Below are 57,671 nucleotides of genomic sequence, written 5' to 3'. Positions count from 1 at the left end.
GCTGTCTTCTGAGGTTGTTGTTTTAACTTGTGAGGATATGCAACGGCAATGGAAATAATCGTTTTAGCAGAAGCTAAACTTAAGCGTGGCTGGATTCGTTCTTCGATATTTTTGTGCTCAAACCCTGAATTTCGGCCTTCCTCTACAGCTAGGCGGAGGGATTTTTCTAAATAGGAAAAATCATCTGCAGTGGTAAAACCGATTTTTGAAATACCGATGGAGTGAGCCAACTCGATAATGGATTCTTTGAGATTCATATTCCTATTATAGCGAAAAGCCGGTAAAAATGCGAAAAACGTGCAAAAAATTAAAAAGGGAATGAAGGGCTTGGTAGAGCTTTCAAAAACGAATGAAATTTTGTATAATAAGGTATTGAATACAAGGATATATGGAGGCAGGTATGTCACAACCGTTATTTTTACAATCCGTCATGCAGGAAAAAATTTGGGGTGGAACTAGATTACGAGATGAGTTTGGCTATGAAATCCCGAGCGATCATGTTGGTGAATACTGGGCTATTTCTGCCCATCCCCATGGTGTTTCAGTTGTTAAAAATGGGCCTTATGCTGGAATGGGGTTAGACCAACTTTATGCAGAGCATCGTGAATTATTTGGAGATCGAACAGAACCGGTCTTTCCTTTATTGACAAAGATTCTGGATGCCAATGACTGGCTCAGTGTTCAGGTTCATCCAGATGATGCCTATGGAATGGAGCATGAAGGAGAACTTGGGAAAACCGAATGCTGGTATATTATTGCTGCGGATGAAGGGGCGGAGATTATCTATGGTCACCACGCCCAGTCCAAGGAAGAATTACGTCGAATGATCGAAGCCAAAGAATGGGATGATCTTTTAGCACGGGTTCCTGTGAAAGCGGGAGATTTCTTCTATGTTCCAAGTGGAACCATGCATGCCATTGGTTCGGGTATCTTGATTTTGGAAACCCAGCAATCAAGCGACACGACGTATCGAGTTTACGACTTTGATCGCAAAGATGATCAAGGGAATTTACGTGAATTGCACATTGAACAGTCTATTGATGTCCTGAACTTAGGTGCTCCGGCAAATAGCCGACCAGTTGAGGAAAAAGTTGACCACTTGTCATCGACTTTGTTAGTGGCCAATGACTTCTTTGGTGTTCACAAATGGGTCATCAATGGGGAAGTTCGATTTGAAAAGACCCATGATTATAGTTTGGTGAGCGTTCTCTCAGGGCAAGGAAGTCTTCAGGTAGATGGGGTAGATTATCCGATTGGAAAAGGAGAACATTTTATCTTAACGAGTGATATCCAGAATTGGACCTTATCAGGAGAAGAGATGGAATTAATTGTCAGTCATCCATAAACGTAGATAGAAGGTTGAGTCGTCAAGTACTTAACCTTTTGTTGTTTTAAGGATTTTTCTAATAGATGAGCAAAAGGTGAAATGGATAAGGGAAAAAAGAGGGGGAAACCATCTTCTAATCAATGGAATTTCTTGATGGATAAGCTACAGTGTGCTATAATAAAAAGAACGTTTAAAATTTAAGAAATTTGAAAAGTAAGGATACTAATGGCTAATTTATTAAAAACAATTATCGAAAATGATAAAGGTGAATTAAGACGATTGGAAAAGATGGCAGACAAGGTCTTCTCCTATGAAGATCAAATGGCTGCCTTGTCAGATGATGAACTGAAGGCGAAAACAGAAGAATTCAAACAACGCTACCAAGATGGTGAATCATTGGATGATCTCCTCTATGAAGCTTTCGCAGTAGTTCGTGAAGGTGCTAAGCGTGTCTTGGGCTTGTTCCCTTATAAAGTACAGGTCATGGGGGGGATTGTTCTTCACCATGGTGACGTTCCAGAAATGCGTACAGGGGAAGGGAAAACCTTGACTGCGACCATGCCGGTGTATTTGAATGCCCTATCTGGTAAAGGGGTTCACGTTGTTACGGTCAATGAATACCTGACAGAACGTGATGCGACTGAGATGGGAGAATTGTACTCATGGCTAGGTCTTTCAGTTGGGATCAACCTGGCTGCAAAATCACCTTCTGAAAAACAAGAAGCTTATGCTTGTGATATCACCTATTCAACCAATGCGGAAATCGGTTTCGACTACCTGCGTGATAACATGGTTGTTCGTGCCGAAAACATGGTACAACGTCCTTTGAACTATGCCTTGGTCGATGAGGTAGACTCGATCTTGATTGATGAAGCCCGTACTCCATTGATTGTTTCAGGTCAGACTTCTACAGAAACTAGCCAACTCTATCACATGGCGGATGCCTTTGTGAAATCTTTGGAAGAAGAAGACTATATCATTGATGTTCCTTCAAAAACGATTGGTTTGTCAGATTCTGGGATTGATAAGGCTGAAAGCTACTTTAAGCTTGAAAACTTGTATGACATTGAAAATGTTGCTTTAACACACTACATTGACAATGCCCTCCGTGCCAACTATATCATGATTTTGGACATCGACTATGTGGTCAGTGAGGATCAAGAAATCTTGATCGTCGACCAATTTACAGGTCGGACCATGGAAGGACGTCGCTATTCTGATGGTCTCCACCAAGCGATTGAGGCTAAAGAAGGTGTACCAGTCCAAGAAGAAACCAAAACATCAGCTTCTATTACTTACCAAAACCTCTTCCGGATGTACAAAAAACTTTCAGGGATGACAGGTACTGGTAAGACAGAAGAAGAAGAATTCCGTGAAATTTACAACATTCGCGTCATTCCAATTCCAACAAACCGTCCGATTGCTCGTATTGACCATCCAGATCTTCTTTACCCAAGCTTGAAATCGAAGTTTAAGGCTGTAGTAGAAGATGTAAAAGCACGTTACGAAAAAGGGCAACCAGTCTTGGTGGGTACCGTTGCCGTTGAAACCAGTGACTATTTATCTCGTCTCTTGGTCGAAGCAGGAGTTCCCCACGAAGTTTTGAATGCGAAAAACCACTACAAAGAAGCTCAAATCATCATGAATGCGGGTCAACGTGGTGCCGTTACCATCGCGACCAACATGGCCGGACGTGGTACCGATATCAAGCTCGGTGAAGGGGTTCGTGAATTGGGCGGACTATGTGTCATTGGTACAGAGCGTCATGAAAGCCGTCGTATTGATAACCAGTTGCGTGGACGTTCCGGACGTCAAGGGGACCCGGGTGAATCTCAATTCTACCTTTCTCTTGAAGATGAGTTGATGCGTCGTTTCGGTTCAGAGCGCATCAAAGCCTTGCTAGACCGCTTCAAACTAAGCGAAGAAGAATCTGTCATCCGATCCAACATGTTTACACGTCAAGTTGAAGCAGCCCAAAAACGAGTGGAAGGGAACAACTATGACACTCGTAAGCAAGTCCTTCAGTATGATGACGTCATGCGGGAGCAACGCGAGATTATCTACTCTCAACGCTATGATGTGATTACAGCGGATCGTGATTTGGCTCCAGAAATCAAGGCCATGATCAAACGAACCATTAAACGGATCGTTGAAGGGGCAAGCCACTCAAGCAAGGAAGAACGTACGGAAGCTATCTTGAACTTTGCCAAATACAATTTGGTCCCTGAAGATACCATTTCAGAGAGCGATATTGAAGGCAAATCGGATAAAGATGTGATTGATTACTTGTTCCAACGAGCTGAAGAGGTTTATGAAAACCAAGTAGCGAAATTACGCGATGAAGAAGCAGTTAGAGAATTCCAAAAAGTCTTGATCCTTCGTGTTGTGGATAGTAAATGGACAGATCACATCGATGCCTTAGACCAATTGCGTAATGCTGTCGGTCTCCGTGGCTATGCGCAAAATAATCCAGTGGTTGAATACCAATCTGAAGGATTCCGTATGTTCAACGATATGATTGGTTCTATTGAGTTTGATGTGACTCGTCTCATGATGAAAGCTCAAATTCACGAACAAGAGCGCCCACGTACAGAACATAGTATTTCAACGACAGCGACTCGTAATATTGCTGCTCAAAAAACTGATTTACCAGAAGATCTTGATTTGAGCCAAATCAAACGTAACGACATTTGTCCATGTGGATCTGGTAAGAAATTTAAAAACTGCCACGGTAAAAAACTCTAATCGTATGAAAGGATCTGCCTATGTCTTTTACAGCTACTAGCCCAATCATTGATGAAACAGCGGTGACTTCTCTTTATCGCTTAGAGGGTGAACAATTGGCTCGCAAAGAAGCGCGTGACCGTGAACTAGCCTCTATTTTAAAGGGAGAAGACAAGCGTATCTTGCTTGTGATGGGACCATGTTCATCAGATAATGAGGAAGCAGTGATGGAGTATGCTTGCCGCCTTGCAGCCCTTCAAGAAGAAGTCAAAGATCGGGTCTTCATTGTGATGCGGGTCTATACTGCCAAGCCTCGGACCAATGGAGATGGCTATAAAGGTTTGATGCATCAGCCGGATACTGCTTCAGAACCAAGTTTTGTAGCTGGTTTAAAGGCAGTTCGTCGCCTGCATCATCGAGTGATTACCGAAACCGGATTGACTACAGCAGACGAACTTTTGTATCCTGAGACCTACCCATTTGTTGAAGATTTACTTTCCTATGTTGCTATTGGGGCACGTTCTGTAGAAGATCAAGGCCACCGCTTTGTGGCAAGTGGGATCTCAGTCCCAACGGGATTGAAAAATCCGACATCTGGAAATCTGTCTGTCATGTTTAATGCGATTTATGCTGCACAGCATGGGCATCATTTCTTCTATAATGGTCGTTCTGTGGAGACAAATGGAAATCCATTCGGACACGCTATTCTGCGTGGAGCTTTAGACGCGAATGGGAAAAACATTCCAAACTACCACTATGAAGATTTGCTAGAAGCTGCTCATCGTTACCAAGCCTTGGGATTGCAACATCCATTTATCTTGGTTGATACCAATCATGATAATTCTGGGAAAAAATTTGCTGAACAGATTCGCATTGTCAGAGAGACCCTTAGTAATCGAAGCTGGAATCCAATTATCCATGATGTGGTTCGTGGATTTATGATTGAATCTTATCTGGAGGACGGTCGTCAAGATCAACCAGAAGTATTTGGTCAATCAATCACAGACCCATGCTTGGGTTGGGAAAAGACAGAAAGCTTAGTACGAGAAATATATCAGTATGTAGCTGAATAAGAGGAGAGGGCTAGAGAAAACATTCTCAGCCCTTTCCTTCTTAAATGGAGTTGCGGATAGAGAATTATCAAAGAGGAATAGATATGATTGTTGGACATGGGATAGATATCGAATCGATCCAATCCATTGAAGAGGCCTACCAGAGACATCCCAGATTTGCTTCCAAGGTATTGACAGAGACAGAACGAGAACGGTTCGATCAATTATCCGGGAAACGGAAAATGGAATACCTGGCCGGACGATGGTCTGCAAAAGAAGCCTTTTCCAAGGCTTGGGGAACAGGAATTGGTCCAGTAGGATTTCAGGATCTGGAAATTCTAACCAATCAAAAAGGAGCTCCCTATTTTTCTAAAGCCCCTTTTAGTGGAAAGATATGGGTTTCGATTAGTCACTCAGGCGATTTAGTTTCGACCAGTGTCATTTTGGAGGAAAGAAATGAAAGCTAGTATACATAGACCAACGCGAGCATATGTGGATGTAGAGGCTATTGCCTATAATGTTCAACAAATACAGGCCCATATTCCGAAAGAGACCTTGACCTTTGCGGTTGTCAAGGCCAATGCATACGGTCATGGGGTTCAGCCAGTGGTAGAACGCTTATTGCCAATGGTAGATGTTTTTTGTGTATCCAACCTAGACGAAGCCATAGAAGTTCGCCAAGTAGCTGGCGAAAAGCCGATTTTAATTTTGGGAGTTGCTCCAATAGATTTCATAGAGATTGCCATCAAAGAAGGAATTCGTTATACAGTGGCTAGTCTCGAGTGGTTGAAATCTTTATTAGCTAAAAAGTCTGATTTGACTGGTTTGAAGCTTCATATTAAAGTGGATTCAGGAATGGGACGAATTGGTTTCCGTTCAGCAGAAGACTTGCAAGAGGCTATGATCTTATTAAGAAACCATGGGGCAGAAGTGGAAGGGATCTTTACCCATTTTGCAACAGCTGACGAGAAAGATGACCGTCATTTCCAAGGACAATTGCAACGATTTAAGACCCTGTTGGAGCTTTTGCCCTATACTCCAGAAATCGTTCACGCCAGCAATTCAGCAACGACTTTATGGCATGCTGATACCATTTTTAATGCTGTCCGACTGGGCGATGTCATGTATGGCCTCAATCCAAGTGGAAGAGAGTTAGAACTACCTTACAATATCCGTCCTGCTTTAAGTTTGGAAACAGAATTGGTGCATGTCAAGCCACTAGAGGTGGGGCAGACAGTTGGCTATGGAGCGACCTATCAGACTACTGAGGAAGAGTGGATTGGGACGATTCCGATTGGCTATGCAGATGGCTGGACTAGAGATATGCAAGGTTTTCATGTCCTTATTGATGGTCAATTCTGTCCAATTGTCGGTCGCGTATCCATGGACCAAATCACCATTCGCCTACCCAAGGGCTATCCGATTGGGACCAAGGTGGTATTGATTGGAACAGATGGTGATCTAGATATCACGGCAACGGATGTAGCAGTCTATAGAGGCACGATCAACTATGAGGTGGTTTGTGTCTTGAGCGATCGCGTACCAAGAGTTTATCGTCCAACAAAGGAAGTCAGTGGGAAGTAAGCTGTTTAAGTTTTCCTAGCTTCCTTTCATGAAAAGTACGAGATGAAAGAGGTTGATGACGGAGGTCCCAGCCTCCTTTCTTATCTAGGAGGAATGAATGAACTTACACCAACCACTCTCTGTCTTACCAGGAATTGGACCAAAATCAGCAGAGAAATACAAAAAATTGGGTATCGAAACGGTTGAAGATCTCTTGCTCTACTTTCCATTTCGATATGAAGATTTTAAATCAAAAAATGTTTTAGACTTGGAAGATGGAGAAAAAGCGGTCGTTTCTGGACTTGTCGCAACTCCAGCCAATGTTCAATATTATGGCTACAAACGCAACCGTCTTCGCTTCACCATTAAACAAGGGGAGCTGGTGTTAGCAGTTAGTTTCTTTAACCAGCCCTATCTAGCGGACAAGATTGAACTGGGGCAAACGGTGGCTGTCTTTGGTAAATGGGACAAGGCCAAGGGAGCCTTGACAGGGATGAAGCTACTCGCGCAAGTCGAAGATGACCTTCAACCGGTCTACCGCTTGGCTCAAGGGGTGAGTCAGTCTGCTCTAGTGAAGGTTATCAAAACAGCTTTTGAAGCAGGCTTGGACCAACTATTAGAAGAAAATTTACCCCAAGTCCTAATGGACAAGTACCAGTTGCTTTCTCGCAGACAAGCGGTCAGGGCTATGCATTTTCCCAAGGATCTTAATGAATACAAGCAGGCCCTGAGACGAGTGAAATTTGAAGAACTGCTCTTTTTCCAATTGCAACTGCAGGTCTTGAAGGAAGAAAATCGTTCCGTCGGACAGGGAATCGTGCTAGACTGGGATGAGACGAAGCTAAGAGCTCTTCAAGCCAGTCTTCCCTTTGCTTTGACAGAGGCCCAGGAGAGAAGTCTGAAGGAAATTCTTACAGATATGCGTTCTCCTTACCATATGAATCGTCTCTTGCAAGGGGATGTTGGAAGTGGAAAAACCGTCGTAGCTGGACTAGCCATGTATGCTGCTGTGACGGCTGGCAAGCAAGCGGCCTTGATGGTACCGACAGAAATTTTGGCCGAGCAACATTTACAAAGTTTGACTTCTCTTTTTCCTAATCTTAGAATCCTTCTTTTGACAGGAAGTTTAAAAGCTGCGGAGAGACGAGAGCGATTGGCTTCGATTGAAGCAGGGGAAGTGGACCTTATTGTGGGGACCCATGCCTTGATTCAGGAGGGAGTCCATTTCCATGATTTAGGCTTGGTCATTATTGATGAGCAGCACCGCTTTGGTGTGGCCCAAAGACGGATCCTGCGTGAAAAGGGCCAAAATCCTGATGTCTTGATGATGACAGCGACCCCAATCCCTCGGACGCTAGCGATCACTGCTTTTGGAGATATGGATGTTTCGATTATCGACCAAATGCCAGCTGGTCGAAAAGAAATCATCACCCGATGGGTCAAGCACCAACAGTTAAACTTGGTTTTGGATTGGTTGGTTAAAGAAATTCAAAAAGGTTCCCAAGCCTATGTTATTTCTCCCTTGATTGAAGAATCTGAAGCCCTGGACCTCAAAAATGCTATTGCCTTAGAGGAAGAATTGATTGCCTACTTCGGAGATCGTGCCCGTATTGCCCTCCTCCATGGCAAGATGAAGGGGGAAGAAAAAGAGGCCATTATGCAGGCCTTTAAGCAGGGAGAAATAGACTTGCTAGTTTCTACAACCGTTATCGAAGTCGGCGTCAATGTTCCCAATGCCACCGTCATGATCATCATGGATGCAGACCGCTTTGGCTTGAGCCAATTGCACCAGCTGAGAGGTCGGGTAGGACGTGGTGATAAGCAGTCTTACGCAGTCTTAGTTGCCAATCCCAAAACAGAATCAGGCAAGCGTCGGATGAAAATCATGACTGAAACAACCAATGGGTTTGTCTTGGCAGAAGAAGATCTCAAGCTACGGGGCTCTGGGGAAATCTTTGGAACGCGTCAATCAGGCATACCAGAATTTCAAGTGGCCAACCTCATTGAAGATTATCCGATCTTAGAGGAAGCGCGAAAGGTAGCTGTTCAGGTGGTGACAACTCCTAATTGGCGGGAACACCCAGGCTGGCACTGTCTGTCTCTACATTTGGAACAGAAAGAACACCTGGATTAAGAAGTGATAAAAGAGAGTGGGACAGAAATCGGTCATCCGTTAGAATTCGATTTCGTCGTCCCGCCTCCGCACAGTTGAGTAGGGCTATAAAAGCTGATGAAATCAACGTAGTAGAGGCCACTCAACCACTGCGTCTTGCTCGACAATCCAAAGACAATTGAGAGGCTAGGACTTTTGTCCCAGCCTCTTTATCTTATTTTAAGTTTGTGGGCCTATAATCCTAAAAAACAGAAAAGAGGTCCTAGCTATGCGAACCATGTTAAAATTCATTTTGTCCGTCATTATCTCAGTTCATCAAAGCTATTTTTAAATTCAAAGGCGGATGGATTAACCATCACGCCTTCTATCCTTATTTTACCCTTCCATATAGTCTCTTAATTCTTCATCTTTTAAGCCAGCATTGATGGCAATCAAGAGTTTTAACCGAGCTTTAGCGGCATTGAGCTCTTTCACAAAGAAGATACCGTGATCGTGAAGTTGAACTCCGCCCCCGTCGTAAGCATAGACGGGTTCTGCAATCCCGTTAAAACAACGGGAAACCAAGGCAATGGGAAGACCGGCTTCCTGAAATTCAAATAGTTTCTCAGCTACTTCCTTAGGAAGATTTCCTGCTCCAAAGGCTTCAATAATCAAACCATCCATTTGATGGACATCTAGTAGATCAAGGAGTTCTGTTTTCATGCCAGCATAGGCGGAAATAATGGGGACGACTCCCTTGATTTCTTGCAAATCAAAACGCACACGGGGTTCAGCTGTTTTGAAGAAAAGAACTTCTTTTTTCATAACCAATCCTAGAGGACCATGTGTTGGGGTCTGGAAGGTGCTGACATTGGTTGTATGTGTTTTGGTCACGTACTTGGCTGCATGGACTTCATCATTCATCACGACCAAGACACCCTTGTCTTGTGATTTGGAATCTGCCGCAACTCGGATGGCCGTCAGATAGTTATAGACACCGTCACTTCCTAATTCGTTGGAGCTTCTCATGGCTCCTGTCAGGACTACAGAAATAGTTGGCAAGTCCATGGTATCTAAGAAGTAGGCTGTTTCTTCGAGAGTATCGGTACCATGGGTGATGACAATACCATCATACTGGTAAGCCTCTTTCTGAATCTTATGATAGAGTTGCAACATGTGCTGAGGAGTTACATGAGGGCTTGGTAAATTTAAAAAATCTTCTGAAGTGAGCTCAATCCCAGCTAGTGACAAATCAATATGGTTCATGGGGTTGGCTGAATTGGTCACGACAGCTCCTGTGGCGTCAGCCTGCATGGAGATGGTCCCTCCTGTATGAAGGGCCAAAATTTTCTTAATCATGTGTGTCTCCTTGAAATGTGTGTTATAATTTATTGTATCATAAAACGGAAAGAAAGCAGTTATCATGGAAATAAAAGCGGTCTTTTTTGACATTGACGGAACCTTGGTCAATGATAGTCGAATGGTTTTAAAGTCAACTGAAAAAGCCATTCGCGCCTTAAAGGAACAAGGGATTTTTGTTGGTTTGGCGACAGGGCGAGGACCGTTCTTTGTCCGTCCTTTTATCGAGCGTTATGACTTTGATTTCGCAGTCACCTATAATGGTCAGTATATTTTTACCAAGGACAAGATTTTATCTGCCTCTCCGATTGATAAGAAGAATCTTCGTCTCTTAATTGAATATGCAAAGAAACATCGCATCGAAATTGCTTTAGGGACAGAAGATGGAGTCGAAGGCTCTCGCATTATGAGTTTTGGGATGAGTCCGATTTCTCAATGGTCTGCACGTTTTGTACCGAAAGGTTTTTCGAAGGCAGTTAGTCAGGGCTTCAATAAGGTAGTCAGCAAGGCTGTTCCTCAGGATCAAAAGCAACTGCTACAAATTGCTCAAGGACCGGTTTATCAGGTTCTCTTATTAGCTAGTCCCAAGGACACCCAAAAAGTTGAGCAAGCTTTTCCTGAATTAAAATTCACTCGTTCTAGTCCCTTTGCGGCAGATGTGATCAACCCTGATAACTCAAAAATGGAGGGGATTCGGATTGTAGGAGAAGCATTTGGCTTCTCGATGGACCAAGTTATGGCCTTTGGAGATTCTGATAATGACATAGAGATGCTTTCGGGTGTCGGTCTGTCAATTGCGATGGGGAATGGGACCAGCAAGGTCAAAGAAGTGGCTCAGCACACAACGACTAGTAATACCAAGGACGGAATTCAAAAAGCGCTGGAACATTTTGGAATTATTACGGATCAGACTCTTTTTGTCAGTCGCGACGACCACTTTAATAAGGTCAAAGCCTTCCATCAACTCATGGATGGTCAAACTCAGGAAGAACCAAAGGCCTGGGACAATCAAGAGGCTCTTTACCGAACCATGTTTAAGCAGGAAGAATTGGTTGAATTTATTCGGGCAGCTAGTAAGGATGAAGCAATCTTCGATCGTTCAATTGAAAAATTGCATCAAGCTCTAGATGAGGCAGCGAATAAGGTTCGCAGCAAGCATCCCGCCGAGATCTCCATGGTAGGGCAGGTCGATGCCTTGATTGATACGCTGTATCTGACTTATGGTAGTTTCGTTCTAATGGGGGTCGATCCTGAAGAGGTCTTTGAGATTGTTCACCGCGCCAATATGGGGAAAATTTTCCCAGATGGTCAGGCTCACTTTGATGAAGTCACGCATAAAATTTTAAAACCAGACGACTGGGAAGAAAAGTATGCACCTGAACCAGCTATTCAAAAAGAGCTGGAACGGCAAATCAAAGCTTATCAAAAACATTGCTCTGAAAAAACAGTAGAATCTGAAGAAAATAAAAGAGAGTGGGACAGAAATCGGTAATTCGTTAGAATTCGATTTCGTCGTCCCACCTCCGCACAGTTGAGTAGGGCTGTAAAAGCTGATGAAATCAGCGTAGTAGAGCCCACTCAACCACTGCGTCTTGCTCGACAATCCAAAGACAATTGAGAGGCTAGGACTTTTGTCCCAGCCTCTTTGTTTTTTATAAAGTTTATAAGGTCTTTTCGGTCTCACGCACCACTAACAAATCAACTTTGGCATGGCGGAGGATGTATTCAGAAGAAGAGCCGACTAGTAAACGTTCAAAAGCATTTAGACCAGTCGCCCCAACCATGATGAGATCAACTTCCTCTGCTTCAGGGATATCAGTCGCTAAGAGGACTTTTGGATTTCCCATTTCGACCACTGAAGCAATATTTTGGACACCGGCTTCTTTTGCACGCTTGATATAACCTTCTAATAGTTCATTAGCCTCTGTTTGGAATCCTTCATACACTTCGGCATCAAAACTAGAGACACTTTGTAAGGCACGTGTATCAACGACATGAGCAAGGGTAAGTTTTGAACCGTTTCGCAAGGCTACATTCACACCTTTCTCAAAAGCGAGTTCAGCTTCGCGAGATCCATCAACTGCAACCATAATGTTTTCGTATTTTTGAGACATGTTCCGTCCTCCTTTAGTGCTTGAAAACGTGAAAATGAAATGGATGAGCCCATTTATGTTACCTATAATTATATTTTAAACTTTTTAGCATAGAAAGTAAAGGTCAAATAAGCTATCTATAGGATTTCATCGAGAATGAAAGAGGTTGCTCAGTTGTACTCAAGATTAACTAGTGGTATAATGGAAGCAGTTTGATAAAGTGAGGAAAAAATCATGAAAGAATACAATAAGTCCGTCAAGCTAGAGCACGTTGCTTACGATATTCGTGGTCCAGTATTAGAAGAAGCGATGCGCATGCGGGCAAACGGGGAGAAAATCCTTCGCTTAAATACAGGAAATCCGGCTGAATTTGGTTTCACGGCTCCCGATGAAGTCATTCATGATTTGATTATGAATGCTCGGGATAGTGAAGGGTATTCAGATTCAAAAGGAATTTTTTCTGCCCGTAAGGCAATTATGCAGTATAGCCAATTGAAAAAGATTCCGAATGTTGAGATTGATGACATTTATATTGGAAATGGTGTCAGTGAGCTAATCGTGATGTCTATGCAAGGCTTGTTGGATAATGGCGATGAAGTACTTGTACCGATGCCAGACTATCCTCTATGGACAGCAGCGGTCAGCCTAGCAGGTGGTAATGCAGTGCACTATGTCTGTGATGAAGAGGCTGAGTGGTATCCTGATATTGAAGATATCAAGTCAAAAATCACTTCAAACACCAAGGCTATCGTCGTGATCAATCCCAATAACCCGACCGGGGCTCTCTATCCAGATGAGGTGTTGTTGGAAATCGTCGAGATTGCGCGCCAACATGGCTTGATTATCTTTGCGGATGAAATCTATGATCGCTTGGTCATGGATGGTGCTAAACATACAGCCATTGCCAGCCTGGCTCCAGATTTGTTCTGTGTCAGCATGAACGGTTTGTCCAAATCACACCGCATCGCGGGCTTCCGTGTGGGCTGGATGGTTTTGTCTGGACCCAAACACCATGTGAAAGGCTATATCGAAGGTTTGAACATGCTCTCTAATATGCGCCTGTGTTCAAACGTCTTGGCTCAACAAGTGGTTCAGACTTCTTTGGGAGGCTACCAGTCAGTGGACGAACTCTTGCTTCCAGGTGGTCGAATCTACGAACAACGGAACTTTATCTATAAGGCCATCAATGATATTCCAGGACTCTCAGCTGTCAAACCAAAAGCCGGTCTCTATATCTTCCCTAAGATTGATCGAGAAATGTACCGAGTAGATGATGATGAGCAATTTGTCTTGGAATTCTTGAAACAAGAAAAGGTTCTTTTGGTTCACGGACGTGGATTCAACTGGAAAGAGCCAGATCATTTCCGGATCGTTTACCTTCCTCGAGTAGAAGAATTGGCTCAAATTCAAGAGAAGATGACCCGTTTCTTAAAACAATACAAACGATAAGCAGATAGAGAGAGTGGGACAGAAATCGTTAATTCGTTAGAATTCGATTTCTTCGTCCCACCTCCGCACAGTTGAGTAGGGCTGTAAAAGCTGATGAAATCAGTGTAATAGAGCCCACTCAACTACTGCGTCTTGCTCGACAATCCAAAGACAATTGAGAGGCTGGGATTTTTGTCCCAGCCTCTTTTTTGACTGAGTGAAGCGAATATTTTGTTACATAAGGATAATTATTCTGAATTGAATAGAATTGTAGAAAAAATAAATAATTTTCAGATAATTTGATTGAAATTCCCTCGCTTATATGATATACTTTAGCTGACTATATGCGAGGTTTATTATGGCTAAATTATTAGAAAAAACGAGAAAAATTACATCTATCTTGAAGCGTTCTGAAGAACAGTTGCAAGACGAAATGCCTTACAATGCAATTGCCCGTCAACTGGCTGATATCATTCATTGTAATGCTTGTATTATTAATAGCAAGGGGACTCTCCTTGGTTATTTCATGCGTTACAAGACTAATAATGACCGGGTTGAGGCTTTTTTTGACAATAAAAAATTACCAGAAGATTACGCTAAAGCAGCTAGTTTAGTCTATGATACAGAGGCAAATTTAGATGTGGACCACGATTTAAGTATCTTTCCAGTAGAGACCAAGTCTGAATTTCCTGATGGCTTGACGACCATTGCTCCTATTCATGTATCTGGGATTCGCTTGGGATCTTTGATTATCTGGCGCAATGATAAAGAGTTTGATGACGATGATTTGATCTTGGTTGAGATTGCTAGTACAGTAGTTGGGATTCAAATGTTGAACTTCCAACGAGAGGAAGACGAGAAAAATATTCGTCGCCGTACTGCAGTCAATATGGCTGTGAACACCTTGTCCTATTCAGAATTGCGGGCAGTTTCTGCTATCCTTGGTGAATTGAAAGGAAATGAAGGCCAGTTGACGGCTTCTGTCATTGCGGATCGGATTGGTATTACGCGCTCTGTGATTGTCAATGCACTGCGGAAGCTGGAGTCAGCAGGAATTATTGAAAGTCGTTCGCTTGGGATGAAGGGGACCTACCTTAAAGTGTTGATCCCAGATATTTTTGAAGAAATTAAGAAAAGAGACTACTAATGAACAAAGCGTTAATTTCGATTGACTACACCTTTGATTTTGTAGCGGATGAAGGTAAGCTAACAGCAGGAGCTTCTGCACAGGCCATTTCTGATAGCATTGCCCAGGTGACTCAATTGGCCTTTGACCAAGGTGCCTATATCTTTTTTGCTATTGATGCTCATGAAGGGAATGATCCCTTTCATCCAGAAAGCAAGCTTTTCCCACCCCATAATATCATTGGGACCAGTGGGCGGGACTTGTACGGCCCCTTAGCTGATTTTTATCAGCAACATCAAGCTGATCCACGCGTCTTTTGGATGGACAAGCGTCATTATTCTGCTTTTTCAGGAACTGACTTGGATATCCGTCTTCGAGAACGTGGCGTGGATACTGTTGTTTTGACGGGAGTCTTAACAGATATTTGTGTCCTCCATACAGCGGTTGATGCCTACAATCTTGGCTATCAGATTGAAGTGGTAGAACCGGCAGTAGCGTCGCTTACTCCTGAAAACCACCAGTTTGCTTTAAATCATTTCAAACATGTTTTGGGAGCAAAACTTGTGAATGAACAATTAGAAGAATGTTAAGAAGAGAGTTCGAGGAGAGAGGCCTAATGGCTACGCTTCCTTGGACTCTATTTTCTTGCCAAACTACCGCATAAATACTAAAAATATGGTAAAATAGAGGGTATTGAAAAATCATCATTTCACGAAAGGAAGCAAGATGAAAATTACGCAAGAAGAGGTAACCCACGTTGCCAATCTTTCAAAATTGAAATTCTCTCCAGAAGAGACAGCTGAGTTTGCGACAACCTTGTCTAAAATTGTCGACATGGTGGAATTATTGGAAGAGGTGGACACAACCGATGTGGCTCCAACAACGACCATGGCGGATCGCAAGACTGTATTGCGTCCGGATATTGCTGAAAAAGGGACGGACCGTGACCGCTTGTTTAAAAATGTACCTGAAAAAGATAACTACTACATCAAGGTACCAGCTATCCTAGAAGATGGAGGAGATGCCTAATGTCATTCAACCATAAAACCATTGAAGAGTTACACGCTCTCCTTGTTTCTAAGGAAATTTCAGCAACAGAATTGACTCAAGCGACTCTTGACGATATCAAGTCGCGTGAAGAAGCAGTCAATGCCTTTGTGACGGTAGCAGAAGAAGCTGCCCTTGCACAAGCCAAGGCCATTGACGAAAAAGGAATCGATGCAGACAACCTCCTGTCAGGGATTCCACTCGCTGTCAAAGATAACATCTCTACTGACGGCATCTTGACCACTGCGGCTTCAAAAATGCTCTACAACTACGAGCCGATCTTTGATGCGACAGCAGTTGCCAATGCCAAAGCTAAAGATATGATTGTCATCGGGAAGACCAACATGGATGAATTTGCCATGGGTGGATCTGGTGAGACTTCTTACTATGGACCAACCAAGAATGCTTGGGACCACAGCAAGGTTCCTGGGGGTTCATCCAGTGGTTCGGCAGCAGCTGTAGCTTCGGGTCAAGTCCGTTTGTCCCTTGGTTCGGATACAGGTGGTTCTATCCGCCAGCCAGCTGCTTTTAACGGGATTGTTGGACTCAAGCCTACTTATGGAACGGTTTCCCGTTTTGGTCTGATCGCTTTTGGTAGCTCATTGGATCAAATTGGTCCTTTTGCGCCAACAGTTAAGGAAAATGCCCTCTTGCTTAATGTCATTGCTAGCGAAGATGTTAAAGATTCAACTTCTGCACCAGTACGTGTAGCAGACTATACTTCTAAGATTGGTCAAGACATCAAAGGTATGAAGATTGCCCTTCCGAAAGAATATCTTGGGGAAGGAATTGACCCAGAAGTCAAAGAAACCATCCTTAATGCGGCTAAGCACTTTGAAAAATTGGGAGCAACAGTCGAAGAAGTCAGCTTGCCTCATTCTAAATACGGGGTTGCTGTCTACTACATCATTGCTTCTTCAGAAGCATCTTCAAACTTGCAACGTTTCGATGGCATTCGTTATGGTTTCCGTGCGGAAGATGCTAAGAACTTGGACGATATCTATGTCAACACTCGTAGCCAAGGTTTTGGTGATGAGGTCAAACGCCGGATCATGCTTGGGACCTTTAGTTTGTCATCAGGATACTACGATGCATACTACAAGAAGGCTGGTCAAGTCCGGACCCTTATTATCCAAGACTTTGAAAAAGTCTTTGCGGATTACGATTTGATTTTAGGTCCTACAGCACCAAGTGTAGCATTTGATTTGGATTCGCTCAGCCATGATCCAGTTGCAATGTACTTGGCGGATTTGTTGACCATTCCAGTTAACCTGGCAGGTCTACCAGGGATTTCGATTCCTGCAGGCTTTGCCCAAGGACTTCCAGTTGGTTTGCAGTTGATTGGTCCTAAGTATTCCGAAGAAACGATCTATCAAGCCGCAGCAGCATTTGAAGCAACGACGGATTACCACAAGCAACAACCCCTTATTTTCGGAGGTGACAATTAATGAACTTTGAAACAGTCATCGGACTTGAAGTCCACGTTGAATTGAATACAAATTCAAAAATTTTCTCACCAACCTCTGCTCACTTTGGGAACGAGCAAAATGCCAATACCAATGTGATCGACTGGTCTTTCCCAGGGGTACTTCCTGTCTTGAACAAGGGTGTTGTGGATGCTGGAATCAAGGCTGCCTTGGCGCTGAACATGGATATCCACCAGCACATGCACTTTGACCGTAAGAACTATTTCTATCCGGATAATCCAAAGGCCTACCAAATTTCGCAATTTGACGAGCCAATTGGTTACAACGGTTGGATTGAAGTGCAATTAGAAGACGGCTCAACCAAGAAAATCGGGATTGAACGGGCTCACTTGGAAGAAGATGCCGGTAAGAACACGCATGGAACAGACGGTTTCTCATATGTAGACCTTAACCGTCAAGGGGTGCCATTGATCGAAATCGTATCTGAAGCCGATATGCGTTCTCCAGAAGAAGCCTACGCTTATTTGACAGCCCTCAAAGAAGTTATCCAGTACACAGGTATTTCTGACGTCAAGATGGAAGAAGGATCCATGCGGGTCGATGCCAACATTTCTCTTCGCCCATACGGTCAAGAGGAATTTGGTACCAAGACGGAGTTGAAAAACTTGAACTCTTTCTCAAACGTCCGTAAGGGTCTTGAATATGAAGTGGAGCGTCAAGCGAAAATCTTGCGTTCAGGTGGGATCATTCGTCAAGAAACACGTCGTTACGATGAAGCCAACAAGAGCACCATCCTTATGCGGGTCAAAGAAGGGGCAGCGGATTATCGTTACTTCCCAGAACCAGACCTTCCCTTGTTTGAAATCTCAGACGAGTGGATCGAGGAAATGCGTGCGGAGTTGCCAGAATTTCCAAAAGACCGTCGGGCTCGCTATGTGGCAGAGCTTGGCTTGTCTGACTATGATGCCAACCAATTGACAGCGACTAAAGTGACCTCTGACTTCTTTGAAGCAGCGGTAGCCCTTGGTGGAGATGCTAAACAAGTGTCTAACTGGCTCCAAGGAGAAGTGGCGCAATTCTTGAACGCGGAAGGCAAAACGCTGGAAGAAATCCAATTGACACCAGAAAACTTGGTAGAAATGATTGCCATCATCGAAGATGGCACCATCTCCTCTAAGATTGCCAAGAAAGTCTTCGTTCACTTGGCGAAAAATGGTGGCGGTGCGCGTGAATACGTCGAAAAAGCTGGATTGGTACAGATTTCAGACCCTGAAGTCTTGATTCCAATCATCCACCAAGTCTTTGCAGATAATGAAGCAGCCGTAGCCGACTTTAAGTCAGGGAAACGGAATGCTGACAAGGCCTTTACAGGCTTCCTCATGAAAGCAACCAAAGGCCAAGCCAACCCACAAGTAGCTCTCAAGTTACTTGCCCAAGAGTTGGCAAAGTTGAAAGATAGTGAATAAAAGGAACAGGCACCTTTAGGTGTCTGTTTTTCTAGTACTTCATAAGTGGGGTGAAAATTATATCTATTTTCGAATGGAAAATAGTCAGTTAAGCTTTCAATCCTCCTTGACAAAGTTTGTGAAAAGGCTTACAATGAGTTTATCAAGTTTCCTGAAAGGGAATTACAATTCATAGAAAAATAGGAGAATCATATGGAAACAATGAAAGCTGCCCGCTGGCATGGCAAAAAGGACGTTCGTATCGAGGAAGTGGAAGTCCCAGAAGTACAACCTCATCAAGTAAAGGTTGCGGTCAAATTCACGGGAATCTGTGGAACAGACTTGCATGAATACTTGGATGGGCCAATCTTCATTCCAACAGAAGAGCATGTTTATTCTGGTCAAAAAGCACCCGTGACCCTCGGTCATGAGTTTGCTGGAGAAATTGTTGAGGTTGGAAGCAATGTGACTCGTGTCAAAGTCGGGGATCGTGTAACAATCGAACCAATTTTGGCAAAACACAACTTAATTGGTGATTATAACCTCGATCCAAACTTGAATTTTGTTGGCCTTGCTGCAGATGGAGGTTTTGCTAAATATTGTGTCCTAGATGGAGATTTGGTCCATGTGATTCCAGATAGCTTGAGCTATGAACAAGCTGCTCTTACAGAACCTGCTGCTGTTGCCGTTTATGCAGTTCGTCAGTCTGCTTTGAAAACTGGGGATACAGCTGTTATCTTTGGTTTGGGCCCAATCGGTCTTTTGATCGTGGAAGCTCTCCGTGCAGCTGGGGCATCGAAAATTTATGCAGTTGAATTGTCTCCTGAACGCCAAGCTAAGGCTGAAGAATTGGGTGCCATTGTGGTTCGCCCAGAAGAAGGTGAATCAATCGTTGAAGCCATTCATCGTTTGACGGATGGTGGAGCGGATGTTTCTTATGAAGTGACAGGGGTTCCTGTTGTTCTTGGACAAGCTTTGGCAGCTGTGCATAAGGCTGGTGAGTGTATGGTTGTTTCTATTTGGGAACGTGAAGCCAGCATCAATCCAAATGAATTCGCCATTCAAGAAAAGACCCTCAAAGGGATTATCGCTTATCGTCACATCTTCCCTAAAGTATTGGAATTGATGGAACAAGGCTACTTCTCTGCTGAAAAATTGGTGACCAAGAAAATTAAATTGGAAAATATCGTTGAAGAAGGATTTGTTGAATTAACACAAGATAAGGCCCAAATTAAGATTTTGGTTGAGCCATGATCTACCATACATTTATAATATAACCAGTCCATTTGGGCTGGTTTTTTTAATGAGGGAGAACAATAGAAAAAGGTAGTATAAATTACGAAAACGCTTGCATAAATAATTTTAACATGCTATACTGGTTGAACACTAATCATTTTAAGGAGACATTTATGAAACAGAAACCTTCTGTGAAAGGCGATAAACAAGTCGTCTATGCGATTCGTCGATTGAAAAATGGCGTTGCTTCAGTTGCGATTGCGACAAGTTTAGCCTTATTAACGGCCTTTGCTAGTCCGGTCAGTGCGGATGAAGCCATCAACACCCCTGCACAAGCCTCAGAAGTGGTGACAAGCCCTTCTAATGAAGAGGTGAGTTCTTCATCTGAGGTGAAACCAGCTACGAAGACTGAGACAAGCGAAACCCCAAAAGTGGCGGATGAAAGTGTCACAGCGCCTAAAAATGTAAGCGCAGTCACTGAAGAGGTGGTAGCTCCTAAGTCTGAGAAGGCAGAGGAACCGATTGCTGATCAGACTATCCGGATTCACGTGAAAAAGCTACCGGAAGAAAACAAGGAAACGCAAGGCCTTTGGACCTGGGATGATGTTGAAAAACCATCTGAAAACTGGCCGACAGGTGCCCAATCCTTTAAGGATGCAAAGACAGATGACTACGGCTATTATCTAGATGTCAAGCTTAAAAATGAGCAGGCTAAGAAGATTAGCTTCCTCATCAACAATGTTAAAGGGGACAATATCACAGGGGACAAGTCAATTGAATTGCTCTCCCCAAAAATGAATGAAGCTTGGTTGGACGACAAATTTAAAGTCTATTCTTATCAACCTCAAGCAGAGGGAACTGTCCGAGTAAATTACTACCGGACAGATGGCAACTATGACAAAAAATCTCTCTGGTATTGGGGAGATGTAAAGAATCCGAGCAGTGCCGCCTGGCCAGATGGGACAGATTTTACAGCGACAGGGAAATACGGTCGTTACATCGATATCCCCCTAAAGGAAGCTGCAAAAGAATTTGGTTTCTTATTATTGGACGAGAGCAAGTCTGGAGACGATGTGAAGATTCGACAAGAAGATTATAAATTTACTGATTTAAAGAACCATAGCCAGATATTCTTACGGGATGATGATCCGACCGTTTACACCAACCCATACTATGTCAACGATATCCGTATGACGGGGGCTCAACATGTCGGTAAAGAAAAAATTGAAGCCAGCTTCTCGACCTTGGCTGGAGCACAGAAAGAGGAGTTGCTCAAGCGGACCAAGATCACGGATGCTCAGGGCAATCCTGTCACCATCTCGGACCTGCTTTTAGATGAGAAAGGCAAGAAAGTAACCTATACGGGGGATTTCTCACAAGTTGATCAGTCCTATACCGTTCAATACGATAATGACCGCTTTACGACCAAAATGAACTGGCGCCTCAAGGATGAAGCCTATAGCTATGATGGGACTCTTGGAGCTCATCTTCATGAAGCTGGGAAAAAAGTGGATCTCACCCTCTGGTCACCAAGTGCGGACAAAGTATCTGTTGTCGTCTATGATAAGAAGGATTCTGAAAAACTAGTTGGCCGTGTGGCTCTGGAAAAAGGGGAGCGAGGCACTTGGAAGCAGACTCTTTCAGGTGATTCAGGACTGGGAATCCAAGATTATACCGGCTATTTCTACCAGTATGAAATTGAACGCCAAGGGAAAACCTTCACAGTCCTTGATCCTTATGCCAAATCGTTGGCAGCTTGGAACAGTGAATTGGCCAAGACAGATGATGTCCATAAGGTAGCAAAAGCAGCCTTTGTTGATCCAAGTAGATTAGGTCCGAGTGACTTAACCTATGCGTCCATTCCAAACTTTAAGAAACGGGAAGATGCTATCATCTATGAAGCCCATGTCCGAGATTTCACTTCTGATCCGGCTTTGGCATCAGAGCTTAAGAGTCAATTTGGGACCTTTGCCTCCTTTGTTGAAAAATTGGATTACCTCAAAGACCTTGGTGTAACGCACATTCAACTCTTACCAGTTCTATCTTATTACCACGTCAATGAATTAAAAAACAACGAGCGCTTGTTAGAGTATGCCTCAAGCAATAGCAACTACAACTGGGGATATGATCCACAGAACTACTTTGCCTTGACAGGTATGTACTCAACCGATCCAAGCAATCCTCAAAAACGAATTGAAGAATTCAAGAATTTGGTCAATGAAATTCATAAGCGAGGAATGGGAGTGGTCCTAGACGTTGTCTATAACCATACAGCGAATGTCGACATCTTTGAAGATATCGAGCCAAATTACTACCATTTCATGGATGCGGATGGGACGCCTCGGACGAGCTTTGGTGGTGGACGCTTGGGTACAACCCACTACATGTCCAAACGGGTCTTGGTCGATTCGATCAAGTATTTAGTGGATACTTACAAGGTAGACGGTTTCCGATTTGATATGATGGGGGACCATGATGCGGCCTCTATCGAAGAAGCCTACAAGGCAGCCCGGGCTCTAAACCCTAATCTGATCATGTTGGGAGAAGGCTGGGTGACCTATGCAGGTGATGAAAACAGTCCTGTACAACCAGCAGACCAATCCTGGATGAAGAAAACAGACACGGTTGCAGTATTCTCAGATGATGTTCGAAACAATCTAAAATCGGGCTATCCAAATGAGGGACAACCAGCCTTTATCACCAATGGAAAACGGAAGATTGCGACTATCTTTAAGAATCTCATCGCACAACCAACCAACTTTGAGGCAGATAGTCCAGGTGATGTTATCCAATACATTGCAGCCCATGATAATTTAACTCTCTTTGATATTATCGCTCAGTCTATCAAGAAGGATCCAAGCATTCCAGCAAATAATGCAGAGATTCATCGTCGCTTGCGTCTCGGAAATCTGCTCGTCTTGACAGCTCAAGGAACACCTTTCCTTCATTCTGGTCAAGAATATGGTCGGACTAAGCAGTTCAAGGATCCAGCTTACCGCACGCCAGTTTCTGATGACAAGGTTCCAAACAAATCTCATTTGTTGGTAGATGAAAATGGAAAACCATTTGACTACCCTTACTTTATCCATGATTCCTATGACTCAAGTGATGCCGTCAACCACTTTGATTGGGAAAAAGCAACCAATGAAGCCCTCTATCCAGAGAATACGCGCTCTCGCGCCTTCACCAAAGGATTGATTGCCCTTCGTAAGTCGACTGATGCCTTCCGCATGGATAACATGGATGAAGTGAAGAGTCGCGTCAAGCTCTTGACGATTCCAGGTGAGAATGGTGTGGAAGAAGAGGATCAGGTGATTGGCTACCAAATCACTGCAAGCAATGGAGAAGTATACTTGGTATTGGTCAATGCAGATACCAAGGCGCGTGATTTTTCTCTAGGAACTGATCTAGAACGCTTTAAAAATGCGGATGTTCTAGTGGATGGGGAACGTGCAGGTGTTATCAATTTGACGGATCCAAAGGGAATTTCTTGGACAGAAAGAGGCCTTCGACTAGATGCATTAACAGCAACTGTCTTACGCTTGTCTACTAAGGAAGAAGTTGAAAATCCTGTTCTCCCGGATCGTCTTCAATACCATACGCTGGTATCTCCATCTCCAGAGAAAGTCCTTCCTTCGCAAACTGCTCAACCGACGCCACAGCTTCTTGCTCAAAAGAAAGAAAATACAGAGGTTCAAGCTTTAGCTCCTCATCATGACTCCGTGTCAGTTGAAGATGGAGAAGAAGCAAGTCCAGCCCGCGCGCTTCCTGAAACAGGAGAAGCGAGCTCCAACCTCACCAGCTTGGCCGGGCTTCTACTTTTAGGTAGTCTCGGGTTAGGGATGGCTAAGAAAGGGAGAAAAGAAGACTAATCTCTTCTAGATGGGCCCTTAAAAATACTTTTTAAATCCTACAGTAAATCAGCCCATTTGGGCTGATTTTTGTGTTACAATTAGGATGTAAAAAAAATCTGTGGAGGCAGCATGTCTACAACTCTAAAAGGGACTCTGATTACTTTAATAGCGGGGATTGCTTGGGGACTATCCGGAGTCAGCGGGCAATATTTAATGGTTCACGGATTTTCGGCTATTGGCTTAACAAATCTTCGTTTACTTTTTTCTGGCATTGTCCTTATTATTCTTTCCTGCCTTGCAGATAAGGAGAAGTTTTTGGCCTTTGTCAAAGATAAATCTTCCTACCTTCCGCTCCTTAATTTTGCCTTTTTAGGATTGTTATTGACTCAGCTAACCTATTTAGAGGCGATTGCAGAATCCAATGCTGGGACAGCCACTGTGTTACAGTATCTCTGTCCAGTGGGTATTTTGGCTTATACTTGTGTCAAGGATAGAGTGGCCCCTACACTAGCAGAAGTGATTTCGATGCTTCTAGCGATTGGTGGCACATTCTTAATAGCAACACACGGTCAAGTCAACCATCTGGCCATTAATCCCAAAGGTTTGGCTTGGGGAGTGGTGTCAGCCTTTGCCTATGCCCTCTATATCATTTTACCTCTTAAATTGATTCAAAAATGGGGAAGTATGCTGGTAATTGGAGTTGGGATGGCCATTCCAGGAATCTTGATGCTCCCTTTTAGCGGTCTTCTTTCTTCTTCTGGAAACTACAGACTGGATACCTGGATGGCTCTTTTTGGTTTGGTGGTCATTGGGACGATTTTTGCCTATACAGCCTTTCTGAAAGGGACCTCTCTGGTAGGGGCTGTTAAAGGAAGCTTGCTGGCATCCTTTGAGCCGATTTCGGCGGTTTTCTTTGCCTTTGTCATTATGAAGGAACATTTCTTTATCATTGATTTTTTGGGGATGGGCATGATTCTGTTAGCAGTCCTCCTCATCACCCTAAAAGACTTCATTATTCAAAAGGAAAAAGGGATTCTATAAATAAAAAGTTAGTTCTATTTTGAACTAACTTTTTTTACATCATTTGCCAGAAATAGTCGATGATATAGGTGAGACCGTAGGTGTAGATGACCAAAGTAATCGGCTTGCACAAAATAATAATCGTCATGTAGCGTTTGAAGGTCATATTGGTCAAACCAGCTAACATGCAGAGGAAGTCTGCAGGGCTGATGGGCCAGATCATCATGAAGATAAAGAAGCGATCGAACCGTTTGCCTTCATTGAGCCAGTTAATATACTTGTCGTAAGTCTTCTGACTGACCATAGACTGGACAAACTTAGGCCCGTACATTCTTGCGAGCTGGAAGATAATGGCACAGCCAATGACAATTCCAATGTAGTTATAAACGGTCCCAACGATGTGGCCATAGATAAAGACACCAGCGACAGATGTTAGAGCGCCGGGGATAATAGGGACCACTGTTTGAAGGATCTGAAGAAGGATAAAGAGAGGAGGTCCAAAGATTCCTGCTTGGAGAATAAAGGCCGACAAGGTTTCCTTGGATTGGAGGATACCAGCAAAGTAGGCCCAGATACAGAAAGCAAGGGTTGCAAGGGCTCCAATGATGGAGGACCAATTGATGATTTTTTGGAGGAGAGGAGAAACCTCCCTCAATTTTTTTTCTTTTGCTATCATAACTCTTCCATGTATTTTTTCTTCTACTATATCATGTTTTTGAAAGTTTGTAACGATTTTGTCTATTTTAGATAACAAACCAAACTATGCTTTTTCCAATAGGGGCGATGAAGCAAGTGCAAAATACGTCCAATTATGCTACAATGAAGAGAATATAAAAAATGGAGAACAACGTGTCAATCGAAAATTACAAACCAGATTTTGCGGTGGAAGCAGCCTATGATCTCACCGTTGCAGACTTGAAAAAAGAGGGCATCAAGGCCGTTCTTGTGGATTTGGATAACACCTTGATTGCTTGGAATAATCCGGATGGAACTCCTGAAATGCGCCAGTGGTTGCATGACCTTCGTGATGGCGGGATTCGGGTCATCGTGGTGTCCAATAATAGTCCTAAACGGGTCAAACGTGCGGTTGAGAAATTTGATATTGACTATGAAGCTTGGTCACTCAAGCCCTTTACCTTTGGGATTGATCGGGCTCTCAAGCGTTTCCACTATGAGAAAAATGAAGTGGTCATGGTGGGGGATCAACTAATGACCGATATTCGGGCTGCTCATCGGGCGGGCATTCGTTCGATTTTGGTCAAGCCCTTGGTCAAGCATGATTCCATCAAGACCCAGATCAACCGAGCGCGTGAACGCCGTGTTATGAAGCAAATGGCCGAAAAATATGGTCCGATTGTATACAAAAAAGGAATTTAAGAATGGAAGAATTATTCTGTATTGGCTGTGGAGCGCCCATTCAGACAGAAAACAAAGAGGGACTAGGCTATACTCCCCAATCAGCTCTTGAAAAGGGATTGGAAACAGGCGAAGTTTATTGCCAACGCTGTTTCCGTCTCCGTCACTACAATGAAATTACAGATGTGCATCTGACAGATGATGATTTCCTAAAATTGCTTCACGAAGTAGGAGATAGTGACGCTCTTGTGGTCAATGTAGTGGATATTTTTGACTTTAATGGCTCCGTCATTCCTGGATTGCCTCGTTTTGTAGCAGGAAATGATGTTCTCTTGGTCGGAAATAAAAAGGATATCCTGCCCAAGTCTGTCAAGGACAACAAGGTGACGCATTGGTTGATGGAGCGAGCCCACGAAGAAGGGATGCGTCCTGTTGATGTGGTCCTCACCTCTGCCCAAAACAAGAGTGCCATTAAGGACTTGATGGAAAAGATTGAGCAGCACCGCAAAGGCCGTGATGTTTACGTGGTGGGTGTGACCAACGTAGGGAAATCGACCCTCATCAATGCGATTATCCAAGAAATCACTGGGGACAAGGATATCATCACGACCTCTCGCTTCCCAGGGACGACACTGGATAAGATTGAAATCCCACTGGACGATGGATCCTACATCTACGATACACCGGGGATTATCCATCGCCACCAGATGGCTCACTACTTGACCGCTAAAAACCTCAAGTATGTCAGTCCTAAAAAGGAAATCAAACCCAAGACCTACCAGCTCAATCCAGAGCAAACTCTCTTCTTGGGTGGCTTGGGACGCTTTGACTTTATCAAGGGAGAAAAGCAAGGTTTTACCGCCTTCTTTGACAATGAACTCAAGCTTCACCGAACCAAACTAGAAGGAGCGACGGCCTTTTACGACAAGCATGTCGGAGGCTTACTAACCCCTCCTAATAGCAAGGAAAAAGAAGACTTCCCACCATTGGTTTCTCATGAGTTTACCATCAAGGACAAGACGGATCTCGTTATCTCTGGACTTGGCTGGATCCGCGTCAATGGAGAAGCCAAAGTAGCGGTCTGGGCACCAGAAGGCGTCGCCGTCGTATCACGCAAAGCTATCATTTAAAAATATGAAAGGAAACCGTTTCTTTTTAGACAGGGGCGAGTGCAACGAGCCTAGAAAGGATACTTTTCACTGTGGTGAAAGCCTAAGTAGATGTTTTACTACTTAGGCGCGGAAAGTTTGAGACCTAGGCTCAAATTTAAGTCATGGAACTCCGTAAGGAGGTCGCTGACGACCGCCACCACAAGAGAAAAGTATCAAAAAAGAAACATTGTAAAAACATGACATTAACATCCAAACAACGGGCTTTCCTCAATAGCCAAGCCCACAGCCTCAAACCCATTATCCAAATCGGGAAAAATGGGCTCAATGACCAAATCAAAACCAGTGTTCGCCAAGCACTAGACGCTCGCGAACTGATCAAGGTGACCCTTCTTCAAAATACAGATGAGAACATTCATGAAGTAGCGGAAATCTTGGAAGAAGAAATCGGTGTGGATACGGTTCAAAAAATTGGACGCATCCTGATTTTGTATAAACAATCAAGCAAAAAAGAAAACCGGAAGATTTCAGTCAAAGTAAAAGAAATCTAAGACATCGAGGAGAGCAAACCTATGGCAATTGAACTATTGACTCCCTTTACCAAGGTAGAGTTAGAGCCAGAGATCAAAGACAAGAAACGCAAACAAGTTGGTATTTTGGGTGGGAATTTCAATCCGGTCCATAATGCCCATCTCGTGGTTGCAGACCAGGTCCGACAACAATTGGGCTTGGACCAGGTCCTTCTCATGCCAGAATATGAGCCTCCGCATGTGGATAAAAAAGAAACCATTGATGAGCGTCATCGCCTGAAAATGCTAGAACTAGCCATCGAAGGGATTGAAGGGCTAGAAATCGAGACGATTGAGCTAGAGCGTAAAGGGATCTCTTATACCTACGATACGATGAAGTTGCTCAATGAGCGAGACCCAGATACAGACTATTACTTTATCATTGGAGCTGATATGGTGGACTACCTGCCAAAATGGTATCGGATTGACGAGTTAGTGGAGATGGTCCAGTTTGTTGGTGTTCAACGTCCCCGTTACAAGGCGGGAACCTCTTACCCAGTGATTTGGGTCGATGTTCCCTTGATGGATATCTCTTCTAGCATGGTGCGAGATTTTATCGCTCAAGGTCGGACGCCCAACTTTATGTTGCCAAAACCAGTCTTGGACTACATCAAGAAAGAAGGATTGTATCAATGACCTATGAAAACTATCTCGGCTTTTCTCGTGAGGTCTTGCTCGAAAAAATGCGTCAAATCCTGCCAGAAAAGCGACTAACTCATTGTTTAGGAGTTGAGAAGGCTGCGCGTGACTTGGCCAAACGCTATGGGGCTGATGAAGAGCAGGCTGGCTTAGCCGGTTTATTACATGACTACGCCAAGAAATTATCAGATCAGGAATTTCTGGACTTGATCGATCGCTATGAGCTGGATCTAGCATTAAAAAACTGGGGTAACAATGTCTGGCATGGGATGGTCGGGATATACAAGATCCAAGAAGACCTCGGACTGACAGACCCAGCCATTCTTCGGAGTATTGAGATTCACACCGTGGGGAGTGGACAGATGTCAACCTTAGACAAGATTGTCTATGTGGCAGATTATATTGAACACAACCGGGCCTTTCCAGGGGTAGAGCAAGCACGTGACATCGCTCAAGTCTCCTTGGATCGTGCCGTGGCCTATGAGACAGCTCGCACAGTCGAACACCTGGCTCACCAAGGATTGCCCATTTATCCCCAAACCCTTGAAACCTACAACGCCTTTGTGAAATATTTGAAAGAGGACTAAATGAAAGAAAAAGGATTACTTGAACTTGTTGTTAAAGCTGCCGATGAAAAACGTGCAGAAGACATTGTGGCTTTGGATGTTCAAAGCTTGACCAGCGTGACAGATTATTTTGTCATCGCAAGCTCTATGAATAGCCGTCAGTTGGAAGCGATCGCAGAGAATATTCGTGAGAAAGTCGTTGAAGCTGGTGGCAATGCCAGCCACGTCGAAGGTGACTCAGCTGGAGGTTGGGTCCTTCTTGACTTAGGGGGTGTAGTAGTCCATGTCTTCTCAGAAGAAATGCGTACCCACTATAACTTAGAAAAGCTATGGCACGAAGCAAGTGCTGTCGATCTTTCAGCAGCCTTAGCATAAGTAGGTAAACTCAGTTGGTAGCAACTGGGTTTTGTTGGTTAAATTGAAATTCTATGGAAAGAAAGGATGGGGCCTCGTGTTTGGTTAGGTTGATAACGGAACACGAGCTAAAAGCTGTGAGAAAAAGACTCACTTTCCTTGTGTCTGATGATACGTCGGAAAGCTTTCTATTTTCTCTATGTCTTTAACGCTCTTTGTATCATGATTATGGCGACTTATGAAACCTTTGCGGCAGTCTATGATGCGGTCATGGATGACAGCCTGTATGATTTGTGGACGGATTTCTCTCTTCGTCATCTCCCAAAGACAAAAGATAAGAAAAAATTACTGGAATTGGCGTGTGGGACAGGGATTCAGTCTGTCCGCTTTTCCCAAGCTGGTTTTGATGTGACAGGGTTAGACCTGAGCGCTGACATGCTGAAAATTGCTGAAAAAAGAGCTACTTCAGCCAAGCAAAAGATTGATTTTATCGAGGGCAATATGCTGGACTTGTCGCAAGCAGGTAGCTACGACTTTGTGACCTGCTATTCCGATTCCATCTGCTACATGCAAGACGAAGTAGAAGTGGGAGATGTCTTCAAAGAAGTCTATAATGCTCTGAATGAAGATGGTGTTTTTATCTTTGATGTCCATTCGACCTACCAGACTGATGAGGTTTTTCCAGGCTATTCTTACCATGAAAATGCGGAAGATTTTGCCATGCTCTGGGATACCTACGAGGATGGAGCCCCTCATTCGATTGTCCATGAGCTGACCTTCTTCGTCCAAGAAGAGGATGGCTCCTTTAGTCGCCACGATGAAGTCCATGAAGAACGCACCTATGAAGTCTTGACCTATGATATCTTATTGGAGCAGGCTGGCTTTAAATCCTTTAAACTCTACGCGGACTTTGAAGATAAGGAGCCAACAAAGACTAGCAAACGTTGGTTTTTCGTAGCACAGAAGTAGGATAGCATGACAGTTACAGGAATTATTGCAGAATTTAATCCCTTTCACAATGGCCACAAGTACTTGTTGGATCAGGCAGAAGGACTGAAGATTGTTGCCATGTCCGGGAATTTTGTCCAACGTGGTGAGCCTGCCATTGTAGACAAGTGGACGCGAGCCCAGATGGCTTTGGAAAATGGAGCGGACCTGGTGGTCGAGCTCCCCTTTCTCGTGGCTGTTCAGTCAGCTGACCATTTTGCCAAGGGCGCGGTGGAGATCTTGTCCCGTCTGGGAATTGATCAATTGACCTTTGGGACAGAAGAAGTCTTGGATTACCAAGCGATTGCGACAGTTTACTCTGAGAAAAAAAGAGAAATGGAAGCTTTCCTACGAAGTCTTCCAGAAGATTTATCCTATCCACAAAAGACCCAAAAGATGTGGGAAACCTTTGCTGGAGTGGAGTTTACAGGGGCTACTCCCAACCATATCTTGGGCTTGGCTTATGCCAAGGCTTGTGCTGGGAAGGCGATTGCGCTTAAGCCCATCCAACGGCAGGGAGCGGGCTACCATTCAGAAGAAAAAGAAGTGGCCTATGCTTCTGCTACGAGTCTTCGCCTTAACAAGGAAGATCAGGACTTTGTTGACAAATTTATGCCCAATAGCCAACTCTTTCAGTCGGCTCCGCAGGTGACTTGGGAAGATTATTTTCAACTGCTCAATTATCAAATCCTAACCCATCCGGATCTGACACAGATATTTCAGGTCAATGAAGAACTGGCCAATCGGATAAAGGATGCCATTCGAAGCGCGAGCTCTGTGGAAGACTTGGTTAACCAGGTGGCGACCAAGCGCTATACCAAGGCGCGTGTGCGCCGCATTTTGACTTATATCTTAGTAGGTGCGAGAGAAGAAATCTTGCCGACCGCTATCCATGTCTTGGGCTTTACTGAAAAAGGCCAAGCCCACCTCAAGTCACTAAAAGGTCAAGTGAACGTTGTGACGCGGATTGGTAAGGAACCTTGGGATGCCCTGAGTCAGCAAGCAGACCAAGTCTATCAATTGGGCCATCCCCAACTACCGGAACAAACCTGGGGCCGGGTGCCGGTGAGAGTGGAAGAATAAACAGTTTACTTGAGGGTGGGGATTTTTTGATAGCTGATATAGAATTATCAAGTTCTCTGCTGGAAGAAAGTTCCCATAAAATCCCCCGCTAAAAATAGAAAATTCTAGTCTAAGTTAGGCGATTTGTGATATAATGTTAAAGATTGAAAATAATATGAACCAAACACAAGGAGAATCCTCATGGGACGTAAATGGGCAAATATTGTAGCCAAGAAAACTGCCAAAGATGGTGCCAACTCAAAAGTATATGCCAAATTTGGTGTTGAGATCTATGTAGCCGCTAAAAAAGGTGAACCAGATCCAGAATTGAATACTGCTTTGAAATTCGTTATCGACCGTGCTAAACAAGCGCAAGTGCCAAAACACGTGATTGATAAAGCGATCGATAAGGCAAAAGGAAACACGGACGAAACCTTTACAGAAGGACGTTACGAAGGGTTCGGACCAAATGGTTCTATGTTGATCGTTGATACCTTGACGTCAAACGTTAACCGTACAGCTGCCAATGTCCGTGCGGCTTTTGGTAAAAATGGTGGGAACATGGGAGCTTCTGGTTCTGTATCTTACCTCTTTGACAACAAGGGTGTCATCGTCTTTGCTGGTGACGATGCGGATGCTATCTTTGAGCTTTTGCTCGAGGCAGATGTGGATGTAGACGATGTCGAAGCAGAAGAAGGAACCATCACTGTTTACACAGCTCCAACTGACCTTCACAAGGCTATCGTTGCATTGCGTGAATCAGGTATCGAAGAATTCCAAGTGACTGAATTGGAGATGATTCCTCAGTCAGAAGTAGAGTTGTCAGGTGAAGACTTGGAAACCTTTGAAAAACTCTACAGTGTTCTTGAAGACGACGAAGATGTTCAAAAAATCTACACCAACGTAGATGGATTCTAATAGAAATAGACCTTTGAAGATGATTTCTTCAAAGGTTTTTTTCTTGTGCTTCGGCTTTTTAGGAAAGGTGGGAGAGGTCATGAAAATAATGATATAGTCCCTAGCTATAACTGAGAGAAAAAAATAGGAATTAGACGAATAGAGATCACAGTGATAGAATAGAACTATGCTAGAAAGGGGACGAGAAATGGTTTCATTTTCCTATGAACATCTAGTGCCCATTCGGCATTATGTGCATCAGCATCCAGAATTGTCTGGACAAGAATACCAAACCACAGCTTATCTCAAAGCCTATTTGGAAAAGCTTGGTGTACGCATTTTAAACAGTGGATTAAAAACAGGCTTGATTGCTGAAATTGGGCAGGGTAAACCTATCATTGCCCTTCGCGCAGATATTGATGCCCTTCCAATTCAGGAGAACACGGGTCTCGACTATCAAAGTCAAAACCCTGGTGTCATGCATGCCTGTGGTCATGACTTCCACCAGGTGAGCCTCTTAGGGGCTGCAGAAGTCCTAAAAGGTATGGAAGCGGACTTAAAGGGAACGATTCGCTTCATCTTTCAGCCAGCTGAGGAGACTTCTGAGGGAGCATCTGCTGTATTAGCGACCGGACTCCTAGAAGATGTAGAGGCTATCCTTGGCTTTCATAATATGCCGTCTTTGCCTGCGGGTCAGTTGGCCTTGCGCCCAGGAGCTATGATGGCAGGGGTTGAAAAATTTAAGGTGACTGTCACTGGGGTGAGCAGTCATGCTGCCAGGCCGGATCTCGGTTTGGACACTGTTGTAGCAATCACTAGTATGGTCCAGCAGTTGCAGACCTTGGTCTCTCGCACGGTTTCGCCATTTGAGACAGCCGTTCTATCTGTGACCCATATCGAAGCTGGTTCAACCTGGAATGTTCTACCAAAGTCTGGTTATTTTGAAGGAACTATTCGAACCTTTAATCCAGATCTCCAGAAACGCCTAAAAGCGGATTTCATTCGCGTGATTGAGCAAATCTCCAATAGTACAGGAGTCATGGTCCAGTTTGAATGGGGCAAGACGCCCCCGGTCACCTATAATGATAAGGCCTTGGCTAAAAAAGTCTTTCGCTGGTCTAAGTCTTTTGCAGAAGTTGTAGAGGCTCAGCCATCGACAGCGGGTGAAGATTTCGCCTTTTATCAGGAGAAAATCCCAGGGGTTTTTGCTTTTATTGGATCGAATGGTGCACCGGATGCACCGGATCTCCACCATGATAGCATGGTCATAGATGATGCTGCTTTTGCAGTATCGGTTCCCTATTACGTAGAAAATGCCCTCGCTTTGCTGGAAAAATTTTCAACCAAATGAGACGTGATAGATAAAACCTATCACCTCCATAAAGAAAATATAATACCCAAGAGTTAGGAATTTTGATATGATGGAAAAAGCTGTTTTTTTACAGAGGAATAAACAATTTTAGTGAAAAGGAGAACAAATGAAATTGAATAAATTCATCAAATATGTTGGTTTGAGTCTTGTGGGCTTGGCGGCAGTTGGGACTTTGGTAGCTTGCTCATCAAAGTCATCAAGTCAATCAAGTGGAAAACGGACCATTGAAGTCGCAACGGTTGGAACAACCAAACCCTTCACTTATGATAAGGATGGTGAATTGACGGGTTATGAAATCGAAGTCATGCGTGAAATCTTCAAAGGATCAGAAAAATATGAAGTCAACTTTAATAAGACAGAGTGGTCTTCAATCTTTGCGGGCTTAGACGGTGATCGTTACCAAATCGGTGTCAGCAACCTTAGCTACGATGAAAAACGTGCGGAAAAATACTTGTATCCAAATCCTTACGCAAAGAACCCAGTGGTCTTAGTGGTTAAAAAAGGATCAGGTATCAAGTCATTAGATGATATCGGTGGCAAGTCTACAGAGGTCATCCAAGGAACTTCTACAGCGAAACAGTTGGAAGCCTACAATAAAGAACATAAGGATAATCCAACAGAACTCAAATATACAGAGGGCACCATCCAATCCATTCTGGCTAATTTGAGCGATGGCCGTTCAGATTATAAGATTTTTGAACGTTTGACAGTTGAGGCCATCATCAAGGACCAAGGCTTGGATAACTTGGAGGTCATCGAACTACCAAGCGATAAACAACCATACGTATACCCAATCCTTGCTAAAGGTGAGAAAGAATTGGAAACCTTCGTCAACAAACGGATCAAAGAATTGTACGAAGATGGGACACTGGAAAAATTGTCTAAGAAGTACTTCGGTGGAACTTTCCTTCCAGAAGCTTCTGATATTAAATAAGGTTATTTAAAAACATCATAAGGAGAAAAGAATATGAAATTAACAAAACTTTTTGGAGTAGCAGCTCTTGCTACCGTTGCAACATTTGCTTTAGCAGCATGTGGTTCTTCAAAATCATCTAAATCATCTGATAAAGATGGTGTGACAACTGTTAAAGTTGGGGTGATGAACTTAAGTGATACAGAAGAAGCTCGTTGGAAAGAAGTGCAAAAGAACTTAGATGATGCAAAAGCAAACATCAAATTGGAATTCACTCAGTTTACAGACTACTCACAACCAAACCAAGCTGTTCGTGATGGAGATGTGGATATCAACGCTTTCCAACATTACAACTACCTTGAAAACTGGAACAAAGAAAACAGCGCAGATCTAGTTTCTGTAGCAGATACTTATATTGCGCCAATCCGTCTTTACTCTGGTACAAAAGATGGAAAGAACAAATACACAGATGTGAAAGACATTCCTGAAAAAGGTACCATTGCAGTACCAAACGACCCAACAAACGAAAGCCGTGCCTTGTATGTATTGGAATCAGCTGGTTTGATCAAGTTGGATACAAAAGATGGGGAATTGGCTACCATCAGCAACATCAAAGACAATCCAAAGAACTTGACAATTTCTGAGTTGGATGCTTCTCAAACAGCTTCTTCACTTCCATCAGTTGATGCAGCGATCATCAATAACACCTTCGTTCGTGAAGCAGGTATTGATTACAAGAAAGCTCTCTTTGTAGAAAAAGCAAACAGCAACTCTAAACAATGGTATAACTTGATTGCAGCTAAGAAAGATTGGAAATCATCTGATAAAGCGAAAGCAATCGAAGCTATTATCAAAGCCTACCATACTGACAATGTGAAGAAAGTGATTGAAGAATCTTCAGACGGTATGGACCAACCAGTTTGGTAATCAAGAGGATGAATAGAGAGGTGGAGAAGATTTTCTCTACCTCTTATCGTGTATAGTAGGAGGAAATGATGTCCAATCCAAGAGAGACAGAACAAATACGCAAATTTGAAAATGATGAGGTCGCTCAGCATTATTTTGAAGTCCTGAGAACTCTCATCTCCAAGCGGTCCATCTTTGCCCAGCAGATTGGTTTAAAAGAAGTGGCGACCTACTTGGGAGAAATCTTCACAGCTGCGGGGGCTAAGGTGACTGTTGATGACAGTTATACAGCACCATTTGTTATTGCTAAATTTGTTTCACCCAATCCGGATGCGAAGACCATCATTTTCTACAACCATTACGACACAGTTCCAGCTGATGGCGACCAGCCTTGGACAAGTGATCCCTTCACGCTTTCGGTCCATTACGGGACCATGTATGGTCGAGGGGTAGATGACGACAAGGGTCATATTACCGCACGCTTGACCGCTATTCGGAAATATATCCGTGAGAATGGCGATCTTCCGGTTAATATTACCTTCATTATCGAAGGAGCAGAAGAATCTGCCTCAACGGATCTGGACAAGTATCTAGCCAAACACAAAAAACACCTGCGGGGGGCAGACCTCTTGGTCTGGGAACAAGGGACCCGTAACCAACAAGGGGAACTGGAAATCTCAGGTGGAAACAAGGGGATTGTTACCTTTGACATGGTGGTCAAAAGTGCAGATGTGGATATCCATTCCAGCTATGGTGGAGTGGTGGATTCAGCATCCTGGTATCTGCTCAATGCTTTGTCCAGCCTTCGGGATAAAGACGGTCGCATCTTGGTGGATGGCCTCTATGATTTGATTGAGGAGCCTAACGAGCGGGAACTGGCCTTGATTGACCGCTATGCCAATAAGACAGCAGACGATGTGACTGAGATTTACAATCTCCAATTGCCTATCTTGAAAGAGGAACGCAGTGAGTTCTTGAAACGATTTTATTTTGAACCAGCCATGAACATTGAAGGCTTGGGGACAGGCTACCAGGGTCAAGGAGTCAAGACCATTCTACCTGCCGAAGCTCGAGCCAAGATGGAAGTTCGGTTGGTACCTGGCTTGGAACCCAAACAAGTCTTAGAACTGATTCGTGCTCAGTTAGATAAAAATGGCTTTGAGAAGATTGATTTAATCTATACCCTAGGGGAAATGAGCTATCGGAGTGATATGAGTGCGCCTTCCATTCTCAATGTGATTGATCTGGCCAAACGCTTTTATCCAGAAGGGGTCTGTGTCCTTCCAACAACTGCAGGTACTGGTCCTATGCATACGGTCTTTGAGGCCTTGCAAGTGCCAATGGCTGCCTTTGGAATCGGAAATGCCAATAGTCGAGATCATGGTGGCGATGAGAATGTAAAAATTGCTGACTACTATACCCATATTGAATTAATTAAGGAGTTAATCACAAGTTATGAGTAAAGAAATTATCAAACTGGACCATATCGATGTTACCTTTCATCAGAAAAAACGTGAAATTTCAGCTGTAAAGGATGTGACCATTCATATCAATGAAGGGGACATTTACGGGATTGTTGGTTATTCTGGAGCAGGGAAATCAACTCTTGTACGGGTCATCAATCTCTTGCAGGTACCAACAGCAGGAACGATCACCGTAGATGGGGATGTCATCTATCAAGATCAGGTGACCCTAAATGCGGCTGCTTTACGTCAAAAACGTCGGGACATTGGTATGATTTTCCAACATTTCAATCTAATGGCCCAAATGACTGCTGCTGAAAACGTGGCTTTTGCCCTCAAACATTCAAACTTATCTAAAGAACAAAAGGCTGAAAAAGTAGCCAAGTTGTTGGACCTAGTTGGGCTGTCAGATCGGGCAGATAACTATCCGGCTCAATTGTCTGGTGGACAAAAGCAACGGGTAGCGATTGCGCGTGCGCTCGCCAACGATCCAAAGATTTTGATTTCTGACGAATCAACATCCGCCCTAGATCCAAAAACGACCAAACAAATCCTTGCTCTTCTGCAAGAGCTGAATCAGAAGTTGGGCTTGACAGTGGTCTTGATTACCCATGAAATGCAGATCGTTAAAGACATTGCCAATCGAGTGGCTGTCATGCAAAATGGTGAATTGATTGAAGAAGGCTCTGTTTTAGACATCTTCTCTAATCCTAAGAACGAATTGACACAAGACTTCATCACAACTGCAACAGGAATCGAGGAAGCTATGGTGAAAATCAACCAGCAACAAATTGTTAAGAAATTGCCAGCTGATTCTGTTTTAGCCCATTTGAAATATTCTGGTTCGGTGACAGACACAGCGATTATCAACGATATTTATAAACAGTACCAAGTGTCTGCTAATATTCTACACGGAAACATTGAAATTTTGGATCATACCCCTGTTGGTGAGTTGGTTGTTATCCTTACTGGGGAAGCAGCGAATCTAACTGCAGCACAGCGGGATCTACAAGCAGCAGGTGTTTCTGTGCGTGTCTTAAAAGAAGGGAGTAATGCATGATTGACTTTATTCAAACCTATCTACCAAATGTTTACCGGATGGGCTGGAGTGGCCAAGCTGGATGGGGAACAGCGATTTATCTGACCCTTTACATGACCTTTATCTCTTTTGTGATTGGTGGTTTATTGGGACTCATTGCAGGATTATTATTAGTCTTGACAGCACCTGGTGGGATTATCGAGAATAAATTGGTTTTCCATATCTTGGATAAAATCACGTCCATCTTCCGTGCCATTCCTTTTATCATCTTGCTAGCCTTGATCAATCCCTTTACTCGTATGATTGTCGGAACTGGGATTGGTCCTACGGCGGCCTTAGTTCCCCTATCTTTAGCTGTCTTTCCTTTCTTTGCCCGCCAAGTTCAAGTCGTTTTATCTGAGCTTGACCGTGGTGTGATTGAAGCAGCTCAAGCTAGTGGGGCAACCTTTTGGGATATTGTTGGTGTCTACCTTCGTGAAGGACTTCCTGATTTGATTCGTGTCACAACCGTGACCCTCATTTCCTTGGTTGGTGAAACAGCCATGGCGGGTGCGATTGGAGCAGGTGGTCTCGGAAACGTGGCTATTTCATATGGTTACCAACGCTTTAATAATGACGTTACCTTGCTAGCAACCTTCTTGATTCTGCTGTTGATTTTCTTTATTCAATTTATTGGTGATTTCTTAACCAAAAAAATTAGTCACCGATGAGGACGGGTAAGGTAAATAAAAATGATACAGAAACATCAGTTTAAGCAGGTTGCAGCCTTTGCAGGCTTGTATTTTCTTGCCATTGGATTAGGCGTCCTACTGGGAAGTCTGGTTGACAATCGAGGAAACATGTTTTATGCTCCAGCCTTCTCCGCCCTAGTTGGTGGAGGGATCTATCGAGTCTATGTTGAAAAAATTCAACGAACAGGAGCCATTCTAGTAGTCGCTCTTGTGATTGGTTCTTTTTTCCTTTTCACCCGTCATGGAGCTGGAGCCTTTCTTCCTGCTGTTGTTGGAGGTCTTTTGGCCGAATTGGTCGCAGCCCGTGGACACTACCAGTCGAAGTTAGGCAATGCCTTGTCTTTCCTCCTCTTTTCCTTTACGACGACAGGGCCCATTCTGATGATGTGGATCCAACCTGCTAGTTACCGTGCTTCTTTACTAGCACGTGGTAAAGCGATGGATTATATTGAACGCGTTATGGTACCGTCGAATATGGAGACAGTAAGCTGGTTTTTATTGACCCTTCTTCTTGGAGCTCTACTAGGTTATCTTCTTGGACAATTGGTCTATCAAAAGCTAGATAGAAAATAAGATGATGGAGAAGAAATATGCACAATAATTTACTAGTCCTTCAGTCAGACTTTGGTCTGGTAGATGGGGCTGTCTCTGCTATGATCGGGGTCGCTTTAGAGGAATCACCAACTCTCAAGATTCACCACTTGACCCATGACATTACACCTTATAATATCTTTGAAGGAAGTTACCGCCTCTTTCAGACGGTGGATTACTGGCCAGAAGGGACGACCTTTGTTTCGGTCGTTGATCCGGGTGTCGGCTCTAAACGAAAGAGTGTTGTAGCCAAAACGGCGAAAAATCAATACATTGTCACTCCGGATAATGGAACCCTATCTTTCATCAAGAAACATGTAGGGATTGTTGCTATCCGTGAGATTTCAGAGGTCAAAAACCGTCGGGCCAATACAGAGTTTTCTTATACCTTCCACGGGCGTGATGTCTATGCCTATACAGGAGCTAAGTTGGCCAGTGGGCATATCAGCTTTGAGGAAGTGGGGCCAGAGCTCAGTGTTGAACATATTGTAGAAATTCCTGTGGTGGAGACTGTTATAGAGGACAATCTTGTCAAAGGAGCCGTTGACATCTTGGATGTGCGCTTTGGTTCTCTTTGGACCTCGATTACTCGGGAAGAGTTTAATCATTTGGAACCCGCATTTGGGGAACGCTTTGAAGTAACCATTTATAACAATGACATGCTGGTTTACCAAAACCAAGTGACCTATGGTAAGTCCTTCGCCGATGTGCGGATTGGCCAGCCAATCCTTTATATCAATTCCCTCTACCGTGTTGGTCTTGCCATCAACCAGGGATCCTTTGCCAAGGCCTATAATGTAGGAGTTGGGGCTTCTTGGCATATTGAAATTAGAAAAATGGAAAATTAATAGGAGATAAAAAATGAAACAAAAACAAGCTTTTTCAATTAAGGATGTTGTAGCTATTGGGGTTGGAGCAGCCCTCTTTGTCGTGATTGCAATGATTCCAATTCCGGCACCTGCTCCAAATACAAACATTCAGTTGCAATACGCTCTTCAAGCCCTCTTTAGTGTGATTTTTGGTCCAATTGTTGGTTTCTTGATGGGCGTAATCGGTCATGCTATTAAGGACGCTATGTCAGGTGGTCTTTGGTGGACTTGGATCATTTCTAGTGGCTTGTTTGGTCTCTTTGTTGGTTTGTTCCGCAAACAAATTGGTGACCTCAAAGGAGAAGTTACCAAGAAAGAATTGATCGTCTTTAACGTTGTTCAAGTCATTGCCAACTTGCTTATTTGGGGATTGATTGCTCCGGTTGGGGATGTCTTGATCTACCACGATAATCCAAATAAAGTCTTCCTACAAGGTGTTGTTGCGGGTTCTGTCAATGCTTTAGTGGTAGCTATTGCAGGTTCACTCCTCTTGATTGCCTACGCTCGTACCCAAACAAAAGATGGAAGTTTGTCTAAAGATTAATAGAAAATAAGAAAAAAAGCCTGGGAATCCAGGCTTTTTTTGTGTATCGAAAATTTTTTACAAAATGTAATATATATGTTGCAAAATATAAAATATAGTGTATAATATAGCTATAAAAACAAGAAAGGAAAAGCATGTGGCGAAAAATCTCAAATTAAAAATGGCCCGGGTCGAGCATGATATGACCCAGGGGGATCTTGCAGATGCCATCGGGGTGACGCGCCAGACCATTGGCTTGATCGAGGCGGGGAAATACAATCCGACCCTCAGCCTCTGCCTGGCTATTTGTAAGGCCTTGGATAAGACACTGGATCAACTGTTCTGGGAGTAACAGTTTTTAACAATAGAAAGAGGAATCATATGAAACAAAAGAAAGAACCAATTGTAAAAGATGAACGGACCATGCTGATTGATGGAAAAATTGCGGGGGAACTTGTTCTTGGAATGACCTGCTTTATTGCAGTATCCGCCTTTGTGAAAGCTAGTATCCTGGACTTGGACCTACTAGCCTATATACCAGAGCTCATTCTCTTGATTGCCATGGGAGCTTATGCCCTTGTCAGAAGGATTAGTTCTGGGATTGATGTTCGAGATATGTTAGAAACAGACAGCTGGTTCAGTCGCATTGGCTCAGGTATCTTATTTGCCTTATTTGTGATCGTAATGGATGTGATTGGAAAGCGGGAAACGATGAGCTTTATGCTTAGTCCCAAGTATCTGCTCAAAATCGTTCTTGCCATTTTAGTCTTTGCCTTTCTGACTTATCTGTTAGAAAAGCCACTCGCCTTTATCAATCGGAAAAAACAGAAGAAGATCGAGGCAGAGTTAGAGGACTAAGGGGGTAGCTTAAAAAGTTTTTAAAGAATTTGAATAAAAGTCTGGAGTCCCAGGCTTTTATTTTTCGGTCAAATAAATTGCATTCGTTTTCTTGGGAGAGTATACTGGTATAGTTGAATGAAAAATTCTGATAATTTAATCTTAGAAAAGAGAATCTTATGGCAAAACCTATTCGTGTCTTACTTTACTATAAATATGTTCCCATCGAAAACGCAGAACAATTTGCGGCAGACCACTTGGCTTTCTGTAAGTCGATTGGCCTCAAAGGGCGTATCCTAGTCGCTGACGAAGGGATCAACGGAACTGTTTCTGGTGACTACGAAACGACGCAAAAGTACATGGACTACGTTCACAGTCTTCCAGGTATGGAAGACCTCTGGTTCAAGATGGATGAGGAAGAAGAGCAAGCTTTCAAGAAGATGTTTGTTCGCTACAAAAAGGAAATCGTTCATCTTGGGTTAGAGGATGAAAACTTCGATGAAGATATTAATCCACTTGAAACAACAGGTGCTTATTTGTCTCCAAAAGAGTTCAAAGAAGCTCTTCTAGACGAAGATACCGTTGTCCTTGATACTCGTAACGACTACGAGTACGACCTTGGACACTTCCGTGGAGCTATCCGTCCAGACATTCGCAACTTCCGCGAGTTGCCACAATGGGTTCGTGATAACAAAGAAAAATTCATGGACAAACGGGTTGTAGTATACTGTACGGGTGGTGTTCGCTGTGAGAAATTCTCAGGCTGGATGGTCCGTGAAGGCTACAAAGATGTCGGCCAATTGCATGGTGGTATCGCAACTTACGGAAAAGATCCAGAAGTTCAAGGAGAACTGTGGGATGGGAAGATGTACGTCTTTGACGAGCGCATTGCGGTTGATGTTAACCATGTCGATCCAAGCGTTGTCGGAAAAGACTGGTTCGATGGTACGCCTTGCGAACGCTATGTCAACTGTGGAAATCCTTTCTGTAACCGTCGAATTTTGACTTCAGAAGAGAACGAAGACAAGTACCTCCGTGGTTGCTCACACGAGTGTCGTGTTCACCCACGCAATCGTTATGTTGAAGAACACAAGATGTCACAAGCAGAAGTTAGCGAGCGTTTGGCAGTTATCGGTGAGACGCTTGATGGAGAACCTGCATAAGGTAAAAACAGCCCTTTGGCTGTTTTTTTATATGGAAAATCATGAAAATTTGTGCTATAATTTGGTAAGCGATTACATAAAGGAGAAAACAAATGTCAGTTGTGTTTTCAATTCGAAATAAAAAGAGTATGTTTGGTTATCAAAAAGTGATGCCGGCTAAAGATGTATTAAATTTGGTGGAGGGAGTACTTACCTACAGTTTTGAGGAAGCCATGCTTAGTCGCTCTCTCAAAGATTTTCCAGCTATGCTGTGTATCCGCTATGGAAAGAGCTGTTTGCCAATCATTCTTCGCTATCTGGATCAAGAGCATGCTTATCAGTTCATCCTTGCAGATTTTGCAACCCTTGAAGATTGGCGACTCATTTTAGAATGGCTCAGCGCCCTTGCTCGCCAGTTGGGAAATGAGATTCACGATAATTTGGGGACCAGCTATGATGCAGATTCTATTTTCTCTTTTGACTATGAGAACTATTTGTTGAAGAATTTACAGAATCTAGAAAAAGATCCAGACCTTCATCAATACCAGCTTCAGGGCTTTGCTCATTCTGTTATTTTGGATCGTGAGCTCCTCCGTAAAATCTTAGATTCTCCTCAACCTTTAGAGGAGTTCAGTCAAGTGGTTAAAAAGGTACAATACAGCTCCGCTTTCTTTAGTCAAGTCCGTTTCTACCGACAGAACGAAACTGGAGGTATCATTGGCAGTTACAGTCTAACAGAAGATACGGATACCGTTTTACCACGTGTACCTTTTGTGCCTGCAGAGTTTGTAGAGAAGGTCAATATGGATGAGGTCATCGACTGGAAAGTGAACTTAGTAGAAATCACTGGGAATCCCGATATGCCAGAGAGTTATAAGCCGGTGGCAGCTGTGAATTTAGAAGCTCTACTGGATGCTTTGGACTCAAGTGAATTTGAATTATTGGATGCCAATCAAATTGAAATCAAAAAATTGTCCAAGGAACGCTTGTTGCAATTGGCCCAACTCGAAATAAAAAAAGTTCTCAATTCTGAGAACTTTTTTTGTTAGTTTGATTCGTGTGGCAAGATCAAGTTGAGGATGATTCCTGTCATAGCTGAGAGAGCTGTTCCTGCGAGGGTCACTGGACCGAGTTTCAGTGTTGCTCCACCAAGTCCAAGAACCAACATGGCACTTGCAATAATTAGGTTGCGCATCAAGCTGAAGTCAACGCGTTCTTTAATTAAGACTTTCAAACCGTTACTTGCGATCACCCCGTAGAGAAGGATGGACATCCCACCGAGAACAGAGTTTGGAATGGTAGAAATGAGAGCAGTAAATTTACCAAAGAAGCTCAAAGAAATAGCGATCAAAGCAGCATTTCGGATAACGGAAACAGAAGCAATACGAGTCATCCCAATCACTCCTGTATTTTCTCCATAAGTGGTATTGGCTGGACCACCAAGGAAGGCTGATACAGAAGTTGCAATCCCATCACCAAGAAGGGTACGATGAAGTCCTGGTTGTTTCAAGAATTGACGGCCACAGATTTGGCTAAGCACTGTATGGTCACCGATATGTTCTGAAATCGTTACGATAGCGATTGGCAAGATGGCAATGGTTTCAGGTCCAAAATACAAGTTGTATTGTTTGAAGGCACCACCTGTATTGAAAGGAAGATAGAACCCAGGAATCTCAAACCAGTTCGCCTTGAGGACCGGACTGAAGTCCACCAAGCCCAAGCAGACTGCGAAAACATAGCCACCGATAATGGCAAAGAGGAAAGGAATAATTTTGAAGAAGCCTTTTCCTTTGGTGTTAATGAAGGCAGCAATCAGGAAGGTCACGACAGCGACAAGGGCATTTTTCCAATCTCCCCCTTCGACAAAACCGGCGTTTTTAACAGCTGATCCTGCAAGTCCTAGACCAATGACGATAATCATAGGTCCAATGACAACGGCAGGAAGTAATTTGTCAATCCAGCGAGTGCCAGCAACTTTAACCCCTGCAGCAACAAGCACGTAGATCAGACCAGTCAGAATAACCCCAGTTTGGGCTGCATCGACTTTTCCGCCCATTTCCTTCATCGCCAAAGCCATAGCGGTGATAAAGGCGAAGGAAGAGCCGAGGTAAACAGGGACTTTAAAGCCGGTACAAGTCATATAGATCAGCGTCCCAACGCCTGATGCAAAGAGGGCGACAGATACGGGCATGCCCAAGATGAGTGGTACCAGGATGGTTGCCCCAAACATGGCGAAAACGTGTTGGAAACTTAATAAGATTCCTTTTAGGGGTGCCGGATTTTGGTCGACATCCAGGAGCAAATCAACAGTTGATTCTTCTTTCATAATAACCTCACTTTTGGGCACCAAAAAAGAGCCCATGATTTTTTTGCATAGCAAGGGCCCTCAGATTGTTCATATTCTGTGTCTTTGTCACCTCACGGGATGACATTAAAAACCTTTGCTTCTAAGAAGTATAGCAGAAAAAAAATATTTTGTAAATATTTTTTTCCCGAGCTTGAAAACAAGAGAGCGAGGTTTGTTTTGTAAACGAATTTTTCCCGAGCCTAGAAATGAGAGAGCGAGGTAGGAGTTAGTAGTTAGTAGTAGTGACCTATTTGCATCAGGGAAGAGGTCAACAATTGACGTAGTGATTGAGTGATCCCTCTTCATTTTCTTTTGGAAGAAAATTGTATTGTTTCCTAGTGCAAAAGGCGAACAAGTGGGGCTTCTTGCTCCTTTGTTAGAAGGAAAGAAGCCGGTTTTGTGGTATAATAGAGGACTAGAAGTAGAATAAATGAAAGAGGAGCAAGAGATGCTATTAGAAGAATTTGATGTCAACCGACAGGCGATTATCAATCCACAAGACCTGCACGATCCAATTGAGGGATTTCCAAAAGTAGTCCTCTCTTGCTTTTCAAGAGTGACCTTTGCGCGCCTACTTGAGAATTACGAACATGATGAGATTACAAGAACCTCTATGGCTAACTTTGAAGTCATTGTCTATGGGATTACGATTGGAGACCAACAGATTGCGGTCTTCAATGCGCCAGTTGGGGCTGCTTCCTGTGTGGGAATTATAGAGGATCTGATTCAATTTGGGATGGAAAAACTCGTTCTCTTTGGGACTTGTGGGGTTTTGGACCAAGATATCGAGGCGACCTCCATCATCATTCCGACAGCTGCCCTTCGAGACGAGGGAACCAGTTACCACTATCTTCCGGCTAGTGATGAAGTGGAAGTGAACAAGGAAACCCTTCCTCTCTTCCAATCCTTTCTGGATCATCACAAGGTATCTTATCAGTTGGGAAAAGTGTGGACGACAGATGCTCCCTATCGAGAAACCATCGACAAGATGAATCGTCGAAAGGAAGCAGGAGCCATCTGTGTCGATATGGAGTGTTCTGCAGTGGCGGCCTTAGCAACTTTTCGAGACTTTGCTCTCTGCCATTTCTTCTATGCGGCGGATCACCTCTCGGAAGAAAAATGGGATATCCAAACCTTATCTAGTCATGCGGACTTAGATAGTAAGGACCGAATCGCAGAATTGGCAATACAATTTGCGCTCTTATGGGAAAAGGCGAATTAAATGAAAGAAGCAATCATTGAATTGAAGGATTTTTCCTTCCAGTATAAGGCTCAGTCTGAGCCGACCTTAAAGGGGATTAACCTGACCATCTACGAGGGAGAAAAGGTCCTGATTGTGGGACCATCTGGCTCTGGTAAGTCAACGATTGGTCAGTGTCTAAACGGGATTATTCCCAATATCTATAAGGGAACCAGTAGTGGGCAATTTCTCATTCAAGGGACAGAAGCCTTTGATCATAGTATTTACGAAAAATCTCACTTGGTCAGTACGGTTTTACAGGATACGGATGGCCAGTTTATCGGTCTTAGTGTAGCAGAAGACTTGGCTTTTGCTCTTGAAAACGATATGGTGGAGCTGGATAGCATGAAATCTCGGGTTCACACCTGGGCGGAGCGCTTAGATTTGAGCAAGCTCTTGGACCATCGGCCTCAAGATTTATCCGGTGGGCAAAAACAGCGGGTCAGCTTGGCGGGTGTCCTGATCGACGAAAGTCCGATCCTGCTCTTTGATGAGCCACTAGCTAATCTAGATCCCAAGTCGGGTCAGGATATCATTGATCTAATCGATCAAATTCATGAAGAGCAAGGGACAACAACCATTATCATCGAACACCGTTTGGAGGATGTGCTCTATCGTCCTATCGATCGGGTCATCTTGATTAATCAAGGGCAAGTCCTCTTTAATGGGCGACCAGATGAGTTGTTGAGAACCACTTTACTAGCTGAAAATGGGATTCGGGAACCCCTCTATTTAACAACCCTTCGCCAGTTAGGGCAGGATATCAGCAAACTACCGAATTTGGACAAGGTGGAAAAAATACCACTTGAAGATTTATCAGTGGAAATTCCAACTCCAAATTTTGAAAAAAGTGCAGAGGTTGAAGTAATTTTAGAGCTTGGTCATTTGAACTTTGCCTATCGAGAAGGCCAGCCTATTCTAAAAGATCTTTCCTTGACTATTCCAAAAGGCCAACGGTTGGCGATTGTCGGAAAAAATGGGGCTGGAAAATCTACCCTTGCTAAGGCGATTTGCGGCTTTATCCAGACGGAAGGAACTTATTTCTCAAAGGGTGAGGATATCAAGGGTGATAGTGTCAAGGAGCGGGCAGAGCGAGTAGGTTATGTCCTGCAAAATCCCAATCAGATGATTTCATCGACCATGGTTTTTGATGAGGTGGCCCTCGGTCTTCACTTGAGAAATGTCCCAGAGGACCAGATTGAAAGTCGTGTCCATCAAGCCTTGAAAACCTGTGGTCTCTATGAGTTTCGTAAGTGGCCGATTTCTGCCTTGTCTTATGGTCAGAAAAAGCGGGTAACCATTGCTTCGATTTTAGTACTGGGGCCTGAGGTTTTGGTTTTGGATGAGCCAACGGCTGGTCAGGATCAACGAAACTATACAGAAATTATGGATTTCCTTGATGAACTCCACCAAAAGGGGCATACCATTGTCATGATTACCCATGATATGCAACTGATGTTAGATTATTCTGATCGAGCAATCGTGGTGACGGATGGGCAAATTTTGGCAGATTTGACGCCGGCGGAGCTCTTGACCCGACCAGAAATTTTGAGACGGGCTAATTTGAAAGAAACGTCTATTTTCGCCTTGGCAAATCGACTTGGTGTCGATCCGCTTGCCTTGACCCAGTTTTATATGAATCAGAAGGGGGTAGGTCATGAATAATCGCTTAGTCGGCTACCATGCTGGAACCAGCTTTCTGCATCGCCTCTCAGGTGCCAGCAAACTCCTATTTTTATTGTTGGTATCATTAGCGGCCATGTTGAGTTACGATACCCGCCTGTTATTGGTCATTGGTCTAGGTGCCCTCGCCTTATTTGCGACCTCAGGCATTCGTTTGAAAGACATTTCTTTTATTCTTAGTTTTGCCCTGGTCTTTGCTATTCTCAATGTCTTGATGGTCTATCTTTTTGCCCCTCAATATGGGGTAGAGATCTATGGAGCAAAAACAGTTCTTCTAGATGGTTTAGGGGCATATAGCATCACAGCTCAAGAGTTGTTTTATCTTTTCAACCTAGCTTTGAAGTATGTGTGTACCATTCCTCTGGCTCTTATTTTCCTAATGACCACCCATCCTAGTCAATTTGCTTCTAGTCTTAATCAGATTGGGGTGTCCTACAAGATTGCTTATTCAGTGAGCTTGACCCTGCGCTATATTCCAGATGTGCAGGAGGAATACCAGATTATCAAGCTCTCCCAAGAAGCAAGAGGGTTGGAATTGTCCAAAAAGGCCAACTTTGTCCAGCGGGTGAAGGGGAATCTTCAGATGATTTCTCCCTTGATTTTTAGTTCTCTGGAGCGGATCGAAACGATTTCTACAGCCATGGAATTGCGTCGCTTTGGGAAAAATAAAAAACGGACCTGGTACACCTATCAGGAGATGACGACTCGTGATCGTCTGATTATTCTAGGGTCCGCTCTGATGGTAGTCCTGAGTTTGGTCTTGATTTGGGTAAACCAAGGTCGCTTTTATAATCCTTGGAGGTAAGAAAATGGCAGAAACAATTTTAGTAACAGGAGCTTCCGCTGGCTTTGGTCAAGCTATTTGTCAACGCTTAGTTGCCGATGGTCATCGAGTGATTGGTGCGGCTAGACGCATTGAAAAATTACAGGCTCTTCACAAAGAGCTGGGAGAAGCCTTTTATCCTCTTCAAATGGATGTAACAGATCTCACTCAGGTGGATCAGGCACTTTCCAGTTTACCAAAAGCTTGGGAGCAGATTGATGTCTTGGTTAATAATGCTGGCTTGGCCCTAGGCCTCGCTCCAGCTCATGAAGCAGAGATCGCAGATTGGTTGACCATGATCCAAACCAATATCATCGGTCTGACCTATTTGACCCGACAAATCCTCCCCCGGATGGTGGAAAGAAATGAAGGGTATGTCATCAATATGGGGTCGACTGCTGGGACGGTACCTTATCCAGGGGCCAATGTTTATGGAGCATCCAAATCCTTCGTTAAACAGTTCTCTTTAAATCTGCGTGCCGACCTGGCTGGAAAACAAATTCGGGTGACCAATATTGAACCAGGTCTCTGTGAAGGGACCGAGTTCTCATCGGTTCGCTTTAAAGGGGATGAAAAACGGGTAGAAGCTCTCTATCGAGACGCTCATGCTATTCAACCTGAAGATATAGCCAATACGGTGTCTTGGCTCATTCAACAACCCAAGCATGTCAATGTCAATCGGATTGAAATCATGCCAGTTTCCCAAACCTTTGGCCCTCAACCGGTCTATCGGGGTGACTAGTTTTACTAACCAGCTCTATCTAGTGCTGGTTATTTTTCCATGTTGAGGATAGAAAATAGGAGGAGAATATCCATGTCAAAAGCCTTAGTGATTGGATCCACTGTTTGTGATATTATGGTTTATCTTGATCGTCTACCAAGTAGGGAAGGTGACGCCCATATCCATGAGCAGACTTGGTCTCTTGGAGGGTGTGCCTTTAATGTCGTCTCCGTACTTCATGCTTTAGGTCAAAAGGTTGACTTCATCTCGCCAGTGGGGACGGGTGTCTACGGGGATTTTGTCAAGGCAGAACTAGAAAAGTTGAGCATCCAAACCCCTATTTCAGTAACAGGAGCGAATGGTTGTTGCTATTGTTTCATTGAGTCGGATGGAGAACGAACCTTTTTATCAGATCATGGAGTGGAATATGGTTTTCAGAAGGAATGGCTACAGCCTCTGGAGCAGGAAAGTTATGACGCTATTTATCTCTGTGGCCTTGAAGTAGAAGAGCCGACCGGGATGGATCTCATTCAAGCTGTGTCAAAACTTGAAGGCCAAGTTATCTTTGCACCAGGGCCTCGCGGTCTCTTGATTCCCAAGGACCGACTGGAAGTAATTTATGATCTCCAACCCATCCTCCACCTCAATGAGCTAGAAGCCAAGGCTTTTTCAGCTTGTGAAGAGATTGCTGAAGCAGTTAAGATCCTTTACCAGAGAACAGGACGGTTAGTCATCGTCACTTTAGGAGAAAAAGGAGCTATCGCTTACGATGGTAGCTGGTATGAGGCTATCGGATTTCCGACAGAAGTTCTTGATACCGTAGGAGCAGGAGACAGTCATCTGGGAGCCTTTTTAGCAGCATCCTTGCAAGGGGTAGATGTAGAGGATGCCTTAATCTTTGCTAACCGTTTAGCAAGCAAGGTTGTGGCGACTAGGGGAGTTCATCTGACTCAGGAACAGTACCAAGTACTAAGAGCAGAACTCGCACAAAACTAAAAAGGAGTAGGGAACATGTCCTACTCCTTATTTGACTTTATCCGCTTGTCCCTTTGTATCTTATTGAAATGAACACGGGCTGCGGATTGTGTCAAAAAGATGAATCCTCCTAGAATCATTTGGATTCTGCGTCGAATTCCCTATTTTGACTTTATCCGCTTAGCCCTTTGTATCTTACTACAATGGCCGCTTATTGGGCATGCCAGCTTTTCTTGGATATTTATTAGGAGTTTCTTTTTTCTTCTCCACAACAGTGATGTAACGAGGATCTCCATTTGGCAATTCATACTGTAGATTGTCTTCGACCTTGCTAAAAAGGATGTTGAGGGCATTTTTTGCTTCTTCCAACTCTTCTGGAGCATTGCTGGCCTTGAGAGCGAGGAGACGTCCCCCTACTTTCAGGTAAGGGATGGTCAGTTCAGAGAGAACCTGCATGCGGGCAACCGCGCGGGCAGTTACGATATCAAATTGGGCACGAAAGGCCTTGTCTTGTGCAAAGTCCTCAGCTCGTCCATGGTAGAAATGTACTCCGCTCAAACCCAACTCTTCAGCTAGTAAATGAAGGAAATTGATTCGCTTATTGAGGGAATCAATAATGGTCACATCTAGCTCAGGGAATAGGATCTTCATTGGTAGACTCGGAAAGCCAGCACCAGCGCCGATATCCAAGAGACGGATGGGTTGGTTTTCAATCAAACCTTGTAAAATGGGTGCGATAGAATCATAAAAATGCTTGAGATAGACTTCATCTTTATCGGTGATAGCGGTGAGATTAATTTTCTCATTCCATTCCACGAGGAGCTCGAAATAGCGTTCGTATTGCTCTTTTTGTCGATCAGTTAGTGGGAAGCCGAGGTCGGCTAAACGGTCATAAAATTCTTCTGGTTTCATAAGATAATTTTACCACAAAATAAGGGAAATTTGATATACTGGTACTAAAGAAATGAAAGGAATTCAATAAAATGATTTGGATTATTCTTGGGGTCTTAGTGGTCCTTGTGTTGATGGTAGTAGGAGTTTACAACGGTTTAGTGAAAAGTCGGATGCAAACTCGTGAAGCTTGGAGTCAAATTGACGTGCAATTGAAACGTCGGAATGACTTGATTCCAAATTTGATCGAAACCGTTAAAGGGTATGCTAAGTACGAAGGAGATACACTAGCAAAAGTAACTCAACTTCGCCAACAAGTAGCGCAAGCATCTTCACCTGCAGAAGCAATGGCAGCCAGTGATGCTCTTTCACGTCAAGTGGCAGGTATCTTTGCGGTGGCTGAAAACTACCCAGACTTGAAAGCTAACACCAACTTCATGCAATTGCAAGAAGAATTGACTAACACAGAAAACAAAATTTCTTATGCTCGTCAATTGTACAACAGTGTCACAAGCAACTACAATGTCAAGTTGGAAACTTTCCCAACAAACGTGATTGCTGGAATGTTTGGCTTCAAACAAGCCGAATTCCTTCAAGTGCCTGAAGAAGAAAAAGCTGTACCAAAGGTGGATTTTAGCGGATTAGGAGACTAATATGCTGTTTGACCAAATTGCAAGCAATAAAAGGAGAACCTGGATTCTCCTTATTGCTTTTTTCATACTCTTGGCCCTCATCGGAGCAGCCGTCGGCTACCTCTGGTTAGGCTCCTCTCTTGGTGGTGTCATCCTAGCTTTGATTATTGGTGGAATCTATGCGATTAGTATGATTTTTCAATCGACAGAGGTAGTGATGCGGATGAACGGGGCGCGTGAGGTGACGGAAGAGCAAGCCCCTCAACTCTACCATATTGTCCAAGATATGGCCATGGTAGCTCAAATCCCTATGCCTCGGGTCTATATTGTAGATGATCCATCCATGAATGCATTTGCGACGGGGTCTAATCCTCAAAATGCTGCTGTTGCAGCAACGACAGGTCTTCTAGCTGTGATGAACCGTGAGGAATTGGAGGGAGTCATCGGACACGAAGTCAGCCATATTCGCAATTACGATATCCGCATCTCTACGATTGCAGTTGCCCTTGCTAGTGCCATCACCATGCTCTCTAGTATTGGAGGACGGATGATGTGGTGGGGCGGTGGTCGTAGACGGGATGATGATCGAGAAGGGGGCAGTGGTTTAGAAATTATTATTCTGATCCTTTCCTTGATTGCCATCGTCTTAGCGCCATTAGCGGCGACCTTGGTCCAGTTAGCCATTTCCCGTCAACGGGAGTTCCTAGCGGATGCCTCAAGTGTCGAATTGACACGGAATCCTCAAGGAATGATCAATGCTCTTTTGAAACTGGATAATAGTGTGCCTATGCAACGAGAAGTCGATAGTGCAAGTAGTGCTCTCTTTATCAACGATCCAAAAAAAGAATCAGGTTTTCAAAAGCTCTTTTATACCCACCCACCGATTGCAGAGCGGGTGGAAAGACTAAGAAGAATGTAAAGCAAATCTACAATTAGTAAGATTGAGAGTGTGAGAAAACTGTTTTTCTTTACAAATCTAATAAATTCTATAAAAATGAAAGAAATTTATTCGTTAGAATGATTCAGTCATCTATTGAAACTTTCCGCCGTGAGAAAAAGTGCTTGAAATACTACGTTTCAAGCACTCGGGAGTTTTGGAACCTTAGGTCCAAAACTAAGTCATGGAACTTCGATGAAGTTCGCTGACGTCCGTACTCACCTAAGGAAAGTTTTAAGGATGACTTTGTCTTCAATTTGAATCCACCGGATGGTGGATTTTTTATTTGCTTGATAAGAGGACAGTACCGAAACCAAGGAAGGCAAATATTCCCCAAGCAAGAGAGAGGTTCCAGATAGCTAAGCTAGAGAAAAGGGCTGTTCCAAGTGGCATGGCAAAGCTTACCATCAGTCCCAAAAAGCTAGAGGTAGAAGCTAATTTTTCAGCTGGCAGTTTGCTCATTAAAAGACTGGAAACTTTTGGATTTATTTTTGCAACAAGATAACTGAGGAAAGTGATGAGTAAAAGGGAAAGGATATCCCAGCGTACCAAAATATTTGTGAGGCCAAGGATGCTCAGGCCACTTGCAATCCACAGTAGGATATGATGGAGCGATTGCTTGGAAAAATAGTCATGGGGTGTCAGGCTAGCCCAGACCATACTTAAGATCGTTACAGCTTCTAAAATCAAGAGAGATTGGCTGAAGCTCAAATGAAAGAAGGGAGAGTGAAGCAGTTGCAAATTGTAGATCCCAGAGATGGATCCCCCTAAGGCATTGATGAAAATTAAGGATAGGAGAAGTTTTCCAAAATTGTGAACCTCTTCGTCTGCAAAGATAGTGGTGACATTGCGATACATGTCTCGACATTCTTGAAGGAAAGAAACGTTCTTACTAGATTCCACTTGAATAGGTTCGTGGGTCAGTTGACTTCGTCGGATGAAAAGACAAGTGGAAGAAAGGAGAAATGTCAGAGCATTGATCGAAGCAACAAGTGCAAAGTTTTGATGGCTGATGGCTAGAAGCCAAACTCCTAGGGCTTGTCCAGAAATCGAGCAGACCATACTAAGCAGTTGATTAAAGGAATAGGCTTCCATCAGATCCTCGCTAGGGATGTTCTTCTGCATAATGGGAAGTTGCAAGCCCCCGCGATAATCACTGAAACAATCTGACACAATATTTAAGAAGCAAACGATCGAAAAGGCCAGGTAACCTGGAATCTTGGTCATCAGTGCAATGATGACGAAAAGAATAGCTTGCAGAAAGCCCATTCGGATTAGCCAGTCAGCTTTTTTAGCGGTGTGATCGGCCTTCATTCCAATGAAAATGGTGAAAAGACTTGGGATAAAAACAATGAGATTGGCGATCCCAACTGCGAGACTTGGATGGGGCATGCTAGCGGCAAAGACCACAAAGACAAGGTTGTATATTGCAGCACCAATGGTATTCAAAAAACGTGAAAGACTGAGTAAGGCAAAGATGGGATTGCGAAATAAGAGTTTCATAAGCTTTCCTCCTTCTGTTTAGCAGATAAAATAACTTCTCTTGAATGGTGCAAGACCTGCTTGATAAGAGACAGTTTCTCTTCTTCTGTCAGTTCTAATTTTTCCTCTTTAAAATAAAAACTAGTAGTTTTAAGGAAATAATGAAGGAGACGATTCTTTAGTTTGCTTATCATACTGGGACCTCTTTCTTTTCTTGATGATCCTATTGTACCCCCTAAAAGCAAGAAGATTTACATGTTGCATATTTTCAACAAAAAACCACAGAATAGATCTGTGAGTTTTTAAGATTCCTTGAAGAGTTCTTGCATGCTCTGTTTGTAGTAGTTGACGCTGTCCTTACAATCCAAAATAGAAAGGACCTGGATGGCCTGTTCCATCTTTTCAAGACCAGTTTCTTTTTCTCCCTTTCGATAGAGAAATTCCCCTTTGGCATAGAGATAAACGGTCCGAAGGTAGGCTTCGTTTTCGGAGTAAAAGTGGTCCTTGATTAGCTGATCAAAATAAGATGCATCTTCAAATTCATTCGAACTGATGGCCAGAAAAAATCCATTGAGAAAAATAGAGTTGAGGGCAGGAAGAGAAGAGTCTAGGAGAAGCTTGAAGTCCTCCCGTTGGACCAATTCCTCTGTGTACTGTCGATAGAGCTGACTGGAAAAAAGTGGAGAGGTTAGTGAAAATAGGCTTAATTCAAAATTTCCCCAGACCATGACAGAGAAGAGGTAGTCATAGAGGAAATCTAGTTCCTCTTGGTTAGCAGTCAACTCTACCTCAGTAAAGTTGCCAAGCATTTGGGCCTTGAGAATAATGCTGGCTAAGAAGTCTTCTTTTTTGTGCTCTTTCTGATAAGCTAGCTGGTAGCTTTGGTACAAGGCTTGATCATGTTCCAAGCTCATGTTTTCATAGTGCTCTTTCAACAATTTGGGGATAAAGGAGTGCTGATCGATCCCTGCTAGATGGGAAAACTCACTGAGGCTTGTTTTGATCTGTTGCAAGGCATGAAAAAAGCGTTGGGTCGTCAGGTCATTTTCTCCTCTTTCAAATCGTGACAGCATGGAGCGCGAAAACTCCCCGCCTGTAGCTTCTTCTAATGAAATATGGCGACTTTCCCGTATTTGTCGAAAAACTGCTCCGATGTCTTTCATGTTTTCTCCTCTATCTATACAAGGACCAATGCCTTAGCAAATGAACCTCTTTTATCCAAGAGATTGTGGGACCTTGGTGTACAACACCAATAGGTCTAGTACACTGTATCTTTTTCATGATTATAACAAATTTTTTAGGAGACTTCTTGGTTGAAGGGACAGCTTCATGATATACTAGTAGTATCTAGAAGATGTGAGGGCAAAAGAATGAACTTATATACACAAGAAATCCGTAAAAATCCTGAAGGACTGGCTTTTGATCAAGAGTTGGATTTGCTAAAAGAATTGCAAAAGCGCAATCCAGAAATTCTTGATTTAAAGGATGTGACAGCGACAGGGCGAGTAGCCTATGATACAGGTCTCTATGTCTTGGATTACCAATTGACCTATACCATCGTCCTTGCCTCTAGCCGAAGCATGGAACCCGTTGAGCTTCAAGAGAGCTATCCTGTGACAGAGGTGTTCGCTGAGGACGCACAGTCAGAGGCAGATATCGAAGCTCTTGAGGAAGATCTGATCCTTCCCATCGAAGGGGGCAGAATTGATCTGAGTGAAAGCGTGGCAGATAATATCCTGCTCAATATTCCTCTCAAGGTTCTCACTCCGGAAGAAGAGGCCGGACACGGCTTTATCGAGGGCAATGATTGGAAAATCATGACAGAAGAAGAGTACCAAGAAGCTCAAGCGGTTAAGAAAGAAGAAAATAGTCCTTTTGCTGGTCTCCAAGGTTTATTTGAGGAAGAATAGGCTAGGGATGACATATTAAAAATCTAAACATAAATACAGGTCTTTTCTTTGAGGAAAAGACTTCTTTTGATATACTAAGATTTATAAACAACAGAGGGGAGACCTCTGAAAAAAGGAGAAAAATATGGATACATTATTTATTCCAGGCTGGTTGATAACAGGTCTCATTGTTGCTGTCATTATTGTAGTTTTGCTTGTAAAAGGCTACGTGAACGCTAAACCAAACGAAGTTGTTGTTATTACAGGTCTTCGGAAGCAACGCCACTTACGCGGGAAAGCTGGTTTTATGATTCCCTTTGTCGAACAACGCTCTTATCTTGATATTGAGCAATTCTCGACAGATGTTCGGACATCTGAAGCAGTCCCAACACTGGACTTCATTAACGTCCGTGCCGATGCAGCTGTTAAATTAAAAATCGGTACAACCGATGAGATGATTGCCCGTGCTGCAGAGAACTTCTTGAACTGGAATACGACAGATATTTCCAATTCTGTCCAAGATGTCTTGGAAGGAAACTTGCGGGAAGTGATCGGTCAGATGGAGCTCCGTAAGATGGTCAATGACCGTCAAGAGTTTGCCTCAAAGGTGCAAGACAACGTAGCGCCAGACTTGGCTAAAATGGGTCTGGAAGTCATCGCCTTTACGGTTCAATCTTTCTCTGATGAAGGGGGAGTCATTGATAACCTTGGTATCGAAAATGTTGAAACCATCAAGAAGGATGCCTTGATTGCTAAAGCCAAAGCAGAACGCGAGCGCAAAGAAGTAGAAGCGGAACAAGATAAGCTAGCCAACGACAAACGCGTCGCAGCCGACCTTGAAATCGCGCAAAAACAAAATGAGTTGAAACTCAAACAAGCAGCCCTCAAGCAAGAAGCAGATATTGCTCAAGCCAAGGCAGATGCTGCGAAAGGGATTGAGGCAGAAGTGCAACGTCGTGAACAAGAGCGCGTGGCAGCTGAAGCCAACATCATGAAACAAGAGAAAGAAGCGGAAGTTAAGGAACGCGAAGTTAAGGTTCGTGAGCAAGAATTGGATGCCAACATCCGTAAGCAAGCCGAAGCTGAAAAGTATGCTCGTCAACAAGCAGCCGAAGCAGAATTGATCGAACGCCAACGCAAGGCGGAAGCTGAACTTTTCGAAACACAAAAAGAAGCGGAAGCTCGGAAAGCTCAAGCCGAAGCAGAGAAATTTGCCCAATTGCAAGAGGCAGAAGCCATCGAAGCCAAAGGTCGTGCAGAAGCTGAAGCCATTCGCTTGAAACTAGAAGCCGAAGCCAAAGGTTTGGACCAAAAGGCAGAAGCGATGAAGAAA

The 57,671-nt window shown here is 43.6% G+C and carries 55 protein-coding genes and 2 pseudogenes (2 of these 57 cut by a window edge); 48 read left to right on the top strand and 9 right to left on the bottom strand.

The genetic code is table 11. The features are described 5' to 3' along the window. Positions 1–257: the start of a tRNA epoxyqueuosine(34) reductase QueG gene (gene queG / locus N596_RS05250; RefSeq protein ID WP_023024238.1), read on the bottom strand. Its footprint begins 883 nt before the window's first position; 257 of the gene's 1,140 nt are visible here — the first part of the coding sequence; the start codon lies at positions 255–257; its stop codon lies off the left edge, out of view. 143 nt (positions 258–400) lie between these two features. Here queG and manA point away from each other — a divergent pair, with 143 nt between their 5' ends. From manA to recG, 6 genes are all read left to right on the top strand, one after another. Further along, entirely contained in the window at positions 401–1,345 is a 945-nt protein-coding gene (gene manA, locus N596_RS05245) for a mannose-6-phosphate isomerase, class I (protein ID WP_023024237.1), read from the top strand. A gap of 207 nt (positions 1,346–1,552) precedes the next feature. After that, the gene (gene secA / locus N596_RS05240) at positions 1,553–4,072 is read left to right on the top strand and encodes a preprotein translocase subunit SecA (RefSeq protein WP_023024235.1); all 2,520 of its coding nucleotides are present in this window, start codon (positions 1,553–1,555) and stop codon (positions 4,070–4,072) included. A 20-nt stretch (positions 4,073–4,092) separates the two neighbouring features. Then, a complete protein-coding gene (locus tag N596_RS05235; RefSeq protein WP_023024233.1) occupies positions 4,093–5,124 on the top strand; it encodes a 3-deoxy-7-phosphoheptulonate synthase in 1,032 nt (343 codons plus the stop codon). Between the two features lie 83 nt (positions 5,125–5,207). Further along, entirely contained in the window at positions 5,208–5,570 is a 363-nt protein-coding gene (acpS, locus tag N596_RS05230; RefSeq protein ID WP_023024231.1) for a holo-ACP synthase, read from the top strand. Continuing rightward, positions 5,560–6,687 (top strand): alanine racemase, encoded by a 1,128-nt coding sequence (alr, locus tag N596_RS05225; protein WP_023027198.1) that lies wholly within the window; start codon positions 5,560–5,562, stop codon positions 6,685–6,687. Before acpS ends, alr begins: the two co-directional genes overlap by 11 nt. Before the next feature lie 97 nt (positions 6,688–6,784). Then, complete coding sequence (recG, locus tag N596_RS05220; RefSeq protein WP_023024228.1) at positions 6,785–8,800, top strand: ATP-dependent DNA helicase RecG; 2,016 nt, start codon at positions 6,785–6,787, stop codon at positions 8,798–8,800. A gap of 354 nt (positions 8,801–9,154) precedes the next feature. Here the strand turns inward: recG and N596_RS05215 are convergent, their stop codons facing one another. Next, entirely contained in the window at positions 9,155–10,117 is a 963-nt protein-coding gene (locus N596_RS05215) for an asparaginase (protein WP_023024226.1), read from the bottom strand. 64 nt (positions 10,118–10,181) lie between these two features. On the opposite strand from N596_RS05215, the gene N596_RS05210 reads away from it, so the two are divergent. Further along, entirely contained in the window at positions 10,182–11,609 is a 1,428-nt protein-coding gene (locus N596_RS05210; RefSeq protein ID WP_023027196.1) for a Cof-type HAD-IIB family hydrolase, read from the top strand. Between the two features lie 169 nt (positions 11,610–11,778). Here N596_RS05210 and N596_RS05205 read toward each other — a convergent pair whose 3' ends face one another. Continuing rightward, positions 11,779–12,231 (bottom strand): universal stress protein, encoded by a 453-nt coding sequence (locus N596_RS05205; protein ID WP_023024222.1) that lies wholly within the window; start codon positions 12,229–12,231, stop codon positions 11,779–11,781. Between the two features lie 213 nt (positions 12,232–12,444). Between N596_RS05205 and N596_RS05200 the strand changes: the two genes are divergently transcribed. The 9 genes from N596_RS05200 to N596_RS05160 all read left to right on the top strand — a co-directional run bounded on the left by N596_RS05200 (position 12,445) and on the right by N596_RS05160 (position 24,814). Then, on the top strand, positions 12,445–13,659 hold the full coding sequence (locus tag N596_RS05200) for a pyridoxal phosphate-dependent aminotransferase (protein WP_023027195.1): 1,215 nt from the start codon (positions 12,445–12,447) through the stop codon (positions 13,657–13,659). 337 nt (positions 13,660–13,996) lie between these two features. Further along, positions 13,997–14,785, top strand: a complete 789-nt coding sequence (gene codY, locus N596_RS05195; RefSeq protein WP_023024217.1) for a GTP-sensing pleiotropic transcriptional regulator CodY — start codon at positions 13,997–13,999, stop codon at positions 14,783–14,785. After that, positions 14,785–15,354: a cysteine hydrolase family protein gene (locus tag N596_RS05190; protein WP_023027194.1), complete on the top strand. Its 570-nt coding sequence runs from the start codon at positions 14,785–14,787 to the stop codon at positions 15,352–15,354. Before codY ends, N596_RS05190 begins: the two co-directional genes overlap by 1 nt. 136 nt (positions 15,355–15,490) lie before the next feature. Beyond that, positions 15,491–15,793: an Asp-tRNA(Asn)/Glu-tRNA(Gln) amidotransferase subunit GatC gene (gene gatC, locus N596_RS05185; RefSeq protein ID WP_023024213.1), complete on the top strand. Its 303-nt coding sequence runs from the start codon at positions 15,491–15,493 to the stop codon at positions 15,791–15,793. Further along, on the top strand, positions 15,793–17,259 hold the full coding sequence (gene gatA / locus N596_RS05180; RefSeq protein WP_023027193.1) for an Asp-tRNA(Asn)/Glu-tRNA(Gln) amidotransferase subunit GatA: 1,467 nt from the start codon (positions 15,793–15,795) through the stop codon (positions 17,257–17,259). Before gatC ends, gatA begins: the two co-directional genes overlap by 1 nt. Next, complete coding sequence (gene gatB, locus N596_RS05175; protein ID WP_023024209.1) at positions 17,259–18,704, top strand: Asp-tRNA(Asn)/Glu-tRNA(Gln) amidotransferase subunit GatB; 1,446 nt, start codon at positions 17,259–17,261, stop codon at positions 18,702–18,704. The genes gatA and gatB overlap by 1 nt, the downstream gene beginning before the upstream one ends. Before the next feature lie 192 nt (positions 18,705–18,896). Continuing rightward, a complete protein-coding gene (locus N596_RS05170) occupies positions 18,897–19,937 on the top strand; it encodes a 2,3-butanediol dehydrogenase (RefSeq protein WP_023024207.1) in 1,041 nt (346 codons plus the stop codon). Between the two features lie 155 nt (positions 19,938–20,092). Continuing rightward, positions 20,093–23,791, top strand: coding sequence for a pullulanase (locus N596_RS05165; protein ID WP_042361213.1), 3,699 nt, complete (start codon positions 20,093–20,095; stop codon positions 23,789–23,791). 111 nt (positions 23,792–23,902) lie between these two features. Further along, positions 23,903–24,814: a DMT family transporter gene (locus N596_RS05160; RefSeq protein WP_023027191.1), complete on the top strand. Its 912-nt coding sequence runs from the start codon at positions 23,903–23,905 to the stop codon at positions 24,812–24,814. A 34-nt stretch (positions 24,815–24,848) separates the two neighbouring features. On the opposite strand, the gene N596_RS05155 is transcribed toward N596_RS05160, so the two are convergent. After that, on the bottom strand, positions 24,849–25,469 hold the full coding sequence (locus N596_RS05155) for a TVP38/TMEM64 family protein (protein WP_023024202.1): 621 nt from the start codon (positions 25,467–25,469) through the stop codon (positions 24,849–24,851). A gap of 173 nt (positions 25,470–25,642) precedes the next feature. On the opposite strand from N596_RS05155, the gene N596_RS05150 reads away from it, so the two are divergent. The 22 genes from N596_RS05150 to N596_RS05045 all read left to right on the top strand — a co-directional run bounded on the left by N596_RS05150 (position 25,643) and on the right by N596_RS05045 (position 43,767). Continuing rightward, positions 25,643–26,170, top strand: a complete 528-nt coding sequence (locus tag N596_RS05150; RefSeq protein ID WP_123159640.1) for a YqeG family HAD IIIA-type phosphatase — start codon at positions 25,643–25,645, stop codon at positions 26,168–26,170. Positions 26,171–26,172: 2 nt separating this feature from the next. Further along, positions 26,173–27,279, top strand: coding sequence for a ribosome biogenesis GTPase YqeH (yqeH, locus tag N596_RS05145; protein WP_023027189.1), 1,107 nt, complete (start codon positions 26,173–26,175; stop codon positions 27,277–27,279). Positions 27,280–27,497: 218 nt separating this feature from the next. Next, positions 27,498–27,809 carry a ribosome assembly RNA-binding protein YhbY gene (gene yhbY, locus N596_RS05140; RefSeq protein ID WP_006595720.1) on the top strand — a complete coding sequence of 104 codons (312 nt, stop codon included), beginning with the start codon at positions 27,498–27,500 and terminating at the stop codon, positions 27,807–27,809. A 21-nt stretch (positions 27,810–27,830) separates the two neighbouring features. Further along, positions 27,831–28,463 carry a nicotinate-nucleotide adenylyltransferase gene (locus tag N596_RS05135; RefSeq protein ID WP_023027188.1) on the top strand — a complete coding sequence of 211 codons (633 nt, stop codon included), beginning with the start codon at positions 27,831–27,833 and terminating at the stop codon, positions 28,461–28,463. Continuing rightward, complete coding sequence (gene yqeK / locus N596_RS05130) at positions 28,460–29,053, top strand: bis(5'-nucleosyl)-tetraphosphatase (symmetrical) YqeK (protein ID WP_023027187.1); 594 nt, start codon at positions 28,460–28,462, stop codon at positions 29,051–29,053. Before N596_RS05135 ends, yqeK begins: the two co-directional genes overlap by 4 nt. Next, positions 29,054–29,407, top strand: a complete 354-nt coding sequence (gene rsfS / locus N596_RS05125) for a ribosome silencing factor (RefSeq protein WP_023027186.1) — start codon at positions 29,054–29,056, stop codon at positions 29,405–29,407. A gap of 207 nt (positions 29,408–29,614) precedes the next feature. Then, complete coding sequence (locus N596_RS05120) at positions 29,615–30,355, top strand: class I SAM-dependent DNA methyltransferase (protein ID WP_308446690.1); 741 nt, start codon at positions 29,615–29,617, stop codon at positions 30,353–30,355. Between the two features lie 6 nt (positions 30,356–30,361). Continuing rightward, positions 30,362–31,456 (top strand): nucleotidyltransferase, encoded by a 1,095-nt coding sequence (locus N596_RS05115; protein ID WP_023027184.1) that lies wholly within the window; start codon positions 30,362–30,364, stop codon positions 31,454–31,456. Between the two features lie 180 nt (positions 31,457–31,636). Continuing rightward, positions 31,637–32,353 carry a YebC/PmpR family DNA-binding transcriptional regulator gene (locus N596_RS05110; protein WP_006146163.1) on the top strand — a complete coding sequence of 239 codons (717 nt, stop codon included), beginning with the start codon at positions 31,637–31,639 and terminating at the stop codon, positions 32,351–32,353. A gap of 187 nt (positions 32,354–32,540) precedes the next feature. Further along, positions 32,541–33,683 (top strand): amidohydrolase, encoded by a 1,143-nt coding sequence (locus tag N596_RS05105; protein WP_042361209.1) that lies wholly within the window; start codon positions 32,541–32,543, stop codon positions 33,681–33,683. Between the two features lie 127 nt (positions 33,684–33,810). Further along, positions 33,811–34,638, top strand: coding sequence for an amino acid ABC transporter substrate-binding protein (locus N596_RS05100; protein WP_023024188.1), 828 nt, complete (start codon positions 33,811–33,813; stop codon positions 34,636–34,638). A gap of 33 nt (positions 34,639–34,671) precedes the next feature. After that, positions 34,672–35,544, top strand: coding sequence for a MetQ/NlpA family ABC transporter substrate-binding protein (locus tag N596_RS05095; RefSeq protein WP_023024186.1), 873 nt, complete (start codon positions 34,672–34,674; stop codon positions 35,542–35,544). A gap of 68 nt (positions 35,545–35,612) precedes the next feature. After that, entirely contained in the window at positions 35,613–36,986 is a 1,374-nt protein-coding gene (locus N596_RS05090) for a M20/M25/M40 family metallo-hydrolase (protein ID WP_023024184.1), read from the top strand. Continuing rightward, positions 36,979–38,046 (top strand): methionine ABC transporter ATP-binding protein, encoded by a 1,068-nt coding sequence (locus N596_RS05085; RefSeq protein WP_023024183.1) that lies wholly within the window; start codon positions 36,979–36,981, stop codon positions 38,044–38,046. The genes N596_RS05090 and N596_RS05085 overlap by 8 nt, the downstream gene beginning before the upstream one ends. Then, positions 38,043–38,735, top strand: coding sequence for a methionine ABC transporter permease (locus N596_RS05080; RefSeq protein ID WP_006595735.1), 693 nt, complete (start codon positions 38,043–38,045; stop codon positions 38,733–38,735). The genes N596_RS05085 and N596_RS05080 overlap by 4 nt, the downstream gene beginning before the upstream one ends. Before the next feature lie 15 nt (positions 38,736–38,750). Next, complete coding sequence (locus N596_RS05075) at positions 38,751–39,329, top strand: MptD family putative ECF transporter S component (protein ID WP_042361207.1); 579 nt, start codon at positions 38,751–38,753, stop codon at positions 39,327–39,329. A 17-nt stretch (positions 39,330–39,346) separates the two neighbouring features. Next, positions 39,347–40,195: an SAM hydrolase/SAM-dependent halogenase family protein gene (locus tag N596_RS05070; RefSeq protein ID WP_023024179.1), complete on the top strand. Its 849-nt coding sequence runs from the start codon at positions 39,347–39,349 to the stop codon at positions 40,193–40,195. A gap of 13 nt (positions 40,196–40,208) precedes the next feature. Further along, positions 40,209–40,760, top strand: a complete 552-nt coding sequence (locus tag N596_RS05065) for an ECF-type riboflavin transporter substrate-binding protein (protein ID WP_023027180.1) — start codon at positions 40,209–40,211, stop codon at positions 40,758–40,760. 136 nt (positions 40,761–40,896) lie between these two features. Further along, on the top strand, positions 40,897–41,091 hold the full coding sequence (locus tag N596_RS05060; protein ID WP_023027179.1) for a helix-turn-helix transcriptional regulator: 195 nt from the start codon (positions 40,897–40,899) through the stop codon (positions 41,089–41,091). Positions 41,092–41,120: 29 nt separating this feature from the next. Then, positions 41,121–41,597, top strand: a complete 477-nt coding sequence (locus tag N596_RS05055; RefSeq protein ID WP_023027178.1) for a DUF6773 family protein — start codon at positions 41,121–41,123, stop codon at positions 41,595–41,597. 158 nt (positions 41,598–41,755) lie between these two features. After that, entirely contained in the window at positions 41,756–42,739 is a 984-nt protein-coding gene (gene trhO / locus N596_RS05050; protein WP_023027177.1) for an oxygen-dependent tRNA uridine(34) hydroxylase TrhO, read from the top strand. A gap of 92 nt (positions 42,740–42,831) precedes the next feature. Then, positions 42,832–43,767 (top strand): DUF4299 family protein, encoded by a 936-nt coding sequence (locus N596_RS05045; protein ID WP_023027176.1) that lies wholly within the window; start codon positions 42,832–42,834, stop codon positions 43,765–43,767. Here the strand turns inward: N596_RS05045 and N596_RS05040 are convergent. Then, the gene (locus N596_RS05040; RefSeq protein ID WP_042361205.1) at positions 43,764–45,044 is read right to left on the bottom strand and encodes a uracil-xanthine permease family protein; all 1,281 of its coding nucleotides are present in this window, start codon (positions 45,042–45,044) and stop codon (positions 43,764–43,766) included. The two genes, N596_RS05045 and N596_RS05040, sit on opposite strands and share 4 nt — an antisense overlap. A gap of 469 nt (positions 45,045–45,513) precedes the next feature. On the opposite strand from N596_RS05040, the gene N596_RS05035 reads away from it, so the two are divergent. From N596_RS05035 to N596_RS05015, 6 genes and pseudogenes are all read left to right on the top strand, one after another. Next, positions 45,514–46,287, top strand: coding sequence for a nucleoside phosphorylase (locus tag N596_RS05035; protein WP_023027174.1), 774 nt, complete (start codon positions 45,514–45,516; stop codon positions 46,285–46,287). After that, a pseudogene (locus tag N596_RS10425) lies at positions 46,288–47,139 on the top strand (ATP-binding cassette domain-containing protein); the annotation flags it as partial. Positions 47,140–47,166: 27 nt separating this feature from the next. Next, a pseudogene (locus N596_RS10420) lies at positions 47,167–47,970 on the top strand (energy-coupling factor ABC transporter ATP-binding protein); the annotation flags it as partial. Further along, complete coding sequence (locus N596_RS05025; RefSeq protein WP_023027172.1) at positions 47,963–48,793, top strand: energy-coupling factor transporter transmembrane component T family protein; 831 nt, start codon at positions 47,963–47,965, stop codon at positions 48,791–48,793. The pseudogene N596_RS10420 and the gene N596_RS05025, both read left to right, overlap by 8 nt. A gap of 4 nt (positions 48,794–48,797) precedes the next feature. Then, positions 48,798–49,553 (top strand): SDR family oxidoreductase, encoded by a 756-nt coding sequence (locus N596_RS05020; RefSeq protein WP_023027171.1) that lies wholly within the window; start codon positions 48,798–48,800, stop codon positions 49,551–49,553. Positions 49,554–49,625: 72 nt separating this feature from the next. Beyond that, the gene (locus N596_RS05015; protein ID WP_023027170.1) at positions 49,626–50,528 is read left to right on the top strand and encodes a carbohydrate kinase family protein; all 903 of its coding nucleotides are present in this window, start codon (positions 49,626–49,628) and stop codon (positions 50,526–50,528) included. Positions 50,529–50,705: 177 nt separating this feature from the next. Here N596_RS05015 and rsmG read toward each other — a convergent pair whose 3' ends face one another. Beyond that, positions 50,706–51,419: a 16S rRNA (guanine(527)-N(7))-methyltransferase RsmG gene (gene rsmG, locus N596_RS05010; protein ID WP_023024156.1), complete on the bottom strand. Its 714-nt coding sequence runs from the start codon at positions 51,417–51,419 to the stop codon at positions 50,706–50,708. A gap of 71 nt (positions 51,420–51,490) precedes the next feature. On the opposite strand from rsmG, the gene N596_RS05005 reads away from it, so the two are divergent. Further along, the gene (locus N596_RS05005; protein WP_003013312.1) at positions 51,491–52,051 is read left to right on the top strand and encodes a LemA family protein; all 561 of its coding nucleotides are present in this window, start codon (positions 51,491–51,493) and stop codon (positions 52,049–52,051) included. Between the two features lies 1 nt (position 52,052). After that, on the top strand, positions 52,053–52,949 hold the full coding sequence (gene htpX / locus N596_RS05000; protein WP_023024155.1) for a zinc metalloprotease HtpX: 897 nt from the start codon (positions 52,053–52,055) through the stop codon (positions 52,947–52,949). Positions 52,950–53,249: 300 nt separating this feature from the next. Here htpX and N596_RS04995 read toward each other — a convergent pair whose 3' ends face one another. The 3 genes from N596_RS04995 to N596_RS04990 all read right to left on the bottom strand — a co-directional run bounded on the left by N596_RS04995 (position 53,250) and on the right by N596_RS04990 (position 55,612). Next, complete coding sequence (locus N596_RS04995) at positions 53,250–54,470, bottom strand: MFS transporter (RefSeq protein ID WP_023027169.1); 1,221 nt, start codon at positions 54,468–54,470, stop codon at positions 53,250–53,252. Next, positions 54,467–54,643 (bottom strand): hypothetical protein, encoded by a 177-nt coding sequence (locus N596_RS10245; RefSeq protein WP_023027168.1) that lies wholly within the window; start codon positions 54,641–54,643, stop codon positions 54,467–54,469. Before N596_RS10245 ends, N596_RS04995 begins: the two co-directional genes overlap by 4 nt. Positions 54,644–54,751: 108 nt before the next feature. Then, positions 54,752–55,612: a helix-turn-helix domain-containing protein gene (locus N596_RS04990; RefSeq protein ID WP_023027167.1), complete on the bottom strand. Its 861-nt coding sequence runs from the start codon at positions 55,610–55,612 to the stop codon at positions 54,752–54,754. Positions 55,613–55,819: 207 nt separating this feature from the next. On the opposite strand from N596_RS04990, the gene N596_RS04985 reads away from it, so the two are divergent. Both N596_RS04985 and N596_RS04980 read left to right on the top strand, forming a co-directional pair. Further along, entirely contained in the window at positions 55,820–56,359 is a 540-nt protein-coding gene (locus N596_RS04985) for a YceD family protein (RefSeq protein ID WP_042361201.1), read from the top strand. 124 nt (positions 56,360–56,483) lie between these two features. Then, positions 56,484–57,671: the 5' portion of a flotillin family protein gene (locus tag N596_RS04980; RefSeq protein ID WP_023027165.1), read on the top strand. It continues 291 nt past the right edge of the window; only the first 1,188 of its 1,479 coding nucleotides appear in the window; the start codon lies at positions 56,484–56,486; its stop codon lies beyond the right edge, outside the window.

The organism is Streptococcus ilei (assembly GCF_000479335.1).
GTDB classification, from domain to species: domain Bacteria; phylum Bacillota; class Bacilli; order Lactobacillales; family Streptococcaceae; genus Streptococcus; species Streptococcus ilei.
The sequence above is the reverse complement of the archived record's forward strand: the minus strand, read 5'-3'. Positions and strand labels throughout refer to the sequence as shown.

Bases quoted from the DNA above. Each gene is read 5' to 3' on its own strand.
- N596_RS05095 (WP_023024186.1), top strand. From the start codon at position 34,672: ATGAAATTAACAAAACTTTTTGGAGTAGCAGCTCTTGCTACCGTTGCA.
- htpX (WP_023024155.1), top strand. From the start codon at position 52,053: ATGCTGTTTGACCAAATTGCAAGCAATAAAAGGAGAACCTGGATTCTC.
- manA (WP_023024237.1), top strand. From the start codon at position 401: ATGTCACAACCGTTATTTTTACAATCCGTCATGCAGGAAAAAATTTGG.
- N596_RS05170 (WP_023024207.1), top strand. From the start codon at position 18,897: ATGGAAACAATGAAAGCTGCCCGCTGGCATGGCAAAAAGGACGTTCGT.
- N596_RS10245 (WP_023027168.1), bottom strand. From the start codon at position 54,643: ATGATAAGCAAACTAAAGAATCGTCTCCTTCATTATTTCCTTAAAACT.
- gatB (WP_023024209.1), top strand. From the start codon at position 17,259: ATGAACTTTGAAACAGTCATCGGACTTGAAGTCCACGTTGAATTGAAT.
- N596_RS05160 (WP_023027191.1), top strand. From the start codon at position 23,903: ATGTCTACAACTCTAAAAGGGACTCTGATTACTTTAATAGCGGGGATT.
- yhbY (WP_006595720.1), top strand. From the start codon at position 27,498: ATGACATTAACATCCAAACAACGGGCTTTCCTCAATAGCCAAGCCCAC.
- N596_RS05190 (WP_023027194.1), top strand. From the start codon at position 14,785: ATGAACAAAGCGTTAATTTCGATTGACTACACCTTTGATTTTGTAGCG.
- N596_RS05065 (WP_023027180.1), top strand. From the start codon at position 40,209: ATGAAACAAAAACAAGCTTTTTCAATTAAGGATGTTGTAGCTATTGGG.
- N596_RS05005 (WP_003013312.1), top strand. From the start codon at position 51,491: ATGATTTGGATTATTCTTGGGGTCTTAGTGGTCCTTGTGTTGATGGTA.
- N596_RS05210 (WP_023027196.1), top strand. From the start codon at position 10,182: ATGGAAATAAAAGCGGTCTTTTTTGACATTGACGGAACCTTGGTCAAT.
- rsfS (WP_023027186.1), top strand. From the start codon at position 29,054: ATGAAAGAAAAAGGATTACTTGAACTTGTTGTTAAAGCTGCCGATGAA.
- N596_RS05100 (WP_023024188.1), top strand. From the start codon at position 33,811: ATGAAATTGAATAAATTCATCAAATATGTTGGTTTGAGTCTTGTGGGC.
- yqeK (WP_023027187.1), top strand. From the start codon at position 28,460: ATGACCTATGAAAACTATCTCGGCTTTTCTCGTGAGGTCTTGCTCGAA.
- N596_RS05035 (WP_023027174.1), top strand. From the start codon at position 45,514: ATGCTATTAGAAGAATTTGATGTCAACCGACAGGCGATTATCAATCCA.
- acpS (WP_023024231.1), top strand. From the start codon at position 5,208: ATGATTGTTGGACATGGGATAGATATCGAATCGATCCAATCCATTGAA.
- yqeH (WP_023027189.1), top strand. From the start codon at position 26,173: ATGGAAGAATTATTCTGTATTGGCTGTGGAGCGCCCATTCAGACAGAA.
- N596_RS04990 (WP_023027167.1), bottom strand. From the start codon at position 55,612: ATGAAAGACATCGGAGCAGTTTTTCGACAAATACGGGAAAGTCGCCAT.
- N596_RS05110 (WP_006146163.1), top strand. From the start codon at position 31,637: ATGGGACGTAAATGGGCAAATATTGTAGCCAAGAAAACTGCCAAAGAT.
- N596_RS05115 (WP_023027184.1), top strand. From the start codon at position 30,362: ATGACAGTTACAGGAATTATTGCAGAATTTAATCCCTTTCACAATGGC.
- N596_RS05200 (WP_023027195.1), top strand. From the start codon at position 12,445: ATGAAAGAATACAATAAGTCCGTCAAGCTAGAGCACGTTGCTTACGAT.
- rsmG (WP_023024156.1), bottom strand. From the start codon at position 51,419: ATGAAACCAGAAGAATTTTATGACCGTTTAGCCGACCTCGGCTTCCCA.
- N596_RS04985 (WP_042361201.1), top strand. From the start codon at position 55,820: ATGAACTTATATACACAAGAAATCCGTAAAAATCCTGAAGGACTGGCT.
- N596_RS05055 (WP_023027178.1), top strand. From the start codon at position 41,121: ATGAAACAAAAGAAAGAACCAATTGTAAAAGATGAACGGACCATGCTG.
- recG (WP_023024228.1), top strand. From the start codon at position 6,785: ATGAACTTACACCAACCACTCTCTGTCTTACCAGGAATTGGACCAAAA.
- trhO (WP_023027177.1), top strand. From the start codon at position 41,756: ATGGCAAAACCTATTCGTGTCTTACTTTACTATAAATATGTTCCCATC.
- N596_RS04995 (WP_023027169.1), bottom strand. From the start codon at position 54,470: ATGAAACTCTTATTTCGCAATCCCATCTTTGCCTTACTCAGTCTTTCA.
- N596_RS05105 (WP_042361209.1), top strand. From the start codon at position 32,541: ATGGTTTCATTTTCCTATGAACATCTAGTGCCCATTCGGCATTATGTG.
- codY (WP_023024217.1), top strand. From the start codon at position 13,997: ATGGCTAAATTATTAGAAAAAACGAGAAAAATTACATCTATCTTGAAG.
- N596_RS05165 (WP_042361213.1), top strand. From the start codon at position 20,093: ATGAAACAGAAACCTTCTGTGAAAGGCGATAAACAAGTCGTCTATGCG.
- N596_RS05025 (WP_023027172.1), top strand. From the start codon at position 47,963: ATGAATAATCGCTTAGTCGGCTACCATGCTGGAACCAGCTTTCTGCAT.
- N596_RS05015 (WP_023027170.1), top strand. From the start codon at position 49,626: ATGTCAAAAGCCTTAGTGATTGGATCCACTGTTTGTGATATTATGGTT.
- gatA (WP_023027193.1), top strand. From the start codon at position 15,793: ATGTCATTCAACCATAAAACCATTGAAGAGTTACACGCTCTCCTTGTT.
- N596_RS05120 (WP_308446690.1), top strand. From the start codon at position 29,615: ATGGCGACTTATGAAACCTTTGCGGCAGTCTATGATGCGGTCATGGAT.
- N596_RS05155 (WP_023024202.1), bottom strand. From the start codon at position 25,469: ATGATAGCAAAAGAAAAAAAATTGAGGGAGGTTTCTCCTCTCCTCCAA.
- alr (WP_023027198.1), top strand. From the start codon at position 5,560: ATGAAAGCTAGTATACATAGACCAACGCGAGCATATGTGGATGTAGAG.
- N596_RS05020 (WP_023027171.1), top strand. From the start codon at position 48,798: ATGGCAGAAACAATTTTAGTAACAGGAGCTTCCGCTGGCTTTGGTCAA.
- gatC (WP_023024213.1), top strand. From the start codon at position 15,491: ATGAAAATTACGCAAGAAGAGGTAACCCACGTTGCCAATCTTTCAAAA.
- N596_RS05205 (WP_023024222.1), bottom strand. From the start codon at position 12,231: ATGTCTCAAAAATACGAAAACATTATGGTTGCAGTTGATGGATCTCGC.
- N596_RS05090 (WP_023024184.1), top strand. From the start codon at position 35,613: ATGTCCAATCCAAGAGAGACAGAACAAATACGCAAATTTGAAAATGAT.
- N596_RS05235 (WP_023024233.1), top strand. From the start codon at position 4,093: ATGTCTTTTACAGCTACTAGCCCAATCATTGATGAAACAGCGGTGACT.
- N596_RS05080 (WP_006595735.1), top strand. From the start codon at position 38,043: ATGATTGACTTTATTCAAACCTATCTACCAAATGTTTACCGGATGGGC.
- N596_RS05085 (WP_023024183.1), top strand. From the start codon at position 36,979: ATGAGTAAAGAAATTATCAAACTGGACCATATCGATGTTACCTTTCAT.
- secA (WP_023024235.1), top strand. From the start codon at position 1,553: ATGGCTAATTTATTAAAAACAATTATCGAAAATGATAAAGGTGAATTA.
- N596_RS05070 (WP_023024179.1), top strand. From the start codon at position 39,347: ATGCACAATAATTTACTAGTCCTTCAGTCAGACTTTGGTCTGGTAGAT.
- N596_RS05045 (WP_023027176.1), top strand. From the start codon at position 42,832: ATGTCAGTTGTGTTTTCAATTCGAAATAAAAAGAGTATGTTTGGTTAT.
- N596_RS05135 (WP_023027188.1), top strand. From the start codon at position 27,831: ATGGCAATTGAACTATTGACTCCCTTTACCAAGGTAGAGTTAGAGCCA.
- N596_RS05040 (WP_042361205.1), bottom strand. From the start codon at position 45,044: ATGAAAGAAGAATCAACTGTTGATTTGCTCCTGGATGTCGACCAAAAT.
- N596_RS05215 (WP_023024226.1), bottom strand. From the start codon at position 10,117: ATGATTAAGAAAATTTTGGCCCTTCATACAGGAGGGACCATCTCCATG.